Raw genomic sequence first — 57671 nt, 5'->3', positions numbered from 1 at the left:
TCGTCGTTTTCGCCAGCACCATTACCACCCTGGCCCTCGCTCCCTGCGCTCATGCGATCAACGCCTATTGGCTCGGAGGAAGCTCCGACGATTGGGATGGCTTCCACTGGGATGTAGGCGGAAGCGGCCTTGCCACTTCTCTCGTCAACTCGAACGACGAGAGCATCTACGACCTCTATTTTGGCAGTCGTGGCCACAGTGACATCAACGGCATCGTCACGACAACCAACAGCGTCAGTCCGTCGTCGCTGAACTTCTCCCAGCAGAATTGGACGTTGAACGTCGGCGCCATCGCCTCGGGAGCCACCTCCGCGTCGCCCGTGCATCTCAATGTCAACCACACCAGCCCAACGGTGACGATCAATTCCACCTACGGCATTTCCTTCGGAACTCCTCTTTCTTCGTCATACATGGATATGAACGTTGACACCGGATCGGTACTCACCCTCAACGCCAGCGTGTATGGCCGCGGGAGTCTGAACAAGTATGGGGACGGCACGGTCGTCATCAACTCTGGCGGACGCCCCGGGGTCGTCTCTGGCACCAATGTGTTCGGAGGCACGTTGATCACGGACAGCCCGTACAACGATTACAATGTCCGTGCAGGCGCCACGGCGAATTTCAATATTCCGGATTATTATGGTGACTTCACCTACACCGGCAATATCTACGGCGCAGGCAATTTCGTCAAAACGGGCGGCGGAACGCTGACCATGACGACCGACGTCTACTACACCGGCTCCACGACGGTCGAGGGTGGCCGGCTTGTTCTCGCCACCTTCCATAACCCCTACGTCACCAGCGGTTTCACGTTCAATGGCGGCGACCTGGAGCTCAGCACGCGGACGAGCAACATGACCTACGCCAATACGATCCAGGGGAGCCACTCGTTCACTAAGAGCGGGTCGATGAACCTCACCCTCACCGGTAGAGACAACCATGCGGGCGGCGGCGTTTTTGTCACCGGCGGCAACCTGACCGAGAATATCCCGATGGGCGATAGCTACACCCTTAGTAGCGGCGGGTCTCTCACCTTCAACGCGAATGGTGCTGAGGGTGTATACTTTTCAGGCCGGATCACTGGAGCCGGGGCCTTTGTGAAGACCGGCTCCGGAAGTTTCTATCTCACTGGAGACAACACCTACACCGGCGGCACCTCCGTCAATGGTGGCAGCCTCTTCGATTACAATCCTCACGGGGATTATGCTCTTGCTCCCTCAACGACGCTCTACTTCCCCGTCAATGACAACCGGACCTATGCGGGTTCAATTTCGGGTTCAATCATAGGCTCCGGCGACGTTGTGCTGCTCGGCTCGGGCACCCTCACCAGGACAGGGAGTCCGGTTCTTTGGTCTGGCACGACCCACATCTACAACGACGGGCGCCTTATCGATCTCCATCCGCAGGGGAACTACAGGCTCGAAGGGTTCGACGGCGCCAGCGGCAACCTCGAGTTTGCGAACTCAGGCCCCGTCTTTTTCGGCGACCCGAGCTTCCCCTATCCGGGATCGGTCGGGGGCAGCATCTCCGGCCCCGGCAACTTCACGAAGAGCGGAGCCGGAGATCTGATTTTTACTAGAAACATGACCTACGAGGGGCAGACCACGATCAACGGGGGAAACCTCGTCGCCTTAGTGTCCAATGCCCTTCCCACCTCGACCGACCTGACCGTGAATGCGGGCGGCAGCTTTGTGGCGAGTGGTGGCAAATTGCAAACGATCGGCTCGCTTGCCGGCGGCGGCTTGGTGACGTTGAGCGGCAACACGCTGACGATCAACGGCTCGACCAATGCCACCTTCTCCGGCGTGATCTCGGAAACCGCAGGCAGCAGCGTCGTGAAGGGCGGAGCCGGCACGCAGACATTCACCGGAGTGAACACCTACACCGGCGGCACCTTCGTCAATGATGGCCGCCTCATCGATGCCCATCCTCACGGGAGCTACACGCTTTCGAACTTCGGCGAGCTGGAGTTCCCGAACGCAGGCAACATCAGCGGCCTGGCGGTCAGAACGGCCAACAACGTCGTCCTGAACACCTCGGGCGACGTGGTCACAATCGGGAGGGCGCTCACCTATAACGCGGGCCAGATCTACACCAGTGACGGCGGTACGACCGCCTTCACCGGAGGCGTCTACGGCTCAGGTAACTTCACTGGCCACGGCACAGTCAGCTTCACAGGCGCCTACTCGCCCGGGGACGGCAGTTCCCCGGCCGCCAGCGTCACCTTCGAGGGCAATCTGGTGCTCCACTCGACCGACGGGCTGTTGATGGGACTCGGCAGCTTCGCTTCCGATCACATTACCGTCTATGGCGCCGCGAATCTCGGCGGCATCCTCAACATCTCCTGGCTCGCCGGTGACTCAATATCGGTGACACGAGGTGAGAGCTTCGATCTTTTCGACTTCCGCGGCTCCTCGCACGGCATGTTCTCGTCCATCAGCCTGCCCGTCCTGCCTTCCGACCTCCGTTGGGACATATCCACCCTCTACTCCACCGGCGAAATCTCCGTCATGACGGCCGTGCCGGAACCCAACACTCTTGCTACCTTATGCCTCGGCACGGGGATAGTGCTTCTGGTCAACCGGCGGCGGAGACGCACGTCCCGCTAACGGAATTCAGCGGTCCGGACCCGATCCCCAGGCCCCTGGGGACCTTCAAAACCCCGAAACCCCGAAACCCCGCTGAAGCGAACTCGCAGACCCACAGTGCCCGCGAGAGCTGAACACGACGTCGCACGGGCGTGATGATGCATTCGACCGGAACGCTACGCCACCGGGCAATTCGGCTTGCCGACCGTGAAAGACATTCTGCACAAACTGGAAAAACCCGGCCGCGACCCGCGCGCGACGTTCAAAACCGCAACGTTCAAGGAAGGCGTTGAATCGATGAGGGACTTACATCCCGGCATGGTGCTGGAGGGCGTGGTCACCAACGTCGCCGCGTTCGGCGCGTTCGTCGACATCGGCGTGCATCAGGATGGCCTGGTGCATATCGCCGCGCTGGCGGATAAATTCATCAAGGATCCACATACAGTCGTCAAGGTGGGGCAAGTCGTCACCGTCAAGGTCGTTGAAATCGATGAAAAACGCCGGCGAATTGCGTTGACGATGCGGTTGGGCGATAAAATGGGATAAACATCCCAAAAACTTCCTTTTAGAAATAATTAACCTATTTTATATTTAAAGAAGCTCTGAAAAAGGTAGCGAGCGATGGCCAGGCAAGACGAAATCAGGCGAAAAAGCGCAGTTTACGAGTGATAAATGAGCTTTTGAGCCTGATTTCAACGCAGCATGGCTGAGCGTAGTAGTTTTTCAGAGCTTCCTTAACTTATTTGAGCAACGAATTTCCTGATAGATGATTGGCGCGCCCAACACGATTCGAACGTGCGACCCCCGCCTTCGGAGGGCGGTACTCTATCCAGCTGAGCTATGGGCGCTTTGATGAATAAACCTTCAAGTTATAACTGCGGCGCAAGGATAACTGCTTTTATTATTTCCGTCCAACTTGTAGCGCACATAAATATTTCATCCACTCGGCTAGTCGGAATGCTTTACTGCTGTTTCAGCAGCAATGGGGAAGATTTTAACAGTTTTTACAATTCTATTTTTGGTTTGGATCACTTCCATCGGATAGCCGGCAATATTAAGGCTGGTTCCCGCTTCGGGAATATCCTCGAAATATTCGAGGATCAGCCCGTTCAAGGTTTTCGGTCCGTCTAGCGGGAATTGAAAACCAAGCTTGCGGTTTAATTCGCGCAATAAAGTGCTTCCTTCAACAAGGATGCTGCCGTCCTCCTGCTTGCGAAACATACTGGCTTGAGTAGGTGCTTGCGTAGTGAATTCGCCGATGATTTCCTCGATAATGTCGTCCAGTGTGATCAATCCCATCCATTCGCCGTATTCGTCAACGACCAGGCCGATTCTTTTCTGGTTTTCCTGGAATAGCTGCAGTTGCGCAAATAATGATGTTCCGGAAGGAATGAAATAAGGCTCGCGCATGACTTTTTCCAGCGTGGTGGCCGTTATTTTACCTCCTTGCATCTGATTCAATACCTTCCGCACATGCACGATGCCGATGATATTATCCATTCGCTCACGGTAGACCGGTAAGCGGGTATGATGGCAAGTCAACAATTGCGAATGGATGACATCGTCATCCGCATTCAGGTCAATCGCTTCGATCCGGCTGCGTGGTACGATGACGTCGTCAACAGTGATGGTTTCGAGATCAAACAAGTTCAATAGCATGCTTTGATGCTTGTGCTGTATAAAATGCCCGCCTTCCAGCACCAGTGTTTTTAATTCTTCCGTGCTGATTTTTTGTTCGAGCTCACCCTTTTTGGGTTTTAGCCGGAATAGGATCAGCAGTCCGCTGACGAACAAGTTAACGAACCATACAACGGGATAGAAAATAATCAGTAAGGGCGTTAATACATAGCTTGCTGCGAGTGCAATCCGCTCAGGATAAGCGGCGGCAATGACTTTCGGGGTGATTTCACTGAATACCAGAATGGCGAAGGTCACCGCAATTGTTCCCATCAACAGGGCAAAATCGTCATGCTCGAAAAGAGTGGCGACAATAATGGCAACCAAGGTTGCTGATGCTGTGTTCAATAAATTGTTGCCGAGTAGGATGACGCCCAATAACCGGTCGGTATTGTCGAGCAGTTTTATGGTCAGGCGGGCGCCGCGATGACCTTGCTTGGCAAGATGCCGCAACCGATAGCGGTTGATCGCCATCATGCTGGTTTCGGATAGGGAGAAAAAGCCAGATAAAACAAGTAGGAACACCAATGCGATCAGCATGATGTAGAGCGGCATATCTTCCAAGAGTCACCTGTAACGAGTAATGGTAAAAGCATTATATAAACAATCATATATTCTGAGTCCAAGTAAATTTTTGTCAACAGAAAGAGCTGCCGGACTGAGGAGCGTCCATTATTCTATGCGTGAAAATGGATTTCTAGATTAATAAAAACTATATTATGTGATTGGTTTGTAACAATTTATTTGAATTTTTCTGAGAATCATCCGGAAATAACAAAAATGATGTAACTGAAAATTGTTTTGCTTTTTGTAAACCTAATAATGTGAGTAGCGTTAATAGCATCTCTTCTTTCTGATTCGAATTCTATGTCTGACTCCTTAAATTTAGAGTGCAATAGTGTGAAAGATCTTAAATTTATTGAAATAAAGCACTTAAATGGTCCTAACCTATGGACTTATTATCCCGCTCTTGAGGCCACAGTGGATATTGGTGAGCTTGAAGATTTTCCTTCCGATAAGATTTCAGGTTTTTATGAACGGTTATCGGCATGGTTGCCGTCGCTGATCGAGCACCGTTGCAGTTATGAAGAGCGTGGCGGTTTTTTGCGCCGCGTTCAGGAAGGTACTTGGCCGTGCCATATTCTTGAACATGTCACGTTGGAGCTCCAGAATCTGGCGGGTATGCGTGGCGGTTTCGGCCGGGCGCGTGAAACTTCGGTGCGTGGTGTTTACAAAGTGGCATTAAGTGCATGGCATGCGGAAATCACCACAGCGGCTTTGCATTCTGCGCGTGAATTGGTGCTTGCCGCAATGAATTTTCAGCAGTCCGATGACCCATCTTTTGATGTCGATGGCGCTATCCGGCATCTGCGCGATTTAGTCGACTCGCTTTGGCTTGGACCTTCCACAGCTTGTATTGTGGATGCCGCTATTGCGCGCAATATTCCGGCTACCCGTCTGATTGCAAAAGGGAATCTTGTGCAGTTGGGCTACGGTGCGCGTTGCCGTCACATTTGGACTGCTGAGACCGATCGTACTCCGGCCGTTGCCGAAAGCATTTCACGCGATAAGGACTTGACAAAATCATTGCTGCAATCTTGCGGTATTCCTGTTCCGGAAGGGTGTATTGTCGAAAGTGCCGAAGCCGCATGGGAAGCGGCGAATGATCTCGGCATGCCGGTTGTTGTCAAGCCATACGATGGTAATCATGGCCGTGGCGTTTTTATTGAGCTGAGCCAGCGCGAAGAAATCGAGTCGGCTTATCATGTGGCATTAAAAGAAGGCAGCGGTGTATTGGTGGAACGTTATATTCCAGGTACTGAACATCGCCTGCTGGTTGTCGGCGACCGTCTTATAGCCGCCACACGGGGTGATTCGGTATCCGTTAATGGAGACGGCGTTTCAACTATTGCCGAGTTGATCGAATTGCAAATTAATTCCGATCCCCGGCGTGGGCCGACGGAAGATCATCCGCTCAATCTGATCCGTTTGGATAGCGCAGCGCAAATAGAAATTGCGCGCCAAGGCTATCATCGCGATTCCATCGTGCCGGCCGGTATCAAAGTTTTGATTCAGCGTAATGGAAATCATGCATTCGATGTGACGGATCAAGTTCATCCGGGTACCGCATCTATTGCATCACTTGCGGCGCGTGTCATCGGTTTGGATATTGCCGGTATTGATCTGGTTACCAGCGATATTTCACGTCCACTAAATGAACAAGGCGGCGCTATTGTTGAAGTGAACGCGGGCCCGAGTTTGTTAATGCATATCAAGCCGGCAATTGGTACACCACGGCCTGTTGGAAAAGCAATCGTAGATCACTTATTCCCAAATCAAGAGAATGGCCGCATCCCTATTGTCGGAATTTCCGGAAGCTATGGTAAAACGTCGGTTGCTTACCTTGTTGCCCGATTGCTGATTCTCTCCGGTAGACAAACGGGTTTGGCATGCAGCGACGGACTCTATCTGGATTACAGGAAAATTGACAAAAACAATAGCGCTAATTGGGCGGCGGCAAATCGCACGTTGATGAATCCGACCGTTGAGGCTGCTGTTTTTGAAAATGGTTTTGAGACGCTATTAAATGAAGGGTTGGCCTATGATAGCTGTCAGGTCGGCGTCATTACAAATGCTGACCCCGCTTATCATTTCGGACGGCATGGAATTGAAACCCGGAAGCAGGTTTATACTGTGTTGCGCACGCAGGCCGATGTTGTAACGCCTACTGCTGCAGCCGTTGACGATGTGGAAAAAGGCGTGAAGCTGCCGATCGGCGCCGCCGTGCTTAATGCAAAAGATGAAATGCTGGTTGAGATATCCGAATTGTGTCATGGCGAAGTCATCTTCTTCAGTAGCGAGCCGGATTTACCGGTGATCATCCAACATCGTGCGAATGGAACCGGTCCTACGCAAGGAAAACGGGCTGTGATAGTGCGGAATGACAAGATTGTACTTGTTTCCGGTTCAAGTGAGGCATTACTGATCGATGTAGGTGCACTATCTTCGGAAGGCGGAGCGAAAAGCACACAAGCTATAGAAAATATATTGGCAGCAGTGGCAGCTGCTTGGGCATTAGGTATTGAACCTGATCTTATACGTGTTGGCATTGAAACATTCGGTTTTAGTCAAGAAAAATTCAAATCTGAAAATCAGAATCTTCCCACCGGATTACAAACTCAAGGGATTAAGTTATGAAAGTATTACGCATGCGCGCTTTGCGCGGACCTAATTTATGGAGTCAGCATACCTCTATTGAAGCAACTATCTTCTGTAGTGGATCCGAAAACAATATTGATACTATTGCCGGTTTTGAAGCGCGCTTACGTGAGCGTTTTCCTGAGATTTCTTTACTTCAGACCGCCGGTCATCATGAAGCTGTCACGATAGCTCATGTACTTGAATTTGCCACACTAGGGCTGCAAGTACAAGCAGGTTGCCCGGTAACATTCAGCCGAACCGTACATACTCCGGAAGCAGACACCTATCGCGTCATCGTGGGGTATAGTGAAGAGAAAGTGGGTTTGCTGGCTTTCGAACTGGCGCAGGTTTTATGTGCCTCGGCTATCGAGGATACTGCTTTTGATTTAACAGACGCTCTGCATCGCTTGCGAGAACTCAATGAAGATATCCGCCTGGGGCCGAGCACGGGTTCTATTGTCCAGGCAGCAGTTGCGCGCGATATTCCATTCCGCCGCTTAACGGAAGGCAGTCTGGTGCAATTTGGCTGGGGTAGTAAACAACGCCGTATTCAAGCTTCCGAAAGTGATAGGACCAGCGCTGTCGCTGAATCAATTGTACAGGACAAAGAATTAACGAAAACTCTGTTGCATGCGGCTGGCATACCGGTACCGCTAGGCCGGGAGGTAACGGATGCGGACGATGCGTGGGCGGCAGCTTGCGAGATAGGTGCTCCTGTCGTGATAAAACCGCAAGACAGTAATCAGGGTAAAGGTGTGACGGTTAATCTTGTCACCGCCGAACAGGTAAAAGCGGCTTTTATGATCGCAGCTGAAATCAGCGATAATGTTTTGGTAGAGCGCTATATTCCCGGGCATGATTACCGCCTGCTGGTTGTCGGTAATAAGCTGGTTGCCGCTGCACGGCGCGACCCTCCGCAAGTTACCGGCGATGGCGTGCATAGCATTTTTGAGTTAGTGGAGCAAATCAATCGTGATCCGATGCGTGGCGAAGGACATGTTTCTTCGTTAACAAAAATCCATCTGGATGAGATTTCTCTGGCGCACTTAGCGGCGCAGGGATTGACGGCCGAATCCGTACCCGTGAAAGGAATGCGCGTCGTATTACGTAAAAATGCCAATTTATCAACGGGAGGCACGGCGACGGATGTAACCGACGATGTCCATCCTGAGTTGGCGGCGCGTGCGATTGCTGCTGCAAAAGTGGTAGGGCTGGATATCTGCGGTATCGATGTGGTATGCGATAATGTTATGAATTCATTGGAAGATCAGGGTGGTGGTGTTATAGAAGTTAATGCGGCGCCTGGTTTACGCATGCATTTGCAACCTTCGTATGGTAAAGGGCGTGCTGTGGGGGAAGCCATTATTGATTACATGTTCCCTTATGGCGAAGATGCGCGTATTCCAGTGATTGCTGTTACTGGCACCAACGGTAAAACAACGACAACACGCCTGATTGCTAACGTTTTGCAAAAGGACCGTAAGCGTGTTGGCGTCACTTGTACAGATGGTGTTTATATTGACGGGCAGTGCATTGATACCGGCGATTGCAGTGGTCCGAAGAGTGCGAGAAATGTGTTGTTTCATCCGGATGTCGATGCCGCTGTTTTAGAAACGGCGCGCGGGGGGTTGCTACGCGAAGGTTTGGGATTCGATCGTTGCCAAGTAGCCGTCGTGACCAATATCGGTATGGGCGATCATCTAGGTATGGCCTATATCAATACAGCTGAAGAGTTAGCGGTGGTGAAGCGGGTTGTTGTGCAAAATGTGATGCCGGGTACTGGTTTTGCAGTACTCAATGCGGCCGATCCGCTCGTTGCCAGTATGGCCGATCATTGCCCCGGTTCGGTTATATTCTTTGCGCACGACAAACATCATCCTGTGCTGGCCATGCACCGTGCGCAGCATAAGCGTGTCATTTATGTGGAAAGTGGTTGTATCGTCGTTGCAGGTGAGGTTGGCGAATACCGCATGCCACTCAGCGAGATCCCCTTGACCAAAAACGGCAGCATCAATTTTCAAATAGAAAATGTGATGGCCGCCATTGGTGCCGGCTGGGCACTGGGGCTGGAATGGAAGGTTATTCATGCCGGCGTAGCCGGTTTTGTAAGCGATACACAGACGGCACCGGGGCGTTTTAATCTGTTCAATTATCGCAACGCTACTCTGATTGCAGATTACGGTCACAATCCCGATGCGATTCAGGCACTGGTAAGTGCTATTGATAATATTCCATCAAAGAAACGCTCGGTGGTTATTAGTGCAGCGGGCGATCGGCGTGATGAGGATATTCGCCAGCAGACAAGAATCCTGGGTGATGCGTTTGACGAAGTGGTGCTGTATCAAGATCAATGCCAGCGTGGACGTGCCGATGGAGAGGTATTGACTTTATTGCGCGAAGGTTTGGGTAATGCCAAACGTACGCAAAAGATAAGTGAAATAGTCGGAGAATCTATCGCAATTGATGCAGCGCTATCCAATTTGCAGGATGGTGAATTGTGCCTTATTTTGGTTGATCAGGTTGAGAAGTCACTTGGGCAGATCAATAACCGTATCGCATTAGGGTAATTCGCATCCGGCTAATCAAGTTTAATATGAGTGCTACTGAATTTAATGTCAGTGTTTAAATGGTAGCGCTCATAGTGCTGTCCTTCGATTACACAGTTCTTGTGAAAGTCCACAGGTATTTCCTGCATCACAGAATCCGGTTTGTATGATCATTACAATCTCTTGTAATGCTATAGATTACAGAAAGTAAGTTCAAATTTAACGTCACCTTCATAAACCTTATTTTTTTGACCGGCGTGCATCGGGATAAAACGGATATTGAGCGCGTATTTGTTGGCACTGATCTCTGGAATACAGGGTAATTGATCGCTTAAGTTAAGTCTCAACATATGCGCCGTATATTCCGATCCCGTCTGTTGGAAAACGCCCTGATTTGCGACAACCTGCAGGGTTCTGCCGCTTTTCCTCAATAAGTACAGCACAATACCAAAAGCATTGCGGATGGGTTGAAATGGCGTTAGCCATTCGTCGAAGTCTTTGTGGCGATGAGCGGGATCCAGATTCAACCAATAGTGATACGATGGCAAATCGAACACACAACAACCGCCCGGTATCGCGATGCGTTGTTTGATCGCCATTAACCATTCATTCTCACGTAAGTGCTCGCCGACTTTTCCTGGAAAATCCAGCATTTCCCGGAAGGTAATTTTTATGTCGTTGAGCACACTATCAAGCACTGTTTCCGATACATCCGGATTTTTCCGCAGCATCTCAAGGATTTGCTTTTGTCGCTCAAGCTCTTGCAGTAAATCTGATTTAATATCCGCGCGACTGGTAATTTCAAGAACTTCAAATAACGCAACGAGGGAAGCATGATGTTCAGTGGCAGTATCTTTTGTAGAAAAGAAATCAATTTTATTGAATAAATCCTCGAGTCGAAGAAGGGTGCGGATACGCTCATTTAGCGGGTGTTCGTAACAAATCACAATAGCTGTACATCCACAGGAGAAATTAGAGATATTAGAATTCTGCCATCTAGATTATTTCACAAAAGATTTAATTTTCCCAAACAATTTCTTCCTGCTAATTTACGGTCTGGTTTCCGTCCTTGGAAAATACCAGATACCGGTGATGTAACTGGATGACTTGCACTTTCAGAAAATCAATATCCCGATTATTAATAATCACGTCATCAGCTTTTTGTAAGCGATCTTTGCGTGAAATCTGCTGTGCCATTATGGCTTTTACCTCTTGCTCTGATAATTGACTGCGCGCCATGGTACGTGAAATTTGGGTCTGTTCCTCACAATCAATGACCAGAATGCGTTGAACGATAGGATCGTAATCGTTTGTTTCAAGCAATAATGGAACCGCGATTATGGTATAGGGAGAACGGCTTTGTTCGATTTGCGCTATGGCTTCTTGCAGTATTAACGGATGGAGAATTTCTTCCAGTTTATGTCGCGCACAGCTATCCGAGAAAACCAGATTGCGCATTTTTTCTCTGTCCAGAGAGCCGTCCGTTGTTAGAAAAGCATTCCCGAATGAATCTTTGATCGAATTGATAGCTTGACCGTGCGGCTGGGTTAATTGCCGGGCAATGACATCGGTATCCACAACATCAATGCCTAATTCCGAAAACAACCGGCTAGCACACGATTTGCCGCAGCCGATTCCGCCGGTAAGACCAACAATGAAAGTCATGGATTAAAATAAACCAAGATAAGTATCAGCCAGTTGTTTTCCCCAGAAGAGGGCGATAAGCGCACCGCCCACCAGATAAGGGCCGAATGGAATGGGAATATTCCTGTTCAATTTGGCAGTAAGAATCAAACCGATACCGACAAGTGCGCCTACCAGAGATGAGAAAAGGATAACGATAGGGAGCATGCTCCAGCCCAACCATGCCCCAATGGCGGCTAACAGTTTAAAATCGCCATATCCCATGCCTTCCTTGCCGGTTGTGAGTTTAAAGCACCAGTAAATTGACCACAAGGACAGATAACCTGCAACCGCGCCGATTACTGCGGATTGGATATCGGTGAAACCATGATTGGTATTGACCAGCAGACCGATCCAGAGTAACGGCAGCGTTATATCATCCGGCAATAATTGCGTATTCAGATCAATGACAGCTAAAGCAATGAGCGCCCACACAAGGATTAATGCTGCAATCGCCACAAAACCGTAACCATAATGCCAGGCGACAAAACCGCTCATCAGCGCTGTGATGACTTCTACGATAGGATAACGCGGAGAAATGTGCGTATGGCAATGGGAGCATCGTCCTCGAAGCATGAGATAGCTAATGATTGGAATATTCTCCCATGCGGTTATTTTGTGCCCGCACTGGACACACGCTGAACGCGGTGTGAAAAGATTAAATGTTGGCGATACCTCGGTTTCTTTACCTTGAAGCTCCGCGCATTGTTGTAACCAACTCCTTTTCATCATTTCGGGGAGCCGGTAAATCACGACATTGAGGAAACTGCCGATCATTAAACCGAGTATGGTCGTACAGGATGCGAAGAGAGCGGGTGAATCTTGCAGTATGGATAGGAATGACATGATTCTTGAGGAAAGTATGTTTAACTAACAACCATACCCATTTTGAAGATAGGTAAGTACATTGCAATGACCATACCGCCGATGAGCGTGCCCAGTACGACCATGATGATCGGCTCCATCAGACTTGAAAGCGCGGCTACCGCATCATCCACTTCCGCTTCATAAAAGTCGGCAATTTTACTGAGCATGGAATCAAGCGATCCGGCTTCCTCACCGATGGCAACCATTTGGATCACCATATTCGGAAAAACATTGGCACCGGCCATGGAAGACGTCAAGCTATTACCGGTACTGACTTCAAGTTGTATATTCTTGGTAGCTTCGTAATAAATAAAATTTCCGGCAGCCCCGGCGACGGAATCCAACGCCTCCACCAGAGGAACGCCTGCCGCGAACATCGTCGAAAGTGTGCGGGACCAGCGTGCAATGGTGGCTTTGCGGATAACTTCACCGAAAATCGGCAGCTTAAGCGCAAAGCGGTCCATGACACGCTGCATGGGAACCGAGCGTTTCCAGGTATACAAAAAAGCATAGATTCCACCGCCCAGAACACCCAGAATCGCCCACCAGTAAGCCACAAAAAAATCCGATAACTTCATGACCAGAAGCGTCGGAGCAGGCAATTCGGCACCGAATCCTTCAAATAGATCTTTAAAAGCCGGGACAACGAAAATCATAATTACCGCGGTAATGATGAATGCCACCACAATAATCGAAATGGGATAGAACAGCGCGGACTTGATTTTTCCTTTAATAGCTTGGATCTTTTCTTTGTAAGTAGCCAAGCGATCCAAAATGCTGTCCAGGATACCGGCCGCTTCCCCGGCACCAACAAGGTTGCAATAAAGCGAATCAAAATAAAGCGGATACTTGCGAAATGCATCTGTCAGATTGCTGCCTGTTTCCACGTCGGTTTTGATGTCCATCAATAATTTACTCAAAGCGCGATTGTTGTGTCCCCTTCCAACGATATCAAAAGCTTGTAATAACGGCACACCGGATTTCATCATGGTCGCGAGTTGGCGGGTAAACAAGGTCACATCTTTGTCGGTTATTTTGCCACCGGATTCGGTTTTCTTAATTTTTGTGACTTTGATGCCCTGGCGGCGTAATGCGGAAGTTACAACAACTGTCCCGGCAGCACGCATTTCACCCTTCAGTTGTTTGCCGGTTTTATCCTTTCCTTCCCATGAGTAATTGATTTCTTTTATTTTCTTTTCAGCATGCGCTGTAACAGTTGCCATAGCTAACTCCTAAGAACAAGGGTACCCGTGAAAATTTATACGCTAGAAATACTGCAGAGGCTTAAATTCCGCCGCGATTCTTGGCTACAAAACCCAAGTGATTGTTTAAGATTGTGCGCAATAAACGGCACAGTTTTGTATATTCTTAGTGTTAATTGGAGAAATTAAAATAGTGCGGCGCACAATCGCACGACTTTACGGATTGTCGGCTTGAGCTGCTGCAACGCCTTCATGTACTGTCGGGTATAATAATTTGACGCGTAATTCTTTTTTCATTCGCAGGTTTCTGAGTTGCCTGGATTCTTTCATGAAAGACAACATACCCGGAGATATTTGTTCGTAAGCTTGACTGCGGGAAATGCGGGGAGGATGCGGCAAGCCGAAATGATCAGCGACCAAGTCGAAATATTCTCCCATTTTGAGGTGAGAGTCATCACAAGTATGATAAATCCTGTTTGGTTTTGCGTGGTGTATGGCGGCAAAAATGATGCGTGCAAGATCATCGGCATGAATATGATTGGTATAACTGTCTTCGCTGTTCAATAGGGCCGGATGACCTTCACGTAAGCGCTTGAGCGGTAGTCTGTCCGCAGCATAAATTCCGGGTACTCGCAAAATAGCAGTGGGAACATGATTTCGTTTGCCCCAGCTTCGTATCTGTTTTTCAGCATCTATGCGCCGGATTGCCCGGTCATTTTCAGGATTGACAGGATGACTTTCATCAATGGATGCGCCATGACAATTACCATAAACTCCGCTGGTACTGATATAGACAAATCGTTGTGGTAGAATCAGCGCTCGATTTTTAGTCCGTTTGGTGAGCGCGGACAGTAGATGCGCGGTTCGATTATCGTGTAATCCGTGGTTGGGCGGAGGAGCCAGGTGCAGTATCAATTGCGCGATTCCAGCGAGCTTCTCAAGGCTCTTCGGAGAATCTAAATTTCCGTAAATTGGAATGACTCCATGTGATCGCAAATGATCGGAGCTATCTAAATTACGATGCAGGCCGAGAATCCGGTAGTGTGCCTGCAATAGTGGCGCTGTTCTTAGCGCAACATCACCGCAGCCGATAATTAATACTGTTTTCTTCATGTAAGATAAGTTATTTACTTTTAATTATTATATTTTCTATTTGCTTGCTACCCGATGTCGCATCAAATCATCATTCAGCCCAGCGGACATGCTTTCCGGGCAGAACCTGGAGAAACAATTCTTGAGGCAGCTTTACGCGAAGGATACTCATTGCCCTACGGTTGCCGCAATGGTTCCTGCGGTATTTGCAAAGGAAAAATCATCCAGGGGGAAGTCGCTTATGGCAGTTATAGTGAAGAAACCTTGACTGAGGAAGAAAAACGAGCCGGTTATGCATTGTTTTGTTGTGCTTCTCCTCTGACTGATGTCGTGATCGAATGTCATGAAATTGGCGCAACCAAGGATATTGAAATTAAAACCCTACCCTGCCGTGTGCAAAGCCTCGAGCTTGTCGCTCCGGATGTCATGATTATTTCTCTCAAGCTTCCCGCCAATCAGCGATTGCAGTTCTTGGCGGGACAGTATATCGATATTTTGCTCAAAGATGGTAAACGCCGGAGTTTCTCCTTGGCAAACGCGCCTCATGATGATGATTTGCTGCAACTGCATGTGCGGAATTATCCGGGCGGAGCATTCACGGAGCATGTGTTCGCGCAGATGAAGGTCAAGGATATGTTGCGTTTTACCGGGCCACTGGGTTCATTCTTTTTACGCGATGCACCGGATGATACTGCTGTCATCTTCCTGGCAAGCGGAACAGGATTCGCACCCATCAAAAGTATTCTCGAGCATATTTTTTATCAAGCGAACATCCGGAACGAGAAAAGGAAAATAGCGCTTTATTGGGGGGCTCGTACTAAAGCTGATTTATATCTGATGGATTTGGCGGAAAGCTGGCAACAGCTGCATGACAATTTCACTTTTATACCCGTGCTTTCGGAACCGTTAGCATCCGACAACTGGCAAGGGAGGATGGGGTTGGTGCATGAAGCCGTTATGCAAGATCATCAAAGTCTCGAAAAATATCAAGTCTATGCGTGCGGTGTTCCGGCGATGGTAAAAGCCGCTTATCACGACTTTACCAGTTATCGCCATTTGCCCAAGGATGCTTTTTTCTCCGATGTATTTACACCTTCTGCCAGTAATCCTTCACCCCTCACCCAGAAATCTTAGCTATCTCAATTGAGAAGCTGTTTCAGTGTCAATTGCAACCCTTTATTGTAGTGATCCATTGCTAATTCATGTTTGCCTAATTTCTCATGTAATTGCGCTAATGCAAAATGCGCTTTATATCCAGGCTGAACCGATAAGCTCGCCTCTAAGTAATTTTGCGCTTTGCCCCAAAGCTCACAATATGTGCAAAGTTTACCCAAGGTCAATAACAATAACGCGTTATTCGGTTGTGCTCTGAGCCAAACCTCAGCGCATTCGATTTGTCTGCTGACGTGATAATCCAGACATTCCGAATAAAGTTCGATTAATTCGTTATCCCATGTCATGGGTACGGCCGACTCGATAATCTTGTTGGCCATATTACAGTTACCCAAGGAGATATAAGCGCGTGCAGCGGCAGCGGAAATCTTGCTATCCATTTTGTCCAGCGGTGGTATGTGTTGCCAATACTGGTTCAAGGATTGCAAATCAGTGGCTTTGCTTCTGATATTTTTTATTTGCGCATCGTGTCTTAGTTTTTTGATCAGCGCTTTATTGACCGATTGGCGTTTCGACAATATGTTGATCAATTCAAGAACCGCATCCCAATTACCTGCTTGCTGCTGCGCTTCCAACTCTAATTGCAGCACGGCGATTGATTGCAGGCCACCTTCTGAATACAACGAATGCAATATTTTGAGCGCTTCTTCATGATTCTCATTTTTCAATAAGAACTCGGTTTTTGCGGCCAAGCACAGCGATTTTTCATCCGGTGCTTCAGCAAGCGCGGTATTGATATATTGATCGCGCGCCGCAACTTCATCGAGCATTTGCGCCGAACGCGCTGCAATGACGGCGCTGATTGCTTTGGCTGTCGATGAATCAGCTAACTTAAGCGCAACCGCCGTATTCTTTTGTGATTTGACATAGTCGCCTTCAAGGTACGCTTTCAATCCGGATAAGAGCATTTCATCCGTCTTTTTATGACGATGCCGTTCACTGAAACCAAAAATGCCGAAGATAAACCGGACCAGAATATAGAAAATGAAAAAGGCTACGGCTGTGCCAATGATGAATTGATCTAAGGGTAACTCCAATTGGTAGGGCGGCATCTCTATCAGAGCGCGCCCCGTTGTGTTTTTAGCAGCCAGTGTGACAGCTACCGCAGCAGCGAATAGTGCCAATAGCCAAAGTATCAGTTTCATATATTCTCCTTCATTGCAGTAGAGACGGTCATTGTTAATATTGAACCGCAGATTGTAAATTACATGAACATCCGGTTGGTTGTATTATTCTCCGGTTGACTGAAAGTATGTTTGCAAGCCTTTCAGCAAGCCTTCATCACCTGTAAAAGGCGCTTTTATAATTTTCTCCAGTTCTAATTCTTTAGCGGTTTGGACAATTCGTTCGTGAACTGTAAAAACCGGGGTTAATTTCAGCAATTGTTGGCCATGCATGCCTATTATGTCAAATAAATTATGCAGTCCTTCGCTGCTGGTGATGATCACTGCGTGTATATTGCCGTGTGACCAATCGGCCAGTAGCGGTACCGTGTCCAGATCGGGTTTGCGGCGCTGATAGCATTCGGCATATTCGACGTGTGCGCCGCGTCGCCTGAGTGTGTCGCCCAGTAATGGCCTGCCGCCATTGCCGCGGAAGATCACGACCCGTTGATCGGTCATGTGTTGCAACGCTGCTTGCTCGAGTAACGCTTCACTATCGGAATTACCATCCGGAATAAGCACATTATCGATGCCGTATTGCTTTAAGGTATTCGCGCTACCTTTACCGACGGTGGCAATCTTCAGATGTGCAGGCCATGCACGCTGCTGGATGATCAACGGCATGCTTTTGTTGACGGCGTTCGGGCTGACAAAAATCGCCCAGTCGAATTCGTCCAGGCGATTGATGATATTGTTTAATGGCGCTAAGTCGGGAACATCCGCAATTTCCAGCACAGGAAGCAAAATCGGATTGCCGCCCAGAGCGCGGATTTGTTCCGCGAGAAATGCGGATTGATGCGCCGGACGGGTAACCAGTACGTTAAGGCCGGCGAGTTGTGTGCTGGCAGGCAATGTTATTTCCAGCCTTCTGCCGGGACCAAGGTCGCCAGGATTTCGCCGGCTCCTTTATTGATCAGTTTTTGCGCCAGCTGTTGACCCATCGTAATGCCGGTTTCCGGTTTGCCAGTCAAGGCGTCACTTACGATACGGCTGCCATCGGGCTGCGCCACGAATCCGCGCAGTTGCAGCGTGCCGTTGCTGATTTCAGCGAATGCGCCCAGCGGCACCTGGCAGCTGCCGCCCAATACGCGGCTCATGGCACGCTCGGCTTCGACGCAATAGGCGGTTTCCGGGTGGTGCAGTGGTTGCATCAATTCAACCAAGTCGGTGCGATCAGCACGGCATTCGATTCCCAGAGCACCTTGCCCCACTGCCGGCAAGCTTTGTTCGGGATTCAGCAACGCAGTGATGCGGTCGGATAATCCGAGTCGTTTCAAACCGGCGGCAGCCAGAATGATCGCCGCATATTGCCCTTCATCGAGCTTGCGCAGGCGGGTCTGCACATTGCCGCGCAACGGTTGCACCGTGAGATGCGGGAATTGCGCGCGCAGTTGACTTTCGCGCCGCAAACTTGAAGTACCGACGACACTGCCTGCAGGCAATGCATCAAGGTTGCCATAGCGGTTGGAAACGAAAGCATCGCGTGGATCTTCCCGTTCCGTTATGGCGGCCAGCTTGAATCCTTCCGGCACATTCATCGGCATGTCTTTCATTGAATGCACGGCAATGTCAGCCCGTCCGTCTTCCAATGCTTGCTCGAGCTCCTTAATGAATAATCCTTTTCCGCCAATTTTTGCTAAAGACTGATCCAAAATTTGATCACCGCGTGTCGTCATGCCGAGTATGCTGATTTCAGTTTGCGGGTATAATTCGCGCAAGCATTTCTGGATGAACTGCGCTTGCCACATCGCGAGTAAACTTTCCCGGGATGCGATGACGATTTTCTGTGGAGATAAAAGTGAGTTGGGCATTAATAGTATAAAATGAAAAAATTACAAAAAATTTTGAATAGTGATCATTTTAACATGGCCGGCAGTGACTTGGCTTGTTGCCGGCACATGCCGGGTTCATTTTTAATCGTGGGTACGTTAATGCGATGAGCGCGGCTGATTCAGGGAATAATAATATCAATAGTAAATTAGTCAGTGATAAGGACTTGCCGTTACGCGAGGATATTCGTTTTCTTGGCCGTTTGCTGGGCGATACGTTACGCGAACAAGATGGTGATGGCGCTTTCGAGCTGGTGGAGAATATACGTCAAACCGCGATTCGTTTTCATCGCGATCAGGACCTCAAGGCGCGCGAAGAGTTAGATGCGATACTCAACCGCTTGAGCGATAAAGATTCATTGTCTGTTGTCCGCGGGTTCAGTTATTTTTCATTGCTGTCCAATATCGCGGAAGATGTGCATCACAACCGGCGGCGGCGTGCGCATTTGCGCGCCGGGTCCTCACCGCAGGAAGGCAGTGTGACGCTGGCGCTGGAACGTGTGCTGGCGAATGGAAATGAACGTAACGTTCTGGCCGGGTTTTTTAACAAAGCCCTGGTTTCGCCGGTGCTCACGGCGCATCCGACGGAAGTTCAGCGCCGCAGTATATTGGATTGCCAGTTGGCGATCGAGCGTCTGCTGAAAGAACGTGCGCTAACCGAACTGACGCCGAACGAATTACGCCACAATGAAGAAGGGCTGCGAGCCACCATCCAAATTTTATGGCAAACGCGTATGCTGCGGCCAAGCCGCCTGTCAGTCTATGATGAAATTGAAAATGGGTTGGCTTATTACAGCTATACGTTTTTAAACGAAATTCCCTATATTTACGCAAAGATTGAAGATTTGCTCGAACGTCGCCTGGCGCATGATATTCCGCCGGTGACTTCGTTTTTGCGTATCGGCAGCTGGATCGGCGGCGATCGCGACGGCAATCCGTTCGTCACGCACGATGTCATGCTACGTGCGGTGGAGCGTCAATCGTCGGTAGCATTGGATTTTTATATCGACGCCGTGCAAAAAATCGGCCGCTCGATGAGTCTGACCGAACAAATCGTGCATGTCAGCGATGAAGTTAAGCAATTGACCGCTACCGCACCGGATATTCCTAACCGGTCCGATGAACCGTACCGGCGGATTTTTCTCAGTATTGCCGCGCGCCTGGTTGCAACCGCGCATCAATTGGGTCATCAGGTGACGCAATACACACCGGCCGAACCCAGGGCGCCTTATTCCAGTAGCACCGAATTTTTGCACGATCTCAATGCCATCATTGATTCCCTGAAGCAACACAAATCTTCCTGGATAGCACGCGGTGCAGTACGCAATCTGCGCCGTGCCGTGGATGTATTCGGTTTTCATTTGGCTCCGCTGGATATGCGCCAGCACAGCAAAATCCATGAACAGGTCGTCAGCGAATTATTCGAACACAGCATGAAGCGCAAGGACTATTCGCAATTGAGCGAAAAGGAGCGCATCGACTGGCTGCTTGCGGAAATCAGCCAAGAGCGTTCGGTGCTGGCTTCATTTGATGATTTTTCCGAGCTGGCGCAATCCGAGCTGCGGATTTTGCAATGTGCAGCCGAAATTCATCGTCGCTTCGGCCGTGCAGCGATGACGAATTACATCATATCGATGACGACCGGTGTCATTAATGTGCTGGAAGTGGCCTTGCTGTTACAGCAATCCGGCTTGCTGCAAGCGGGAGAAAATCCGCAATTGCAGCTTAATATCATCCCGTTATTTGAAACCATCTCCGATCTGCGCAGTTGCAGCGCCATCATGGATCAGTTATTTTCCTTGCCATACTATCGCAAGCTGCTGAATTCGCGCGGCAATGTGCAGGAAGTGATGCTCGGTTATTCGGATAGCAACAAGGACGGCGGTTTTATCACGTCGAATTGGGAAATTTATAAAGCCGAGATCGAACTCACCAAGGTTTTTGCTAAGCACAAAGTGGAATTACGCTTGTTTCACGGCCGCGGCGGTACCGTGGGGCGCGGCGGCGGACCCAGCTATCAGAGTATTCTGGCACAACCGCCGGGCAGTGTGAATGGTCAAATCCGCGTCACCGAGCAAGGCGAGGTGATCAGCAGTAAATATGCTGAGCCTGAAATTGGCCGCCGCAATCTTGAAACCCTGGTGGCAGCGACTATGGAGGCGACGTTGTTGAGTCACGACTCTCTCGGCGTGAATGCGGAGCGCTATTATCGGGCAATGGAGCAACTGGCCTCCGCTTCTTTTGCGGCTTATCGTGACTTGGTGTATGAAACCCCCGGATTTAAGAAATTCTTTCTGGAATCGACGCCGATCCGGGAAATGGCCGGATTACACATCGGCAGCAGACCCCCTTCGCGCAAGAATTCCGACGCGATTGAAGATTTACGTGCGATTCCTTGGGTGTTCAGCTGGAGTTTGAGCCGCATGATGCTTCCCGGCTGGTATGGTTTCGGTCATGCGGTGGAAGCCTTTGTCAATCATGAAGAGCAAAATGGACACGGGTTGGCGTTATTGCAGGAAATGTACCGGGAATGGCCCTTCATGCAGACATTGTTGTCGAATATGGACATGGTGCTGGCTAAGACCGATATGGGCATTGCCTCGCGTTACGCGGAACTGGTCGAAGATGTTGCGTTGCGGGAGCAGATTTTCGGGCGTATTCAAGAGGAGCGCGCAAGGAGTCAAAAATGGCTGTTCGCCGTGACCGGCCATACCGAATTACTGCAGGACAATCCGACGTTGGCGCGCAGCATCCGCAATAGAACGCCGTATATCGATCCGCTCAATCATTTGCAGGTGGAATTGCTGCGCCGTTACCGTTCCGGTGAAGATAGCGAGGAAGTCAAACGCTCCATTCATTTGACGATCAATGGAGTAACGGCCGGTTTGCGCAATAGCGGTTGATCTTGGCGCAGGCTTGTTTTTCCTTGGATATTTACTCTGAATGTGTTCGTTGTAGGAGGCTCAGGTGCAAATAAAGCAGTTCGTTTTTATCGTATTATTTGGTTTTTTTTCTCAATGGACCTGGGCTACATTGCCGATCCAAACTTGGCAAACCGCCTCCGGCACGCGCGTGTATTTTGTTGAAAATCATGACCTACCGATATTGGATGTCAGTGTTGAATTCGCCGCCGGTAGCGGCATGGATACTGCCGATAAGTCCGGTTGCGCCAGTCTGGTTCAACATATGCTCAATCTTGGCGCGGGCGGGTTGTCGGAAGATCAGATCGCCACGGCGCTGGCCGACGTCGGCGCGCAGCTGAAAAGCCATTTCGATCGCGACCGTGCCGGCATTGCCTTGCGTACGTTGAGCAGCGAGCGCGAGCGCAAGCAGGCGCTGGATATAGTGGTGCGTGTTATTCAGCAGCCGGAATTTCCGCACGATGTCGTGCTGCGGGAAAAAGCAAGAACCGTCGCCAGTATCAAGGAATCCAGCACTAAACCGGATTACATCGGCGAACGTGAATTGATGAAAATGCTGTACGGCCATCATCCCTACGGACTCAATGAAATGGGTGAAATCGAGACGCTGAACCGGCTGCAGCGGGAAGATCTGGTAGCATTTTATCGTGCTTATTATGTCGCCAAGAATGCGGTGATCGCTATCATGGGCGATGTCACCCGGTCTGAAGCGGCGGCGATTGCCGAGCAATTAACGGAAAAATTATCCGCCGGCGGAGCAAGCACGGAAATACCGCCGGTATCGATACCGCCGGCGGGAATAAAAAGAATTCCTCATCCGGCAACGCAAAGCCACATCCAAATGGCCTATCCGGGATTGCGGCGCAGCGATCCGGATTATTTTCCGCTGTTGGTCGGCAATCACATCCTCGGCGGGGGAGGATTTGTTTCACGCTTGATGGAAGCGATTCGCCAGGAACGCGGTTTGGCTTACAGCGTGTATAGTTTCTTTTCCCCTTATAAAGAGCAGGGGCCGTTTCAAATCGGCTTGCAAACCAAAAAGGAGCAATCGGAAGAAGCCTTGACCTTAACGAACAAAGTGCTTAAGGAATTTGTCGCGAATGGTCCGACTGAAGAAGAACTGAAGTCGGCAAAGCAAAATATCATCGGCGGTTTTCCACTGCGCATCGACAGCAATAGCAAAATATTGGGCTTTTTATCCATCATCGGTTTTTATCGTTTACCGCTAACTTATTTGACGGATTATTTGGCGGCGGTTGAAGTGGTTACCACCGAGCAGATCCGGGATGCATTCCAACGGCGGATCCAGCCTGACGGCATGGTGACGGTGATCGTGGGAGCACTTGAATAGCATTCGCGCGGATGACGTCAATGCGGGGAAAAGTTCGCATCATTGGCGGCCAGTGGCGCAGCAGGCTATTGGCTTTCCCGGAGCATCCCGACTTAAGACCGACGTCTGATAGAATACGCGAGACGTTATTTAACTGGCTAGGGCAAGACTTGAGCGGGCTAAGCTGCCTCGATTTGTTTGCCGGCAGCGGTGCATTGGGCTTTGAAGCGGCATCGCGCGGCGCGGCAATGGTGGTGATGGTGGATGCGGATGCAAAAATCTATCGTGCATTGCGGGAAAATAAGGAAAAATTGCAGGCAGCACAAATTGAACTGGCAATGATGAATGCGATGAGTTTTTTGAATTCGGATACGCGGAAATTTGATGTTATTTTTCTCGATCCTCCTTACCGTCTGGCGTTGTTGCCGGCATTGTTGCCCTTATTGCCATGTCATCTTGAAACGGGCGGGGTGGTTTACGCTGAAGACAAAGGCAATTGGACTGCGGATGCGCACTGGCAGGTAAAGCGCGACACAAGAGCTGGCAGTGTGCATTACCGGCTTCTGGAGCTGGCGCAGCATGGATAAAGCGATTTATCCCGGTACTTTCGATCCGATAACCCGCGGGCATGAAGACCTTGTCCGGCGTGCGGCGCGTTTATTCGATCAAGTCGTGGTGGCGGTTGCGGTGAGCAGCAGTAAGAAGCCGTTTTTCACCTTGGAAGAACGCGTGGAAATGGCGCAGGAAGTCTTGTCGGATTGTGCGAATGTCAAAATCATGTCCTTTTCCGGTTTGCTGATGCATTTTCTGCAACAGCAGAATGCGCGCATCATTTTGCGTGGCTTGCGTGCCGCATCCGACTTTGAATATGAATTTCAGATGGCGGGAATGAATCGCGGATTGTATCCCGATGTCGAAACTTTGTTCATGACGCCGTCCGAACAATACATGTTCATTTCAGCCACCATGGTGCGTGAAATTGCGTTGCTCGGCGGTAACGCCGATACCTTCGTACATCCCCTGGTTGCGAAAAAGCTGCGCGAGAAAATAATTAAATAGTGCTACGAGAATTTAAATGGCGTTAATCATTACCGACGAATGTATCAATTGCGACGTTTGTGAACCTGAATGTCCTAACGGCGCGATTTCGCAGGGTGAAGAAATCTACCAGATCAACCCGGCGCTGTGCACCGAGTGCGTCGGGCACTACAATGAACCGCAATGCGTCGAAGTATGTCCGGTTGATTGCATCACGGTCAATCCCGATAAAATCGAAAGTAAAGAACAGCTGCTGGCAAAATATCAAATGCTTGTTTCCGTAAAATCAGAATAAAGAATCCGGTAGTACCAATGCCAATGACTCTTCTCGACGAAATCCAATAGTTTTTCCCGTCTAATCGTCAGCGTAATCCTGCTCGTTTTAGTTTAATCTTAGTGAGTACTTAACTCCCTAAGATCCCTTTTATTTTTCCTGAACAGAGACTTCGATGGATGACCCACGCACGATTGTGACGAATGTCCGCTCAATCTTTTCTTTACCCGATGTGGTCATTCGCGTGAATGATTTGATTGATTCCGGAGAGGCGACCAATTCCGAATTGGAGCAGGTAATTTCCAGTGATCCCGCACTCACGGCAAAGATATTGAAATTTGCCAATAGCGCTTATTTTGGTTTTTCCGGGAAAGTGGAAACCGTTTTAAAAGCAATTTCGATTATCGGACACAAAGAACTTCGTAATCTTGTGCTTGCATCATCGGTAACTTCCACATTCAAAGACATCCCGCCCGATCTGGTCGATATGGATATATTTTGGAATCACAGCATCACCTGCGGCGTTACTGCGCGCCTGCTGGCTTCCAGTGTCGAAAGCCGGGAGCGCTTTTTTATCGCCGGGCTGTTGCATGGCGTAGGCAGGCTAATCCTTTTCAGTCAATATCCCAAAGAATCCGCGAAAGTGCTGAGCTGCATGAATCAAGGCGAAGATGCGGCAACCCAGGCGGAGCTTAAAATATTCGGTTTTACTCATGCGCAATTGGGTGCTGAGCTGCTGCGGCAATGGAAACTGCCGTCCAATATTTGGAAGATGGTTGAATACCAATTGAATCCAATGCAGGAAAAAGAATGCCAATACGATGCGTGCACGCTCTGTGCGGCAGTCAATATCGCGAATTATGTACAGCCTTGTACCAATCAGCGCATCAAACAAAATGAAACGATATCCGAGCGCGCACTGCAGACCTGGAGTTTTCTCGGCTTATCAGCCGAGATTGTCGAATCGGTAATGACGGTGGCGAAGCTGCAAGTCATTGAAGTTTTTAATGCCATCCATTAATATCAAAACTCTGGCTGTGTACAAAAGTGGTTGATTGAAATAAGCGGAGAGTATTTCATCGCTGATCTGCTTTGTAATCGGCATGAGTTAACGTAAAAAACTATATGGCTACATCCTATGTGGAATCATTGATGGCAAATCAGGGAGCAAAATGACCTATTGCGAACCTTCTCAATCCAATCAATGAACAAAGGGTTAAAAACCGCATTACTGGCTTTGATCAGTCTGATCCTCGCTGCCGCGGCGGGCCTTTATATTTTCCGCAATCCCCTGCTGCAAGTGCTGATCGGTCAGCAATTGAGCAAGCAAGGCTTGCCGCTGCAATCCCTTACCGGACTGGACGTCTCGTTCAATGCTTTCCGCTTGAATGGTCTGGCAGCAGGCAACAACAAAGAGTTGCGGCTGGATCACCTGCTCGCCACGTGGCACTTGCCGGATCTGCTGGCGGGAAAACCGCTTTCGATTGAAGTCAGCGGTTTGCAAGTCGCGCTCGATTTGGATGCACGATTTCCTGTAAGTTCCCAACCCATGACGGCCTCATCCGGAAAAGGCATCAGTATTCCTTGGTTGCCCGACTTTTCACTGAAAGATTCGACCATTCACTTGCATTCCGCCGCCGGCAACGCCGACATTGCGCTATCCGGCGAGATCGCGCAGCGCCAGCCGGATGGTCAAGCAATTCGCCTGAGTGTGATTGCTTCCGGTGCGCTTGCGCAAAGCACAAGCTTACTGACTGCCACACTGGATAAACAGGGAAACCTGCAAGGCAAGATTGTGGTTTCCGATGGCGGGCTGGCGTTGCCCGCAGCGAAAATCACCCGCTTCTCGGGTGAAGCAGCCTTTGCATTCGCGGCATCGCAACTGCAACATATCCGGACTGAGCTCGCATTATCCGGCATTCACGTGCCTGGAAAAGCACCGGTGCAACCGGCATCCGGACAGGCCGATAAAAATCCAGCAACACCGTCAACATCGGGTGACGTGGCGATAGATCAAATCACCTTGAAGGGCGATATCCGCGCATCGGCGCAATCCGTGACCGGGTTACTGGATTTGGAACTCGCAGGCGGTCAATTGTCTGCGCAGCCTTTGAAAGTTCAACAACTGTCGGTTTCCCTACCGATACAGATCGCTTCCGAGCAGGATAATTGGCGCATCGGCTTACGCAATCCGGGGCAGATTACTTTGGGCAAGGTCGATTCCGGCGTTCCTGTTCATTTGCTGAATGCGCTTAAGCTTTCTGTTTCCCAAGCGAACCTGGACTTGGTAAAAAGCGCGCAGGGCTGGTCACTGGCACACGATATCGCCGTAACCCCCGGCAACCTGAGCTTGCGTGCTGATCGTGCGGAATCTTCCGCAATCGACGCGCAGATTCATCCAGGAAAAATCGCCTTGACCGGGAAATTCGATGCCGGTAAGAACTACCAAGGCCGATTCAATATTACCGATGCAGGTTTCGCATTGCCGCAATCCCAGTTGCAAATGAAAGATATCTCCGCCACTGTGCATCTGGACGATGCCGAGCTGGGCACTGCCGCGGATTTTGCCATTGGCCGGTTGCAACATTTGGCTTCCGAACCGCTATTTGCCGCGCTGTCGATTTCGGGCAGCGTCCGCAACGAAGCTGCCGATGGGGAACCGGCGGTATATGCCTTGAACATCGCAGGCGGAGTGCCGGATTTGCGCTATTTAAAAGTCAGCGGCCAGCACGCGCCCGATAGCGGCAATGGCATGCTCAAAGCGGAGATTGTTCCCTTCAGTTTCTCACCGCATGGTTTGCAACCTGGCGCTCTATCTCCCGCTCTTGCGCAACTCGAAGAGGTCAGCGGTCATGTCAGCGCCAGCACACAATTCAAATGGTCCAACAAGGGCATACAAAACAGCCAGGCTGCATTCGAGCTGCGCGATCTGTCATTCGTGCGCGAGAACGTCAAACTCACCAATCTGAATGTCGATCTCCACGTAACGGATTTGTTGTCTCTCAGTACGCCGCCGCGGCAGACGATTACTGTTCAGCGCATCGATGCTGGTGCTCCGCTGGAAAATCTGCTGGTTTCCTATCATATCGAAGGCACCGATCCGCCGCGCTTCGCCCTTGAGCAAGCGCAATTTTCCGCGCTGCAGGGCACGGTATCCGTGGTACCGACCATTATCGATCCGGCAATGGCGCGCTCCGACACGCTGATCCGCATCAGCAACATCGACCTGGAATCCTTTTTCAATCTGATCAAGGTTGACGGACTGACGGGCAGCGGTCATCTCGATGGCCAGATCCCGTTGACATTAAAAGAAAATCAAGTAACGATCACACGAGGTCATCTGGCGGCCCGGACGCCGGGCGTGTTGCGCTTCCAATCGGAAAAAGCTTCGCAGCTGCTGGCTTCATCCGGGAAAGAAATGAATTTATTGCTGCAAGCCGCGCAGGATTTTCACTATACCGAATTATCCATGGATCTCGACAAAGCCGTGACGCATGATCTGGTAGCCAAACTGTCGCTGTTAGGGAATAATCCAGCAGTGAAGGACGGGCGGGCATTCCGTTTGAATATCAAGCTTGAAACGGATATCGATAAAATCCTGCAAACGATCAACCGGGGTTATAACTTATCGCATGAAATCCTGCGTGGCACGTTAAAATTTAATTAAGCAGGCTTAGGGTTAAATGGAATATATGAAGAAACACAAAAATGCTTATTACCTGGATTCCAGCCCAAAGTGCAAAGCGGCGCAACAATCCATCTGAAAAGGGAATGCAATCATGCGTAAAATTGCTCAGACGATCGGTACAACGATAGTCAAAATAATTCTAATCATTTGCTGCCTGGTGCTTATTGCATGCGCACCGACAGTCAAAGTGGAATCACCCCAGGAACCGATTACGATCAATCTCAATATTAAGCTGGATGCGGATATCCGGGTGAAACTTGAAGAACAAGCCAAAAAAGATATCGCGGCCAACCCCAGCATTTTCTGATATCCAACGCGACAAGGAGAATACTATGCAGTGTATTGCAAACATGACCGCTAAAAAAACGTTGACAGGGATCAGCCGTGCCCTTTTGCTCGCTTTAACCCTTACTGCGATACCGTCTTGGGCGGATTCTCTCGAGAATCTGCGCGCATCCGGTGCCATCGGAGAAAGTTATAACGGCTATGTCGTCGCGCGAGAACCGGGTGCCCGAGGAGAAGCCGACGAGATCAATGCGAAGCGCAGAGCCATTTATCAGGAAAAGGCAACCGCCCAAGGCATCGATATCGAACAAGTCGGAAAAGTCTATGCCGCAGAGATCGTTCGCACCGTCCCGCCGGGAACTTGGATTCAAACCAACGGGCAGTGGAAAAAGAAATAGCGGAAAGTGTGCATTGAATTCCGCTGGGCCCCATCCCTCGCTGCTTACGACGAGGTGTTTTATTTGCGCAGTTTTTCGTTGATCAGCTGCGCGACAATTAATCCCGCCACTAACGCAATTACAGAATAAATAGTAATTTCTATCCACTCGCTCATCTGGCTATACCTCATATCAATTAATCGAAGCCCGCATTCTATTCTATATAAGATAGTGGGAATTGAATGAGAAATTATTCTTGACTATACCTTGGCGCGGAAAGCTTTTATTTACTTAGCGATTGACACAGCCCGGAATTATTCTCACAATTGCGGCGCACGTGAATGGCTTACCGTTCGATCATGTGGAAAAATTGACTATGTCCGCATGCCATGGCTTTAAGATTGAATGGTAAAGTCATGATGCCACCTTCGCAATTGTAAGGTTGTGTCTGACAAAGCAATGGAAAGCATTGATGTTGATACAACAGTTTTGTAACTTTAATTCCAAATTGATTTTATAGGTTAATACAATGAAAAAATTACTTCTTGCAATACTTATCACGATGATGGTTGTCCCTAACGTTTATGCCAAGAAAAACAAAGGCAGCGTATCAAAAGCGCCTGCGAAATCCCAACCGGCAGCTGCTGCTCCACAAAAACAAACCAGCACACAAAATCAATCTGCGCCAGCACCGGCTCAAGCGCAAGCAGCCAATCCAAGTCCATCTCAACCAGCCGCGGCCGCGGCCCCCAATGCAGCAGCTCAAAGCCCTTCACTTATGCAGTCCGTTATGCCAGCGTTGGTCGGTGGAGCGGTGGGAAGCTATGTCGGCAACAAATTGGCTGGTGATGGCGGAGAACATGCAAAAGTAGCAGAAGAAAATGCGGAAAAAAAAGAAGAGCAATTTTTAAAATAATAAGTTAACTAGGGCCTGTTAACACTACCTAAGTGCTTCGACGATGAGAGCGAAATGGATGAATGAGAGAAAAATGACATCCAGTTTGTCGAATCTGGAGAATATTCGACGGAATCCCTTGAGTCTGCGGAATAATCTTTCGATCTCATTGCGTTTTTTGTACATGGCGCGGTCATATTCCCAGAGCTCCAGCCGATTAGTTTTGGGTGGGACAACCGGGATATAACCGAGCTCCAATGCAAGCTGTCTGGTTTGATCACCCTCATAAGCGCGATCCATCAGCAGATGAGTAGGAGAAGAGACGGGGCCGAGTGCTAACAGGAGTTGTCGTCCTTCCGGTGCGTCATGTGTATGCCCCGGAGATAAGGAAAAAGTTATGGCTGTTCTGGTATCTGCGGCAACCAGATGAATTTTAGTGGTCCAGCCACCTCGGGATTTGCCGATGGATTGCGGGCCGTTTTTTTTAATGCACCAGTACCATCAGGGTGCACTTTGATGCTGGTGCTATCCATCGAAACGGCTTCAATCTTGATGCGAATGATTTGTTGATGCTGCAGCTGCTCAAAAACTTTTTGAAGCACGCCGCTTTTCGCCCATCGATTCATTCGAGTGTAGATGGTATGCCAATTACCGAAACGCTTGGGTAGTCCGCGCCACTTGCAACCATGCTCGGTAACATACAGAATAGCATTGAGAATTTGTAGATTGGAATGACTGACATTGCCACGCTGGCGCGGCATGCAGTGTTCGATCTGTTGATATTGAGTTTCGGTGATTTCCATCACCATATTATATCAAATAGTGTTAACAGGCCCTAATAAAGGAATCATTCATATTTATTGTGCAGGCGAATCGGGTGATTATTCAACCGGAAAAATTGGGTCGATTCGCCTGACAAAAAGCTGAATAGCATTTAAAATCATCAAGCATTGCGGAAACGGGAATGCTTGACCAGCAGGATCGTAATCAGCGGCAACACAAAGCCGATGACTGTGACGGTAATCAATAAATGTCCCAGTTCGCTATAATCGGCTGGCACCGTAATCTGACCGGTCGCCATATCTTTCACTTCGCGTTTTACTTCGTACAATTGGTTGAGGTACTTGGTGCCCAGTTGCGAAGCCGACAGCGCCAGATTGGTGAACGATGCCATCACGGCAAAGAACGTGGCCTTGAGCTTTTCCGGTGCGGAGTTGGCGATCCAAGCCAGCATCGGCACCATGGCAATCTGCCCTAACGGCGACTCCAGCGCGGTATCGATCAATACAATGAAACGGGCGTCGACAACACCGCCGGTGATTGATGCCGTCCACTCGTGCAGGCCAAAATACATGCCGACGATCGGCAGCGACAAAAAGCTGCTGACAATAGTGAGAAAAGCGATGATATAGGCAATCGAACGCTCCGCCATGAAGCGGCGGAAAATAAACATACCGAACAGCGTCAACACCGCGCCGATCAGCGACAACACCGCGAGAAACTGCTGATCGAACCCCAGCACATCGATCATCCACCAGGTGGAACCCGCACCGGGACTGGGAATCGCGCGGAAAATGAAAATCATCACGGCGGTTCCGACCAGCACATTGCGGGCATCGGGTTCGAGTTCCCCAGTCAATCGCCACATCAGAAAAACAATAATCGCCATGGAAATCGCAAACACGATCTCCTCACCGCCGGATACACCACTGACTCCAACACCCAGCGACATAACGGTAAATACCAATCCGCCACCGAGAATCCACCAGTTAATCGCAGGCGGCTCCGAATGCATGCCGAGCAATTTATCCACTTCTTGCCGGTTATGTCCCTGCGCAAGGAAGCGTTTGCGCTCGCGCCGTTGCAACCACGACGCAAAAACGACACCGAAAATGGAAACGGCAGGAATGATCAAAGCCAATTCATAAACCAGTAAATACACCGCATCTTTTTCCGCTTCCGGCATTGATCCTGTGTCGCGCAGCAAGAAGACGTTGGCAACGGATACCAATACACCGCCGCCGATGATCGCGACGCGCCCCAAAGTCTGCATGGTGACATGCATGAGCTTACGTTTTTCCGCATCCAGCTTATTACCGTTTTCGTCGACGCGCGGCACCGCTTCGACGGTCATCGCATCGGCGACCACATCCTGCAGCACATAACCGACCGGAGCCAGCAGCGCCGAAGATACATACCAAGTTTCAACCGGCGCCATCGCAACCATCGCTTCGGTGTGCCCAAGCAAGCCAATCATAATGAGCAAACTGAGCATGATCAGGCTGGCGCCCAGATACACCAGCAAGCTTTTCCAGCGCCACACCAAATCGACCAAATGGCCCAGCGGCATCTTCAGCGCCCACGGCAACATCATCCAGAATCCTAGCGCCGCCAGGAATTCGGCGGACAGACCGAGCCTTTCCTTGACGTAAAAGGTACCCACAATCCCGGTCAAACCGGAAATACCGGCAGCCACATACACCATCAGCGGCGGCAGATACGACAAGCGCATTTCCCGTCCGAGCGCCAGAATATTGGCGCTGAACCACTGCGCGATGACGGCTAACAATCCGTTAGCGGGCAAGAGATTTCTCATAAATTTTAAATTGCATCAGATTGGAATATTTGCATGCGGCTACTTCTGTTTAGGACGCACACCGACCTTGACCGGAATCGATTTCTCCTGCTTGTTGCGAATGACCGTCACCGGCACGGTTTCACCCGGTTGCAGCGCCGCCACCACATTCAGCATCTCGGACGAATTCTTCAGCGATTTGCCTGTTATCGCAATCAGAATGTCGCCTGCTTTGATGCCGGCTTTGTCCGCCGGACCGTCTTTCAGCACACTGGCAATCAGCGCTCCATTCGGCTCTTCAAGACCGAATGATTCCGCCAGCTCCTGCGTCATATCCTGCATGCTGACACCCAGCCAGCCGCGAATCACACTGCCGGTTTGCACGATTTGTTCCATGATCTGCTTGGCGATATGCACCGGGATGGCAAAACCGATACCTAGCGAGCCGCCGCTGCGCGAATAGATTGCCGTATTGATGCCAATCAAATTACCCGACGTATCGGTCAGTGCGCCGCCGGAATTGCCGGGATTGATGGCGGCATCAGTTTGGATGAAATCCTCGAAGGTATTGATACCGACCCGGCTTCTACTTAGAGCACTGACAATACCCATGGTGACGCTTTGCCCGACACCGAAAGGATTGCCGACCGCCAGCACGACATCACCGACTTTGACTTGTTGCGATTGACCGAATGTGATCACCGGCAAATCCGTCAGATTGGTTTTCAACACAGCCAGATCGGTTTCCGGATCGGAGCCGATCAACTTCGCTTTGGCCTTGCGGCCGTCGACCAGGGCGATTTCAACCTCGTCGGCTGCTTCGATCACATGGTGATTGGTCAATATATAACCGTTAGCGCTGACAATCACACCGGAACCCAGGCTTGAGGCGCGCCGCGGTCTGGATTCGAATTGTTCGCCAAAGAAGCGGCGAAAGGCGGGATCGTCCATAAACGGATGAGCAGGTTCTTTGACTTCTTTACTGGTAAAGATATTCACTACCGACGGCATGGCAACCTCCGCCGCTTTGGAATAGCTGTCCGGCCTGTCCGCTTCAACCTCCGGCGCGGTTTCCCGGATAGTCACGATTTCCCCGCGCGGCTTCCACGGCAGCAATTCCGGCCGCAGCGTGGAAATCACAAAAAAAATAGCCAGCAAAACTGTCGCGGTTTGTGCAAAAATCAACCAGAGTCTATACATTAAATTAAGTTACTCCAAAATAAAAAAGCCGCGGAAATGAATTCATTGCGGGGTAGTATATGTGTTAAGGAGAAAAAAATGCATCGAGATGAACTGGAAAATCATCTGAATCAATTACTGGACATATCCCGTTTTCATGATTATTGCCCAAATGGCCTGCAAGTGGAAGGGCGCGACAGCATTCAAACACTAATCAGCGGCGTGACCGCTTCGCTCGATTTGCTGCAAGCCGCTGTCGCAGCCAAGGCGGATGCTATCCTGGTACATCACGGTTACTTCTGGCGCGGCGAGGATATGCGCATCACAGGTATGAAAAGCCGCCGCATTGCACTGCTGATGCAGCATCAGATCAACTTATTCGCTTATCATCTACCGCTGGATATCCATCCGCACCTTGGCAACAATGCGGTATTGGGCAAGAAACTGGGATTAATCGAAACCGGCCGCTTTGGCGAGCAAGATGTAGCAGCGTACGGAGAATTGGCGCAAATCACAACATTGAGTGCATTGGGAGAAAAAATATCACGCACATTGCTGCGCAAACCGACGATCATCGGCGATCCCGACAAACCCATCCGGCAGATTGCTTGGTGTACCGGCGCAGCGCAGAGCTATTTCGAAGCCGCCATTCAACAGGGCGTGGATGCCTACATTACCGGTGAAATTTCCGAGCAGAACGTGCATGCCGCGCGTGAATCCGGCGTTGCGTTCATTGCTGCGGGGCACCATGCGACGGAGCGCTACGGCGTGCAAGCCGTGGGCGATCACATCGCGCAGAAATACGACATCCAACACCAGTTTATCGATATTGAAAATCCGGTGTAGCCCGACCGCAGTCTGGCTATATTTATATCAAATAGGGAAGATAACCTGACGGTTGTCATCTAACTGCCCTTGTTTTCATCATCTTTCTTCTTTCTGCCCGAAAACATGGTCCACCAGATGACAAACAGAAACAAACCCAGCGCTACTGCCGCTTCGACTACCAGCCACCACCAATTCATAATGTAAGATACGCTCAAGTTAAAAACAGATCGCTACTCTAACCAAAATCCGATGAAAAACCAATTGCATTTTATTATTGCTATTTCATACTTGTTTCTCACCGCTTGTGCTACCGGAACGATTAGCCCTACGCTGCCGCCCAGTGAGCCAACCGAAGCCGTCAAACCGCCGCCGTCCGAGAAACCGCTGACAAAATCCGTTTACAAACGCGTTCAGTGGCCGGCGTTAACCGGTTGGAGACAGGACGATCTGCAGCCGGCATGGCAAGCATTCCTGAAAAGCTGCACGGTTCTGAACAAGCAGCCGGCCTGGAAGGAAACTTGCCGATTGGCAGCGGCACAGAAGCAAAACGATAACGCCGCGTTGAGAAATTTTTTCGAAACCTACTTTACGCCTTATCAAATCATTAATACCGACAACAGCGAAGAAGGGTTGATCACCGGTTACTACGAACCGCTACTTAAAGGCAGTCGCAAACCTTCCAGCCGCTATCGCTACCCGGTGTATGCCGCTCCCGATGATTTGCTGACTATCGAATTGGGCACCGCCTATCCCGAACTGAAGGATCTGCGTTTGCGTGGCCGTCTGAATGGACGCAAGGTTGTCCCTTATCATAGCCGGGCGGATATCATGAGCAATCCGAAGTTACTCAATGGTTACGAACTTCTCTGGGTTGAAGACGAAGTCGAGTTGTTTTTTCTGCACGTGCAGGGCTCCGGTCGGATTGTTCTGGATAACGGGGAAATCATGAAAATCGGCTTTTCGGATCAGAACGGTTACCCGTACAACTCGATTGGCAAGCTCTTGGTCGAACGCGGTGAATTGCCGCTGGAAAAAGCATCTATGCAAGGCATCAAACAATGGGGGCAGCAAAATCCCAAAAAGCTACCGGAATTGTTGCAGCAAAACGCCCGCTACGTTTTTTTCCGCGAACTTCCGTCCGATTTATCCGGTCCGATCGGCGCTTTGGGGGTGCCGCTGACCGCTGGGCGGAGCATCGCCATCGATCCGCTGTCGATCCCGCAAGGTGCACCCGTGTTTCTGGCAACGACCTGGCCCAACAGCAACAAACCGCTTAACCGCCTCATGGTAGCGCAGGATGTCGGCAGCGCCATCAAAGGAGGAATTCGTGCGGACTTTTTCTGGGGATTCGGTCATGACGCCGGCAATCAGGCGGGAAAAATGAAGCAGCGCGGAAAAATGTGGATATTGATGCCGCGCGACTATAAATCGCCTACGCTCACACGGCAATAAAAAAGCTTGCTGGATTTCTCCAGCAAGCTTTTTCAACATCAGTATAAAACTTATTTGCTCCTGCTCGCGCTTTCCAGTTTTTCCTCTATGCTTGCAGCGGGAATCATGCCGCCGACAATCGAGCCATCGGCAAATATCAACGTCGGCGTGCCCGATACTTTATTCTCGTGACCTGATTTCACCAACACCTCCAACGGCGTATCACAATCCTTACCCGACGGTGCAACCCCTTTCAGCATAAAATCATCCCAGGCTTTGATTTGATCCTTGGAGCACCAGATTTTTTTCGACAATTCCATCGAACCTTTCAATACCGGGTACAGCAAGGTATAAATCGTAACATTGTTGATGTTCAGCAATTCTTTCTCCAATTGCTTGCAATAAGGACAATTGGGATCGGTAAAAACAGCCAGCTTACGTTTGCCGTCACCTTTCACGACTTTGATGGCATGTTGCAACGGCAGTGAATCCAGCGACACACGGCGCGCCGCTTTGATTTCCTGAATGCGTTCATTCGTCAGGCTAGTCCGGGTTTTAGCATCGACCATATGACCGAAGAATAAATAATTGGCTTTATCATCGGTGTAAAACACCTCATCGCCGACCACCACTTCGTACAATCCCAAGAGTGGTGTTTTTTTCAAGCTATCAATCGTATGTCCGGGAAAATGCGGCAGTATGGCTTTTTTCAAAGCTTCTTCATCGGCCCAGGCGGGCGCGGAAAAAAAACTAACGATCAAGATTGATATGAAAAGCTTTAAGCGCGTAGCCATAAGGACTCCAGTTTTAGAAAATAAAATTTAATTCAAAGCGTGTTGCATCAAGCGGTTTTTGATCAGCGGCAAACGATTGGTGATCTCCAATCCGAGATTACGCAAGCGCGCCAAGGTCGGATTGGAATTATTAAACAGTTTCTGCAAACCGTCGGTAACCAGCTCCAACGCCCGAATATCTTCCTTGCGCGCCAGCTCGTAACGCCGCAGCAGCATAAAATCGCCGCAATCCGTGCGCAGCCCGCGTGCCTTGAGCACTGCCGCAAGCTCGCGCGTATCACGCAATCCCAGATTCACCCCTTGACCGGCCAGCGGATGAATGCCGTGCGCGGCATCGCCAATGAGCACCAAACGCGGCTTAATCAAATTATCCACATGCACGAAATTCAGAGGGAAACCAACCGGCGGCGTAATCAACTGTAATCTGCCCAGTGTATGCGAGGAAGCTTCCTCCACGCGGGCGCACAACTCGTCGGCGGGCAAATTACGCAAGAAATCGGCATGATCCTCGGTCGTCGACCAAACCATCGAAACCCGTTTATCCGGAAGCGGCAATAACGCCAGCACACCGTCCCGTCTGAACCATTGGTGGGCAATCTGGCGATGCGAAAGCTCGGCGCTGAAATTGGCTACCACGCCAATCTGGTCATATGCATGCCGGGAAGCCTCGATTCCAGCTTGCTTGCGCACCCAGGAATTCACCCCATCCGCACCCACTACCAAGGCAGTTTCCAATTGGCTGCCATCCACCAGCTGCACTTCCGCATGCGTATCGTGCCAGGTAATTGCCGCACATTTTGCCGGACACAAGAGGTGCAGATTTTCATTTGGAGATTTGAGCACTTCCCAGACGGCTGACTGCAGTTGACGGTTTTCCGCAATAAACGCCAGTTTCGGTATACCGATTTCATACGCGCTGAAGTTGATATGTGCGGTATTGTCATCGCCGAATACCGCCATTTCATAAACCGGCGCCACGCGCTCGGCTGCCATCAACTGCCACACACCTAGTTCTTGCAGAAAAGCCACGCTGCCCGGGCTGATCGCATACACCCGGCTATCCCAGCTGTCATCCTGCGGCAACGGCGCCGTTTCATGCGGTTCTATCAGCGCGATTTTCAGACCGCTATCCTGCAGCGCCGCCACCAGGCTTGCCCCAACGAGTCCACCGCCGATTACAATAATATCGAATTTCATGGAAATGATTATACAGCCGCTTTGTTATGGGCGGGTAACACAAACTAAAGCTTTCCTGAAAGCGAAGTTTGACTGACTATCGAATTCAACAAGCTTCACAGTACCTCCAATCCAATGCATCTACTCCGTCAGCTGTGTTTAAACAGCCTACATATACCCCCAATCCTATGAAAACATGCATAAACCCTTGTCCAGCCAGATTTTTGATCTTGACAAGCCCCCCCCTCAAAGGCACAATGCTGCCCTTGCGTTTCAGCACATGGCGAATTAGCTCAGTGGTTAGAGCAGCGGAATCATAATCCGTTGGTCCGGGGTTCAAATCCCTGATTCGCCACCATTCCTGCAAAATCTCTGTCTTAGAAGCGACTCCCTCACAGCTCCTGATTAATTATCTGCAATAAAATTTCTCTGATTTATATCGAGGCTTTTGCAAAGCATATGCTTTTTGCCTTGAGCATCATCAGTCCAGAATTCTTCACGAGTAACAAAAAAGCCGGATGTGTCTGTCAGTTTACACTTGAGCCTGATTAGCATTAAGTGTAATAAAAAAAGCACATCAGTTTCCTGATGTGCTTTTTCGGGTTACTCCCTTGATTACTGTTATTACAGCAATGGAATAATCAACAATGCCACGATGTTGATGATCTTAATCAAAGGGTTAATCGCTGGACCAGCGGTATCTTTATAAGGATCGCCCACGGTGTCACCAGTCACTGATGCTTTATGAGCTTCACTTCCTTTGCCACCGAAGTGTCCGTCTTCGATATATTTCTTCGCATTATCCCAAGCACCACCGCCGGTTGTCATAGAAATTGCGACAAACAAACCGGTTACGATAGATCCCATTAATACGCCACCCAGTGCTTGCGGTCCCAAAATGACGCCAACTAACAACGGGATTAGTACCGGCAATAACGAAGGAACCATCATCTCATTGATCGCTGCTTTCGTCAGCATATCAACCGCACGGGAATAATCGGGCTTCGCTGTACCTTCCATGATGCCAGGAATTTCTTTGAACTGGCGGCGCACTTCGATAACGACTGATCCAGCTGCGCGTCCGACGGCTTCCATCGACATCGCACCGAATAAATAAGGAATCATACCGCCGATGAAAAGACCGATAATCACCATGTGATTGGACAGATCAAAAGTCAGCTCATGTCCGGCATGTTCCAGTGCATGCGTATAGTCGGCAAACAGCACTAGCGCAGCCAAGCCGGCGGATCCGATCGCATAACCTTTGGTCACGGCTTTGGTGGTATTACCGACAGCATCCAGCGGATCGGTAATGGCGCGCACGGAATCCGGCATTTCGGACATTTCCGCAATACCGCCGGCATTATCCGTAATCGGGCCGTACGCATCCAGTGCCACGATAATACCCGTCATCGACAACATTGAGGTTGCCGCGATAGCGATACCGTATAAACCGGCTAATGCATAGGCCAAAATAATGCTGATACAAACAGCCAGAACCGGTGCCGCAGTTGCGCGCATTGAAACACCCAGACCGGCAATAATATTGGTTGCGTGGCCAGTTGTAGATGCTTCAGCAATGTGCTTAACAGGATGATAGTCGGTTGAGGTGTAGTATTCGGTGATAACAACCATCAATCCAGTTAACACCAGACCGATCGTTGCGGCCAGGAAAATGCGCATTACCAGCATGCCGCCAGAAACTTCGGTACCGTCAACAACAAGTGACATGTCGCCCATAAACCATACGGTGACCGGTAAGTACGCCACCAACGCGATACCGCCTGCAACCATCAAACCGCGATAGAGCGCGCTCATGATAGTGCCGCCGTCGCGCATCTTGACATAGTAGCAGCCAACGATAGAGGCAATAATCGAAACGGCACCGAGCATTAACGGATAAACAACAGCGCTACCGGCATTGGCGGTAAACAATAATGCGCCCAATAACATGGTCGCAATAATCGTAACCGCATAGGTTTCAAACAAGTCAGCCGCCATCCCTGCGCAGTCGCCGACATTATCACCTACGTTATCGGCAATAACGGCTGGATTGCGTGGATCGTCTTCAGGAATACCAGCTTCAACCTTACCGACCAGGTCTGCGCCTACGTCCGCGCCTTTGGTGAAAATACCGCCACCCAAACGCGCAAAAATAGAAATCAGCGATCCGCCGAAGGCAAAACCAACCAACGGTTTGATCACATCGCTAACCGCCTGATCCGGGTTAGCACCGTCGAATAATATGGCGCAGTAGCCAGCAACACCCAGCAAACCTAAACCCACCACCAGCATCCCGGTTACAGCACCGCCTCTGAAAGCAATCTCCAGCGCTTCATTTAAACCGATGCTCGCAGCTTGTGCAGTACGGACATTGGATTGAACCGATACCGTCATTCCCAGAAAACCCGCAGCACCGGAAAGCACAGCACCTAAAGCAAAGCCAATTGCCGTATCCCAGCCGAGCGCCAGCCATAATGCAAAAAACAAAACCGCACCAACCATACCGATGGTCATATACTGACGCTTCAGATATGCCGATGCGCCTTCCTGAATCGCTTTGGCGATATCCTGCATACGCTGATTGCCTGTAGATTGAGCAAAAATCCCCTTAATCCATATTCCGCTGAATATCAGGGCTACAATCGCACTACCAATTGCGATAACTAAACCACTAGACATAAAAAAACTCCAATTAAAGTCAGACCACCAAAATCACATGTAGAATCTTGGCCTAATTAATTCCACATTATTAAACACTTGTCCAAACCTGAATACAATCAGAACGTATTTTATCCGTTCTTCTCGCTCGCGTGCAGCAAATATTAATAAAATTTAGATTGTTATGTAACCGAACCTTTATTGTTTGACTTCATTACAACACTGGAACAGTTACCATCCAAATTAAAAATCAGATCTTGAATTCACTCAATTTCTTTGCGACCGCAACATTCTTTAACCGCACATAATCCGGCAAACCGTTCTTATACGGTGGATAGTCCTCGCCTTCTATGAGCGGTGCCAGGTATTCGCGGCATGCTTGGCTGATGCCAAATCCATCGTCACTGATAAAATCAGCCGGCATCATTTTTTCGACATTCGCCACGCTGGACAGCTGCGCCATGCCAACCGACCACTTATAAGGTGAGCTGGATTCACGCACGATGGTTGGCATGACCGAATTATGACCCGCCAAGGCATATTCCACGGCCGCTTTACCCATCGCATAGGCTTGCTCAACGTCGGTTTTGGATGCCACATGGCGCGCTGCACGTTGCAGATAATCCGCCACACCCCAGTGATACTTCAATCCCAAACCGTCTTTGATGATATTCGCCACCACCGGTGCAACACCGCCTAATTGCGCATGACCGAAGGCATCGCGCAACCCTTGGTCGGAGAGGAAATTACCATCGGCGCCTTTAACGCCTTCCGATACTACGACCGAGCAGTAACCGTAGTCTTTGACATAGCGGTCCACTTTGGCAAGAAACTTTTCTTTGTTGAAGGTCACTTCCGGGAATAAAATGACAATCGGTATCTCGCAATCCGGACTGGAAGCCAAACCGCCGGCAGCCGCAATCCATCCCGCGTGGCGTCCCATGACTTCGAGCACGAAAACCTTGGTGGAAGTTTTAGCCATACTTGCAACGTCAAAGCTGGCTTCACGCGTGGATACCGCAATGTATTTCGCGACCGAACCAAAACCCGGACAGCAATCCGTAATCGGCAAATCATTATCGACGGTTTTGGGAACATGGATTGCCTGAATCGGATAACCGAGCGTGCCCGACAATTGCGAAACCTTCAGGCAGGTATCAGCCGAATCGCCGCCGCCGTTGTAAAAAAAGTAACCGATGTTGTGCGCTTTGAATACTTCGATCAGACGTTCGTATTCGCGCCGGTTTTGTTCCAAGCTTTTTAATTTGTAGCGGCAGGAACCGAATGCGCCCGATGGGGTGTGGCGCAACCCGGCAATCGCTGCCGCCGAGTCGGCATTGGTATCGATGAGATCTTCGGTCAATGCACCGATAATGCCATTACGGCCCGCCAGCACTGTGCCGATTTTATCGGCATGCTGCCGTGCAGTCTCTAGAACACCCGCAGCGGAAGCGTTAATGACTGCCGTAACACCACCGGATTGGGCATAAAACGCATTTTTTATTGCCATATTTTTCTCCTGATTAATCAAATCGTAAACAAACTATTTCATTCTACTCAATCTGTACGCGCAAAAACTCAGGTGCGATTCATCGCGTCCTGAGTTTCAAACCTGTTTTGTGGATCAAAAAGAGGCTGGCTAAAACTTATTTCAATGCCGCAAAAATCAGATCACGTATTTCTTCAACCGTGCCGATGCCGGCTATTTTGATATAGCGCGGCGCACCGTTACCGCCTTTCGCCGACCATTTTGAATAATAATCAACCAGCGGTTCAGTTTGCTCATGGTAGACCTGCAAACGCTTGCGAACGGTTTCTTCCTTATCGTCATCGCGTTGAATAAGCGGCTCACCGGTTACATCATCCCGGCCATGCGTTTTGGGCGGATTAAAATCCACGTGATAAGTGCGGCCCGATGCGGGATGGACTCTGCGGCCCGACATGCGCTTCACAATTTCGGCATCCGCAACATCGATTTCAACCACGAAATCAATCGGTACACTGGCTGCTTTCATTGCATCGGCTTGCGGAATCGTGCGTGGAAAACCATCGAACAGGAAACCGTTGGCGCAATCAGGCTCGGTGATACGTTCCTTGACTAAATTGATAATGATATCGTCGGAAACCAATCCGCCGCTATCCATTATTTTTTTTGCCATAATGCCCAGTTCAGTCCCCGCTTTTACAGCGCTGCGCAACATATCGCCCGTTGAAATTTGCGGAACACCGAAATGTTCCTTAATATAACTGGCCTGAGTGCCTTTCCCGGCACCAGGACCTCCTAACAAAATGACGCGAATGATTGTTCTCCCTGTATTACCAATTGCTAAAGGCTGGGGCAGCGCACATCTCTATCCGCTGCTGTACGATTTCGCGCAATTATAGCGCACGCGCGTTTGATTCTCGAATTTTTTACTATGTTATTCTTTTTATCGCCTAAACAATGACATAAAACAAGTTAGATTGACCGGATATGGTTATGCGATAATTTCCCGACTTTTCATATAGGATTCTAATCAGCATGGACGAAAACAGAAGTAAAGCGCTTGATGCCGCGCTAGCCCAAATCGAAAAGCAATTCGGCAAAGGCTCCATCATGCGGCTGGGTGCTAACGATGTCGCTTATGACATTCAAGTCGTTTCTACCGGCTCGTTGGGACTCGATATCGCATTGGGTGTCGGAGGGTTGCCGCGTGGACGGATCATAGAAGTTTATGGCCCTGAATCGTCCGGCAAAACGACGCTAACCCTGCAAGTTATCGCCGAAATGCAAAAATTGGGAGGAACCGCGGCTTTCATCGATGCGGAACACGCACTGGATCCGCAGTACGCGCAAAAGATCGGCGTCAATGTTAAAGAACTGCTGATATCGCAGCCGGATAACGGCGAACAAGCGTTGGAAATCGCCGATATGCTGGTGCGCTCCGGCTCGGTCGACATCATCGTGGTGGATTCCGTCGCCGCGCTCACACCGCGAGCGGAAATCGAGGGCGACATGGGCGATCCGCAAATGGGATTGCAAGCACGGCTGATGTCGCAAGCATTGCGCAAACTGACCGCGAACATCAAACGCAGCAACACCATGGTGATTTTCATCAATCAGATCCGCATGAAAATCGGTGTCATGTTCGGTAACCCGGAAACGACCACCGGCGGCAATGCGCTGAAATTTTATGCCTCCGTGCGCCTGGATATCCGCCGCACCGGATCGATCAAAAAAGGCGAAGAAACCATCGGTAACGAAACGCGCGTAAAAGTCGTAAAAAATAAAGTCGCGCCTCCGTTCAAACAAGCAGACTTCGATATCCTCTACGGCGAAGGTATTTCGCGTGAAAGCGAAATCATCGAGCTGGGCGTATTGCACAAACTGATCGACAAATCCGGCGCCTGGTATGCTTATCAAGGTGAGAAGATCGGTCAGGGTAAAGACAATGTGCGCGATTACCTGAAAGAACACAAAGAGATGGCGCAGGAAATCGAACAGAAAATCAGAGCCATCGTCGGCATTGCCGATTACGCCAAACCGGTCAAAGAAAAATCCGAGAAAGAGTCATAATTTTCATGGATACGCGCTCCCCGTTGGAAATCCGCGCACTGCGCTACCTGGCGCAACGCGAGCACTCACGCCGGGAATTGGAGCAAAAACTTACCGCTCACAAAGATTCCGGTGAGACGGAAGAATTGGCCGAAGTGCTGGACAAATTGGAGCGGCAGGGTTTTCTTTCCGAGCAGCGCATGGTGGAGCAAGTGGCTCGGATGCGCCGTTCCCGTTTCGGCAGCCAGCGTATCATTCATGAATTAAAAGCCAAGGGAGTCGACGATCATCTCATTGACGGTATCCGCCCGGCACTCAAGGAAACCGAGCTGGAAGCAGCATTCAATATCTGGCGCAAGAAATTCGATCATCCTCCCGCCACACGGGAAGAGCGGGGTAAACAAATGCGATTTATGATGAATAGGGGATTTTCCATGGAAACGATACAACGGGTTTTATCACAAGCTAACGAGGAAAACGCATGAGCAAACGGCTTGCGCACACGCTGCTGGTGCTGGCAATTCTGGCTTTCAGTCACCCGGCTCTCGCCGGTGAAATCACGCCGATCAATGAAATCAACACAGCACCGGTCAATTTTGACGGCAAGGAAGTAAAACTAAAAGGCATCCCGAAAAACCCCACGCGCTTACCGCTGGTCAACCTGAAATCGTATGTATTGGAAGACAGCAGCGGCGAAATTACGGTTCTGACCGAACTCGATCTCCCCAAAATGAATGAAGAAATCACGATCCGGGCTAAAGTCAAAAGCCTGGCTATCGTTAAAGGCGATGCATTGGGATTGACAGTGACTGAATTGGAACGATACGAGCAACAGCAAAAAATATGAAAAGCAGCGAAATTAGACAGAAGTTTCTTGAATTCTTCGAATCCCACGGTCATACCGTCGTCGCATCCAGCCCGTTAGTGCCGGGCAACGATCCGACGCTATTATTCACCAATGCCGGCATGGTGCAATTCAAAGACGTGTTCCTCGGGCAGGACAAGCGACCGTATGTACGCGCCGCCAGCTCGCAACGTTGCGTGCGCGCCGGGGGTAAGCACAACGATCTGGAAAACGTCGGCTACACCGCGCGGCATCACACATTCTTCGAGATGCTCGGCAACTTCAGCTTCGGCGATTATTTCAAGCGCAACGCCATTTTGTTTGCCTGGGATTTTCTGACCGGCACGCTTAATATTCCGCGCGAAAAATTATGGGTGACGGTTTACGCGGAAGACGACGAAGCCGCCAATATCTGGCTCAATGAAGTCGGTGTCGAGCCATCCCGCGTGGTGCGAATTTCCACCATGGATAATTTCTGGCAAATGGGCGATACCGGACCTTGCGGCCCTTGTTCGGAAATATTCTACGACCACGGCCCGGATGTTGCAGGCGGTCCACCCGGTTCCGCCGATGCCGACGGCGACCGCTACATCGAAATCTGGAATCTGGTGTTCATGCAATACAACCGCGACAGCGCCGGTACGCTGCATCCGCTGCCGAAACCGTCGGTCGATACCGGCATGGGGTTGGAACGCATTTCCGCCGTGATGCAACATGTGCACAGCAATTACGACATCGACCTGTTTCAAAGCCTGATCAAAGCGGCTGCACGGGTGACTAACACTAAGAGTCTCACGGACAACTCGCTCAAAGTCATCGCCGATCACATCCGTGCCTGTTCGTTCCTGATTACCGACGGCGTCATCCCTGGCAGCGAAGGGCGCGGTTACGTGCTACGCCGCATCATCCGCCGCGCGATCCGGCATGGTTACAAACTGGGACAGAAACAACCCTTTTTCCATCAGTTGGTGGAAGACTTGAGTCAAGCGATGGGACGAGCGTATCCGGAACTGACTGCCGCCAAAACGCGTGTAGCCGCCGTGCTGTTGCAAGAAGAAGAACGCTTCGCCGAAACACTGGAAAACGGCATGCAAATTCTGGAAGCCGCGCTCAGCCAAAATAGTAAAACACTGGATGGCGAAACCGCGTTCCGCCTCTATGACACCTTCGGTTTCCCGATCGACTTAACCGCCGATATCGCCCGCGAACGCAATATCACGGTCGATCATGCCGGTTTTGAACAAGCCATGGCGCGTCAGCGCGAACAAGCGCGCGCCGCCAACAAATTCGCGATGCAGGAAGGCCTCGACTACAAAGGCGGTCAAACCACGTTCTACGGTTACGACAGGTTGCAGCACGAAGGTCAGGTATTGGCCATTTACAAGCAAGGCAGCGCGGTGGATTTTGTCGAAGCCGGTGACGAAGCCGTAGTGGTGCTCGATCAAACGCCGTTTTATGCCGAATCCGGCGGTCAAGTCGGCGATTGCGGCGAATTGCTCGCCGCCAATGGCACTTTTGAAGTCACCGACACGCAAAAAATTCAAGCCGGGGTGTTCGGCCACAAAGGCCTGCTGCGCAGCGGCCGTCTGGTAGTCCGGGATACCGTGCAAGCCCGGGTCAATCCGCAAACTCGCGTCAGCACCGCCAACAACCACTCCGCAACCCATTTGCTGCACGCGGCGTTGCGCAAAGTGCTCGGCACGCATGTCACGCAGAAAGGTTCGCTGGTCGATCCCAACCGGCTGCGTTTCGACTTCTCGCACAACGTACCGATGACAGCCGATGAGATCCGCGAAACCGAGCGTCTGGTCAACGAACAAATCCGTAACAACTGGGTGGTCGAAGCGGCCTCGATGAAATACGATGACGCGATCAAACACGGCGCGATGGCGTTGTTCGGCGAAAAATACACGGATGTGGTGCGCGTCATCGGCATGGGCGAATTCTCCACCGAGTTATGCGGCGGCACGCACGTGCCGCAGGTTGGACAAATCGGTCTATTTAAAATCGTCGCCGAATCCGGTGTTGCCGCCGGTATCCGCCGCGTCGAAGCGGTGACGGGAAAAGGCGCGATCGATTACGTGCAGCAACGCGAAGCGCAGTTGCTCGAAATCGCGCACACGCTCAAAGCCAACCCGCAGGAAGTCACGCAAAAAATCGCGCAGATCATCGACAACGTGCGGCAAACCGAAAAAGAACTGGCGCGCCTGAAAACCAAAATGGCCAGCTCGCAAGGCGCCGACCTGGCCTCGCAAGCGCAGGACGTTAACGGCATCAAAGTTTTGGCTGCCAACCTGGAAAATGCCGACGCAAAAACCCTGCGCGAAACGCTCGATCAACTCAAAGACACACTCAAATCCTGCGCGATTGTGCTCAGCACAGTAGCAGATGGCAAAGTCACGCTAATCGCCGGTGTCAGCGCCGACCTCACCGGAAAAATCAAAGCCGGAGAACTGGTCAACTTCGTCGCCCAGCAAGTCGGCGGCAAAGGCGGCGGACGGCCGGACATGGCGCAAGCGGGGGGTACGCAACCGGAGCACTTGCCTGCGGCTTTAAAAAGCCTAACGGGTTGGATAAGCAATAAAACGAATCAGTGAGAATATCACATCAACACTAAACTTTATTTTTCTGCTAATTTTCCATCGCCAGCAGATGCTACTTCTTGAGGATTTTCAAGATCAAAAATACAATCTATGAATGGTTTTACTTCTGTCCATTTTTTGCTTTTTCTGGGCTCACTGAATTCATAGAACTTCAGCAATTCTTGTCCAATCGTAACAACATTCACTTGTTGCTCTTTCTGTAAATGATAGTGTAAAGCTTTCCGCGAATCATGTTCGGCGTGCTCATCATGATCCTGATTCTGGTATGAAAGAAACTTTACAATTGTACCCGGCTTAGGTAGATTGCCAGAGCATTGTGCACCGAGTTGTGAATCGTTTCGAATAACATGAGACTCAGAGAAACTATCTTGAATCATGTGCAGCAAACTTCCAAAAGCAATATCACTTAAATTATCTTTTTTTATATGAGATGCCTTATAGCTAATCATAAACAAATCTTGAATCGTCCAATTTTTCTTCTCAAAAAAATCAAATCCCGCGATATTAATTGAATTTAGCTTTGTTGCTGGTTCAAGATCTTGTGTCATAACATTCCACAAAAATTCTGCCCATAACATTATTTTTATTTTTGTTTCAAAAGCTCTCTCGCCATCAGTAGAAGCCATGGCGTGAAAAAATTGCAGATCCCCAAAATGAGATCGCTGCATAATTAAATCAAAATTAGGAGTATAAATCCTTCCTTTTGCTTGTTTTTTAGCGTCATGAAATAAAATTCCCCAGCATGCTGGATGTGTAGATAAACTGATATTCTTATTGTCAGTAGGGCATGCTGAAGTATTAGTATAATTTAGCTTAAATGGAGGATCGTCATTCCAGCGAACGCCAACCATGACCCAATCTAACCCAGAATTATTAGTTTTCGGGTCAGGGTTGTCACAATCTTCTTTGAGACAACCGAAAATTCGATTCGTAATCTCTTCATGAACTGGATCACGTATTAAGGGGGTAACCACATCTTTTATTGCTCGTGTAATCTCCGGGGGGAAAACCCAAAAATCTTTCGACCGATTGAGATTTTTCTCCCTCTCTGATGCATCCGGAAAAAGATTAAACGAATGCACCGGTCTTATTAATAGAAAGAGTGTGCTAATAAAAAAAAATAAATATTGAAAAAAATTTTTCCGAATTAGAATATTCATAATTATTAATATCTTATAAAAAAACTGCATATTAGCAAAACATTACAAAATGAGAAAGCCCATCAAGGTATTCCGCTGTTTGTAACGCCCAAACTATTTATCGGTTCCAGCAAAATACCTTATCAGGCTTCCGCTCTACTACCACCCTAGCAAAAAAGAAGCTATTTCTTGGAGGGGGTGAGCGTGGCATGCATGTTTAATCCAAAACTGATGCATTGAAATTCCATCATGCAGAAACTTCAATGTATTGAACAATGATAGTTGGCTGTGGTATAGGTAAGCCATCCTCCATCATTCCTTCGCTATGCAACTTGATGGTCGCACGAATTTCCTATTCCGTTTCCTCGATGATTGATCCGGTTGACACGTCCCGGTAAATCGGGAACATACATCGAATAGTTATTTCCTGCTTTTTCTACAACGATTGCATAATGCATGATTCACTCCTTGAGTTTTGCTTGCTTAAGTATGCTGTTATTTCGCAAATTTTGTTAACGATGCGGTAGCATAGCGGCATTCCAATAATGTCAACTCTGATCACACAACATGATGAACCGCCAGCAAGTTCTCGACACCTTACGCACACTCAAGCCTGATTTGATCGAACGTTTCGGCGTAACACGCTTGGTGCTGTTCGGCTCTACTGCGCGCGATGAAGCGAGAGAGAATAGCGATATCGATATTGTGATCGCTTTTGACGGACCGGCGACATCCAAGAAATATTTTGGCGTGCAATTTTTGCTGGAAGATCAATTAGGACGTCCGGTCGATTTGGTCATTGAGAAAGCATTGCGTCCTGAATTAAAGACCTTTATTGAGAGAGAAGCGATTGATGTCTGAACGCGAATGGCGGTTTTATCTCAATAATAGGATCGGTTTTGCGGAAAAGGTACTGGTTTATACGGAAGGATTGGATCAAGCAGCGTTTGTGGCTTCAGGTTTGAATTACGACGCCACCGTGCGAAACCTCGAACTTATCGGAGAAGCTGCAACGCATATACCGGATGAAATACAAAAAACCTTTAGCGCAGTACCTTGGCGGCAGGTAATTGCAACCCGCAACCGGCTTATTCACGGTTATCTCGGAATTGATAACGATACGCTATGGAGCATCATTAAAGACGATGTTCCTGTCTTGATAATGCAGTTACGCCTTATCGGCAACAGTTTAAGATAACCAGAAACAAAAAAGCGTTATGGAAGCTATTCCATGACACAGCAAGTTACAAGAGCTGGTAAAAAAATTCCAAAAAGACTGGATGCAAAATAACAATCAAAAATACCAATGAAAATTGAACGGCTGATCACCATCATTACCAACCTCGCCGTGGTTGCGGGTATGGTGCTTGTGGTGTTTGAGCTGCAACAAAACCGGGAGGCGATTCAGATTGCGCATCAGTTATCCCTCGCGGGATTGATGAGTCAAGCGCATCTGGCCGTTGCATCGGATCAAGAACTTGCGGATCTGGTAAGCCGCGCAAAGCGTAACGACACGCAGGATTTCAGTCCTGCGGATATTGAGCGCGTCAATCAATGGGCGTTGGCATTTCTTGAACCGCGCATCAGTTCGTACCATCTCAGAAGCAACGAGTTCGTTGTGCTGGAAGATTGGTGCGATCTCATGCGCGACTTTACCGATCTCTACCGGCATCCTTACTTTGGCACCATCGTGAAGTCTGACCTCAGCTACGCCGATGCCATAATGGCGGATATCGAGAACCGCTGTACTGTGAATAAATAACCCGTCAGGGCATTCCCCCATTTGTGACTCTATTTCATATATTTATCGGTTTTTTGGCGGAACGCCTTGGCAGGCTTCCCGCCCTACAAATTGGTGATTCCCCGTGCTCTTGCCGCGGGGTTGTTTATTGAAGCCACGTCGGAATGCCCGATTGATCGGGCGATTGAAACAGCATTGCGGATAGTGCAGGTAGTGAGATTGGCTTTTTACGTAATTTCCAAATGTGCAATGCCAGAATCGAGATCCTGCGTTCTGGCTTCGTTACTTTCCAGTTTGATTTTCAGCCGCAGTTCGTTCACCGAGTCGGCGTTGCGTAGCGCGTCTTCGTAGCTGATTTTACCGGCTTCGTACAGTTCAAACAGCGCCATGTCGAACGTTTGCATGCCCAGTTCGCGGGATTTTTTCATGATATCTTTGATTTCATGGGCATGGCCTTTAAAGATCAAGTCGGCGATCAGCGGTGAGTTGAGCATAACTTCGATAGCGGCGGCACGCCCTTTACCGTCTTTCAGTGGAATTAAGCGCTGCGCGACGACAGCGCGGAGATTGAGCGACAGATCCATCAATAGTTGCGGGCGGCGTTCTTCGGGGAAGAAGTTGATGATGCGGTCGAGCGCCTGATTGGCGCTGTTGGCGTGCAATGTGCCCATACACAAATGACCGGTTTCGGCGAAGGCAATCGCGTGTTCCATGGTTTCGCGGTCGCGAATCTCGCCGATCAGAATGACATCGGGTGCTTGCCGCAAGGTGTTTTTCAACGCCGCTTCCCACGATTCGGTATCGACACCGACTTCGCGTTGCGTGATGACACAGTTGATATGTTCGTGCACGTACTCCACCGGGTCTTCGATGGTGATGATGTGACCGTAGCTGTTTTTATTGCGATGGCCGATCAGTGCCGCCATCGAGGTCGATTTGCCCGAGCCGGTGCCGCCGACGAAAATCACCAGCCCGCGTTTGCTCATCACGACTTCTTTCAATACTTGCGGCAACCCCAAATCGTCAAACTCAGGAATTTTGGTGGTAATGGTACGCAGAACCATACCCGCGCGCTGCTGCTGAACAAAGGCATTGACGCGAAAGCGCCCGATACCGGCGGGGTTGATGGCAAAATTACATTCCTTGGAAGCCTCGAATTCCGCCGTTTGCTTCTCGTTCATGACCGCCCGGGCAAGTATTTCGGTATGTTGCGCGCTTAGAGACTGTTGAGATACCGGCGTCATTTTCCCATCCACTTTGATTGCAGGCGGAAAACCGGCGGTGATAAACAAATCGGATGCTTTCTTACTGAGCATTAAGCGCAGCAAATCGGACATAAATTTTGCAGCTTGTTCTTTATCCATCACGTACTCCCGGAATTTTAATCCAATGCATCGGCCAGTTAGCCCCTGAAATTATCTTTATTCGCCGCTTGCGTCCTGGCCTCAGCCATCGAAATCACATTGCGCTTCACCAAATCGGTCAAATTCTGATCCAATGTCTGCATACCGACATTCTGACCTGTCTGGATCGCCGAATACATTTGCGCAACTTTACCTTCGCGAATCAGATTGCGGATCGCTGGTGTGCCGATCATGATTTCGTGCGCCGCCACGCGGCCCTTGCCATCCTTGGTTCGCAACAGTGCCTGGGAAATTACCGCACGCAACGATTCGGACAACATCGCGCGAATCATTTCCTTTTCTTCGGCTGGAAATACGTCGATGACACGATCGATCGTCTTCGCGGCAGAGCTGGTATGCAACGTACCGAAAACCAAATGCCCGGTCTCTGCTGCCGTCATCGCCAGCCGAATGGTTTCCAGATCGCGCAACTCGCCCACCAGAATAATATCCGGATCTTCACGCAACGCCGAACGCAAGGCATTTGAGAAACTCAGCGTGTCCCTGCCGACCTCACGCTGATTGATCAGGCACTTCTTGCTCTCATGCACAAACTCGATCGGATCTTCGAGGGTTAGAATGTGGCCATAATCATTTTCATTGATGTCGTTGATCATGGCCGCCAGCGTGGTCGACTTACCCGAACCGGTGGGTCCCGTCACCAAAACGACACCGCGCGGCTGTTTGGCGATCTCGGCAAAAATCTTGGGGGCTTTGAGATCCTCCAGGCTCAACACTCTGGATGGAATCGTCCGCATCACTGCGGCAGCACCGCGTTGCGTATTAAAGGCATTGACACGAAAACGCGCGAGATTAGGAATGGCGAAGGAAAAATCACATTCCAGATGTTCTTCATAAAATTTCCGCTGACCATCGTTCATAATGTCGTACACCATTGCATGGACTTCTTTATGGTCCATCTCCGGTAAGTTGATACGCCGGATTTCTCCGTGCACCCGTATCATCGGCGGCATCCCGGCCGATAAGTGCAAATCCGAGGCGCTATTCTTAACCACGAATGCAAGCAGCTCTACTATATTCATTGCGACATCCTCATGTGACAGTGCAAACAGTGCGAAAAGTGACGTGAAACGTTCGAATTAGAACTGATCAAACTAAACAATCCGGGCTTGAGTCAGTCCGCTTGTTAACGGATCGGGTAAATAAAAAATTGAGTAAGAACGGCTTGAATGCTTACCAATCGAGAATCTGGAGTAAAGGTGATACTCTGCGCAGAATTTAGCATCCGCGCTTACGCGTGTTGATTGACGGCCTCGCTGATCCGGTTCGCCCAGGCTGTGGCTTCCAGTTCCAATCGAGTGAATTCTCCCATGCTGAGAAACCCCAGCTCCGACAGCATCGACGAAACAATTTCGGATTCACCTTTTTCATACGCTTCGATCAATGCAAGTTGATACCCTAGAGAACCACGCCTTGTCAGCAGGGCTTCACTCATGTCTTTTTGTATGCTGAGCGTGCCGACAAGTTCGGACATTTCTATCCCTAATAACGTATCCAGCAACGACAAAACACCGACCATGAATGCGCGATCCTGATGATTCTTATCATGCGGGCGATCGGCTATCGCGATCGATTCGAGCAATTTTCCCCGGATGGTCGCGGTCATCATCAATGCATCGGATGTACCACCGTCTCTTTGTTTGGCAGCATAGAGCAAAATCTGCACCCAGCGTTGCAACTGTTTCTGCCCGATGATCATGATGGCCCGTTTTATCGAGTTGATCGTGCTTGGTAAACCGTTGGCAGCCGAATTCACCATGCGCAACAGGTTATAACTCAAACCGGGCTGGTATTTGAGCTCATTCTCAATCTCGCTCACTTCACTATCTTTCACAACCAGCAGCAACAGCTTCAGCAATGATAACTTGGACGGATCCATCCGTTTTCCGGAAATAATCTCCGGTTTTGCAAAGTAGAATCCCTGCAGCATATGAAAATTCAACGCAATACATCTTCTGGCGGTTTCCTGGTTCTCAACTTTCTCGGCCAGCAGCAGCAACGGCCAGCGCTTTAATTTCCTGATCAGGCTGATCAAATCCGGCTGGCTTAATGCAGTAATATTGATCTTGACGACATTGATGAGCGGCATAATGCGATCAAAGCGTACGTCCAGGTGAGTAACATCGGAAAGCGCTAATTGGTAGCCCTTTTGTTTCAGGAAAGTGCAGCGTTGAATGATTTCATCGTTGATTTCCACGCTTCTTAAAATTTCCAGGACGACGTGCTTTTTAGGTAGCATGCAAATAGCATCGTTAAGCAGTAGCTTTGCATCGACCTTAATAAAACCGCGCCGTTTGCCAATGACATTTTCTATGCCTAACTGCCCGTAGGTATCGATAATGACATTCGCTGAAGCTGCGGAATTGTCGGTTATCGACACCACGTTTTGCTGGTCGGAGCGAAACAGAAGCTCAAATGCAACCAAATTTTGTTTACTATCAAGGATCGGTAATCGGCCGAGATAAACTTCCATCCTTCCTGCTCCTGTATCTTTACGCTACCTTACTGGCTTCTGTTTATCGTCCCGAATCAAATCAACTTGAGTTTTGGATTTATAACCACAAGATACTGTAATAGAGATATTATTGATTGCCATGCCAGAACAAATTATTGAAATAATTGAATTGGTTGCAAGAAATATCAGAGTTATTCACAGTAAATTTGTATTGATTAAAACTAATTCTTTTAGAATAATTTTCTTGGTGTTATAATTCCCGGCTTTTGTTGCGCCTTGCGGTTCGGTAAAGAATTATAGATACACTAATTAGTTAACTGAGGAATTTGCCTATTTATGACGACTATAAAAGTTAAGGAAAATGAACCATTTGAAGTTGCGATGCGCCGCTTTAAACGTTCCATAGAGAAAACAGGAATACTGACTGAATTACGAGCTCGCGAGTTTTATGAAAAGCCGACCGCAGAACGTAAACGCAAGCTGGCAGCAGCTGTGAAAAGGAATTATAAGCGTTTGCGCAGTCAGTTATTACCGCCTAAACTTTATTAAGTCATTATTCATTGCGCGCTGCCCGATACCGATTCTTTTTCAGTTGGATTCGTTGAAAAACGATGAGTTGATAATCAATTATTCCATCAATTTATTATGAGTTTGAAACAGAGAATCACTGAAGATATGAAAATGGCAATGCGCAGCGGCGACACCAAACAGCGGGATACTATCCGTTTGCTACAAGCTGCCATCAAACAACGTGAGGTAGACGAACGCATAACACTTGACGATTCGGCTATCATCGCGGTTATTGAAAAGATGCTCAAGCAACGCAAGGATTCAATTGCCCAGTACGAAGCAGCGCAACGATTGGATCTTGCCGACAACGAGAAACAAGAAGTTTCTATTTTAAGCGCCTATATGCCACAAGCATTAAGTGACTCCGAAATTGATACTTTGATAGCGGAAGCAATTTCAGAAACCAATGCTGCCGGCATGCAGGATATGGGCAAGGTGATGAGCGTACTGAAGCCGAAGCTTGCCGGACGAGCTGATATGGCCAAAGTATCGGCACTTATCAAAACCAGAATATCAGCCTGATATTTGGCAACGTTCTGGATACTCCCTAAAATAAACCATAAGAATCGCAGTTTATTTATACTTGAAGCTTGTTATTGAACAAGCTTCCGGTAGATGATTCCGCAATCCTTTATTCATGATTTACTCAATCGCATCGATATTGTTGATGCGATTGATCGTCATGTTCCTCTGAAAAAAGCCGGTGCTAATTTTGTCGCCTGCTGCCCGTTTCACAGTGAAAAAACCCCGTCATTTACAGTCAGTCAGACCAAGCAGTTTTACCATTGTTTTGGGTGTGGCGCTCACGGCAATGCGATCAGCTTCTTGATTGAATACAGCGGACTCAGCTTTGTCGAAGCAGTGAAAGATCTGGCGGCTTATGCCGGAATGCAATTGCCGGCTCAACAAACCGATACATTTGCTAGCCAAGCTGGCATACCGCATGATCAGAAAACGGACAGCAATTCAGAAATATCGCCGCAAGAACTATTAGATGCGCTACAAGTCGCCACTCGCTATTACCGTGAACAATTGAAAGTCTCAGACAAGGCTATCGCTTATCTCAAAAAGCGCGGCTTAACCGGCAAAACAGCGACACGATTTGGCATCGGCTACGCGCCTTCAGGCTGGCAAAACCTGGAAGCCGTTTTTACCGATTATAAATCTGAAAAAAACCGGAAAATACTGACGCAAGCCGGATTAATCATCAGTGACGACGAAACCAAGCAATACGATCGCTTCAGAGACCGGATCATGTTCCCGATTCTCGATCAAAAAGGCCGGATTATTGGTTTTGGCGGGCGTGTATTAGGACAAGAAGAGCCCAAATATCTGAATTCTCCCGAAACGGTCTTATTTGAAAAAGGGCGCGAGCTATACAATTTTTTTTCCGCGCGCCGCGCTATCCGAGAAGCAAATTGCGCCATTGTCGTCGAAGGCTATATGGATGTCATAGCACTCTCGCAACACGGAATTGATAATGCGGTAGCCGCTTTGGGCACAGCCACGACGAGTTTTCATATCCAAAAGCTTTTGCGCCAGACGGATAACATCATTTTCTGCTTTGATGGCGACAAAGCGGGCAGAAAAGCAGCTTGGCGTGCTCTTGAAAATAGTCTGTCACTGTTATCCGACGGCAAATATCTGAGCTTTCTTTTTTTACCCGAGGGAGCGGATCCGGACAGCTATATCAACCAATTTGGAAAAGAATCTTTTGCGCAACAACTTAAACAGACTTTGCCTTTGTCAGAATTTCTATTCAAGGAATTATGTACAAAGGTAAGCCTTCAGAGCAGTGAGGGGCGTGCAAAATTGATAAGCGATGCGAAACCGTTGCTGCAACAAGTCACAGCACCGGCGCTCTCGCTAATCCTGATAAGGCGCTTGGCGGAGTTGAGCGGAATTAACCAGGATGAGTTAGGCGAGTTATTGCAAATCAGACGCACATCTGGAATTCATAAACCAGAAAAAGAAAAAAGAAGACAGAGCGTTACACTTTATCGCCGATTGATCCGGATTTTATTGTATAACCCGAACCATCTCACTAAACTTGATCGCAACTTACTTGTCGAATGGAACGAAAAAAATGAAGAAATCGCTGCATTGAAAACTTTGGTTGATTTTTTAGATAAGCATCCTCATTTAATTGAAAATAAATCAACACTCTCAATCGCAGCTTACTTGCAAGATAATCAATATAGAACACTATTGGAGAATATCGAAAGTGAAACATTGGAATGGAGTAATCCGATTGATTTAGAGCTCGAGTTTCTGGATACGTTAAAGAAACTACAGCAAATACAACACAAGAAGCGTATGGCCGAACTGCATAGCAAGCCGCTGAATATGTTAACTGATGAAGAGAAACGGGAACTTCAGCGTTTAGCCTTGCAATGAAATTGGTTATAAGGTGTCAGCACTACCGAATTTTGATATAATTCCAAACTTTCAGCTTTTAATTTATCTATATTATTGGGAATCCAATATGTCAAAGAAAAAAGCAGTCGAATCAAAAGATACCGATAATAAAATGATCAAAAAATCAACAGCTCAGAAAGCAAATAATACCGATAGCGAGATGGCAGAAAAAAAAGAATCTAAAAGATTAGCAGCTAAAACTGAAAAAAATGTTAAAGCGGCCAGCAAAAAAACAGATGAGAAAATTGCCGCTACAACAGCTGCCGATGCAGCTGAAATAAAAGAAACATCCGCTAAATCAGCACAAAGTGAAGCGGATATCTCTCTAGCAATACTGGGCTCAAATGATACTGAATTCAATGAAGTCAAGAAAACCCGCGGCAGAACTCCCAAGAAAAATAAAGCTGCCGGTTTGGATGCCATTGACGATATCGATTCTGTTTCCGTTATAGAAAGCGGCAATCCGCAA

At 49.3% G+C, this 57671-nt stretch carries 48 protein-coding genes, 2 tRNA genes and 1 pseudogene (2 of these 51 only partly in view); 29 read left to right on the top strand and 22 right to left on the bottom strand.

The window, feature by feature from the left end:
- Both HRU78_14795 and HRU78_14790 read left to right on the top strand, forming a co-directional pair.
- On the top strand, positions 1 to 2609 hold the 3' portion of the coding sequence (locus HRU78_14795; protein QOJ24747.1) for an autotransporter-associated beta strand repeat-containing protein. The gene continues 145 nt to the left of window position 1, outside the view; the window shows 2609 of its 2754 coding nt (coding positions 146-2754); its start codon lies off the left edge, out of view; the stop codon is at positions 2607 to 2609.
- Positions 2610 to 2750: 141 nt separating this feature from the next.
- Positions 2751 to 3134 (top strand): annotated as a pseudogene (locus tag HRU78_14790) (S1 RNA-binding domain-containing protein).
- A 225-nt stretch (positions 3135 to 3359) separates the two neighbouring features.
- On the opposite strand, the gene HRU78_14785 reads toward HRU78_14790, so the two are convergent.
- A tRNA-Arg gene (locus HRU78_14785) sits at positions 3360 to 3436 on the bottom strand.
- 100 nt (positions 3437 to 3536) lie between these two features.
- Positions 3537 to 4820 carry an HlyC/CorC family transporter gene (locus HRU78_14780; protein ID QOJ24746.1) on the bottom strand — a complete coding sequence of 428 codons (1284 nt, stop codon included), beginning with the start codon at positions 4818 to 4820 and terminating at the stop codon, positions 3537 to 3539.
- 312 nt (positions 4821 to 5132) lie between these two features.
- Here HRU78_14780 and cphA (HRU78_14775) point away from each other — a divergent pair, with 312 nt between their 5' ends.
- Complete coding sequence (gene cphA / locus HRU78_14775; GenBank protein QOJ24745.1) at positions 5133 to 7463, top strand: cyanophycin synthetase; 2331 nt, start codon at positions 5133 to 5135, stop codon at positions 7461 to 7463.
- Positions 7460 to 10033: a cyanophycin synthetase gene (gene cphA / locus HRU78_14770; GenBank protein ID QOJ24744.1), complete on the top strand. Its 2574-nt coding sequence runs from the start codon at positions 7460 to 7462 to the stop codon at positions 10031 to 10033. Before cphA (HRU78_14775) ends, cphA (HRU78_14770) begins: the two co-directional genes overlap by 4 nt.
- Before the next feature lie 170 nt (positions 10034 to 10203).
- Here cphA (HRU78_14770) and zapD read toward each other — a convergent pair whose 3' ends face one another.
- The 5 genes from zapD to HRU78_14745 all read right to left on the bottom strand — a co-directional run bounded on the left by zapD (position 10204) and on the right by HRU78_14745 (position 14877).
- Positions 10204 to 10959, bottom strand: coding sequence for a cell division protein ZapD (gene zapD, locus HRU78_14765; GenBank protein QOJ24743.1), 756 nt, complete (start codon positions 10957 to 10959; stop codon positions 10204 to 10206).
- Positions 10960 to 11056: 97 nt separating this feature from the next.
- Positions 11057 to 11677 carry a dephospho-CoA kinase gene (locus HRU78_14760; GenBank protein ID QOJ24742.1) on the bottom strand — a complete coding sequence of 207 codons (621 nt, stop codon included), beginning with the start codon at positions 11675 to 11677 and terminating at the stop codon, positions 11057 to 11059.
- 3 nt (positions 11678 to 11680) lie between these two features.
- Positions 11681 to 12541, bottom strand: a complete 861-nt coding sequence (locus HRU78_14755) for a prepilin peptidase (GenBank protein QOJ24741.1) — start codon at positions 12539 to 12541, stop codon at positions 11681 to 11683.
- 20 nt (positions 12542 to 12561) lie between these two features.
- Entirely contained in the window at positions 12562 to 13785 is a 1224-nt protein-coding gene (locus tag HRU78_14750) for a type II secretion system F family protein (GenBank protein QOJ24740.1), read from the bottom strand.
- 195 nt (positions 13786 to 13980) lie between these two features.
- Positions 13981 to 14877, bottom strand: coding sequence for an SDR family oxidoreductase (locus HRU78_14745; protein QOJ24739.1), 897 nt, complete (start codon positions 14875 to 14877; stop codon positions 13981 to 13983).
- A gap of 54 nt (positions 14878 to 14931) precedes the next feature.
- On the opposite strand from HRU78_14745, the gene HRU78_14740 reads away from it, so the two are divergent.
- A complete protein-coding gene (locus HRU78_14740; GenBank protein QOJ24738.1) occupies positions 14932 to 15990 on the top strand; it encodes a CDP-6-deoxy-delta-3,4-glucoseen reductase in 1059 nt (352 codons plus the stop codon).
- A 5-nt stretch (positions 15991 to 15995) separates the two neighbouring features.
- Here HRU78_14740 and HRU78_14735 read toward each other — a convergent pair whose 3' ends face one another.
- The 3 genes from HRU78_14735 to hemC all read right to left on the bottom strand — a co-directional run bounded on the left by HRU78_14735 (position 15996) and on the right by hemC (position 19003).
- Complete coding sequence (locus HRU78_14735; protein ID QOJ24737.1) at positions 15996 to 17174, bottom strand: heme biosynthesis protein HemY; 1179 nt, start codon at positions 17172 to 17174, stop codon at positions 15996 to 15998.
- A gap of 84 nt (positions 17175 to 17258) precedes the next feature.
- Complete coding sequence (locus tag HRU78_14730; GenBank protein QOJ24736.1) at positions 17259 to 18044, bottom strand: uroporphyrinogen-III synthase; 786 nt, start codon at positions 18042 to 18044, stop codon at positions 17259 to 17261.
- Between the two features lie 2 nt (positions 18045 to 18046).
- The gene (hemC, locus tag HRU78_14725; protein ID QOJ24735.1) at positions 18047 to 19003 is read right to left on the bottom strand and encodes a hydroxymethylbilane synthase; all 957 of its coding nucleotides are present in this window, start codon (positions 19001 to 19003) and stop codon (positions 18047 to 18049) included.
- A 125-nt stretch (positions 19004 to 19128) separates the two neighbouring features.
- Here hemC and ppc point away from each other — a divergent pair, with 125 nt between their 5' ends.
- From ppc to HRU78_14675, 10 genes are all read left to right on the top strand, one after another.
- The gene (ppc, locus tag HRU78_14720) at positions 19129 to 21924 is read left to right on the top strand and encodes a phosphoenolpyruvate carboxylase (protein QOJ24734.1); all 2796 of its coding nucleotides are present in this window, start codon (positions 19129 to 19131) and stop codon (positions 21922 to 21924) included.
- Positions 21925 to 21988: 64 nt separating this feature from the next.
- Entirely contained in the window at positions 21989 to 23293 is a 1305-nt protein-coding gene (locus HRU78_14715; GenBank protein ID QOJ24733.1) for an insulinase family protein, read from the top strand.
- Positions 23294 to 23304: 11 nt separating this feature from the next.
- Positions 23305 to 23859 carry a 16S rRNA (guanine(966)-N(2))-methyltransferase RsmD gene (gene rsmD, locus HRU78_14710; GenBank protein QOJ24732.1) on the top strand — a complete coding sequence of 185 codons (555 nt, stop codon included), beginning with the start codon at positions 23305 to 23307 and terminating at the stop codon, positions 23857 to 23859.
- The gene (gene coaD / locus HRU78_14705) at positions 23852 to 24331 is read left to right on the top strand and encodes a pantetheine-phosphate adenylyltransferase (GenBank protein QOJ24731.1); all 480 of its coding nucleotides are present in this window, start codon (positions 23852 to 23854) and stop codon (positions 24329 to 24331) included. Before rsmD ends, coaD begins: the two co-directional genes overlap by 8 nt.
- 16 nt (positions 24332 to 24347) lie before the next feature.
- Entirely contained in the window at positions 24348 to 24605 is a 258-nt protein-coding gene (locus tag HRU78_14700; GenBank protein QOJ24730.1) for a YfhL family 4Fe-4S dicluster ferredoxin, read from the top strand.
- A gap of 154 nt (positions 24606 to 24759) precedes the next feature.
- Complete coding sequence (locus HRU78_14695) at positions 24760 to 25605, top strand: HDOD domain-containing protein (protein ID QOJ24729.1); 846 nt, start codon at positions 24760 to 24762, stop codon at positions 25603 to 25605.
- A gap of 183 nt (positions 25606 to 25788) precedes the next feature.
- Positions 25789 to 28251 carry a YdbH domain-containing protein gene (locus tag HRU78_14690; GenBank protein QOJ24728.1) on the top strand — a complete coding sequence of 821 codons (2463 nt, stop codon included), beginning with the start codon at positions 25789 to 25791 and terminating at the stop codon, positions 28249 to 28251.
- A gap of 112 nt (positions 28252 to 28363) precedes the next feature.
- On the top strand, positions 28364 to 28579 hold the full coding sequence (locus HRU78_14685) for a YnbE family lipoprotein (GenBank protein ID QOJ24727.1): 216 nt from the start codon (positions 28364 to 28366) through the stop codon (positions 28577 to 28579).
- Positions 28580 to 28604: 25 nt separating this feature from the next.
- Positions 28605 to 28955 (top strand): YdbL family protein, encoded by a 351-nt coding sequence (locus HRU78_14680; GenBank protein ID QOJ24726.1) that lies wholly within the window; start codon positions 28605 to 28607, stop codon positions 28953 to 28955.
- Between the two features lie 508 nt (positions 28956 to 29463).
- Positions 29464 to 29850 carry a hypothetical protein gene (locus HRU78_14675; protein QOJ24725.1) on the top strand — a complete coding sequence of 129 codons (387 nt, stop codon included), beginning with the start codon at positions 29464 to 29466 and terminating at the stop codon, positions 29848 to 29850.
- 24 nt (positions 29851 to 29874) lie between these two features.
- On the opposite strand, the gene HRU78_14670 is transcribed toward HRU78_14675, so the two are convergent.
- From HRU78_14670 to HRU78_14660, 3 genes are all read right to left on the bottom strand, one after another.
- Positions 29875 to 30632 (bottom strand): IS5 family transposase gene (locus HRU78_14670; protein QOJ25092.1). Its coding sequence is split into 2 segments (ribosomal slippage): positions 29875 to 30317 and positions 30317 to 30632, totalling 759 coding nucleotides; the frame shifts between segments, so codons are not numbered across the junction.
- 140 nt (positions 30633 to 30772) lie between these two features.
- Positions 30773 to 32425, bottom strand: a complete 1653-nt coding sequence (locus tag HRU78_14665; protein ID QOJ24724.1) for a hypothetical protein — start codon at positions 32423 to 32425, stop codon at positions 30773 to 30775.
- 39 nt (positions 32426 to 32464) lie between these two features.
- The gene (locus HRU78_14660; protein ID QOJ24723.1) at positions 32465 to 33604 is read right to left on the bottom strand and encodes a Do family serine endopeptidase; all 1140 of its coding nucleotides are present in this window, start codon (positions 33602 to 33604) and stop codon (positions 32465 to 32467) included.
- Between the two features lie 78 nt (positions 33605 to 33682).
- Between HRU78_14660 and HRU78_14655 the strand changes: the two genes are divergently transcribed.
- Positions 33683 to 34429 carry a Nif3-like dinuclear metal center hexameric protein gene (locus HRU78_14655; GenBank protein ID QOJ24722.1) on the top strand — a complete coding sequence of 249 codons (747 nt, stop codon included), beginning with the start codon at positions 33683 to 33685 and terminating at the stop codon, positions 34427 to 34429.
- A gap of 231 nt (positions 34430 to 34660) precedes the next feature.
- Positions 34661 to 35863: a murein transglycosylase A gene (locus HRU78_14650; GenBank protein ID QOJ24721.1), complete on the top strand. Its 1203-nt coding sequence runs from the start codon at positions 34661 to 34663 to the stop codon at positions 35861 to 35863.
- Positions 35864 to 35913: 50 nt separating this feature from the next.
- Here the strand turns inward: HRU78_14650 and HRU78_14645 are convergent, their stop codons facing one another.
- Both HRU78_14645 and HRU78_14640 read right to left on the bottom strand, forming a co-directional pair.
- Entirely contained in the window at positions 35914 to 36636 is a 723-nt protein-coding gene (locus HRU78_14645; protein ID QOJ24720.1) for a DsbC family protein, read from the bottom strand.
- Between the two features lie 27 nt (positions 36637 to 36663).
- Positions 36664 to 37833: a UbiH/UbiF family hydroxylase gene (locus HRU78_14640; protein ID QOJ24719.1), complete on the bottom strand. Its 1170-nt coding sequence runs from the start codon at positions 37831 to 37833 to the stop codon at positions 36664 to 36666.
- A 261-nt stretch (positions 37834 to 38094) separates the two neighbouring features.
- On the opposite strand from HRU78_14640, the gene HRU78_14635 reads away from it, so the two are divergent.
- A tRNA-Met gene (locus HRU78_14635) sits at positions 38095 to 38170 on the top strand.
- A gap of 266 nt (positions 38171 to 38436) precedes the next feature.
- On the opposite strand, the gene HRU78_14630 is transcribed toward HRU78_14635, so the two are convergent.
- The 3 genes from HRU78_14630 to adk form a co-directional block, all read right to left on the bottom strand.
- Entirely contained in the window at positions 38437 to 40494 is a 2058-nt protein-coding gene (locus tag HRU78_14630; GenBank protein ID QOJ24718.1) for a sodium-translocating pyrophosphatase, read from the bottom strand.
- A 229-nt stretch (positions 40495 to 40723) separates the two neighbouring features.
- Positions 40724 to 41983, bottom strand: coding sequence for a 6-phosphofructokinase (locus HRU78_14625; GenBank protein ID QOJ24717.1), 1260 nt, complete (start codon positions 41981 to 41983; stop codon positions 40724 to 40726).
- 136 nt (positions 41984 to 42119) lie between these two features.
- Positions 42120 to 42773, bottom strand: a complete 654-nt coding sequence (gene adk, locus HRU78_14620; protein ID QOJ25091.1) for an adenylate kinase — start codon at positions 42771 to 42773, stop codon at positions 42120 to 42122.
- Between the two features lie 221 nt (positions 42774 to 42994).
- Between adk and recA the strand changes: the two genes are divergently transcribed.
- The 4 genes from recA to alaS are packed head-to-tail and all read left to right on the top strand — an operon-like array spanning position 42995 to position 47449.
- A complete protein-coding gene (recA, locus tag HRU78_14615) occupies positions 42995 to 44029 on the top strand; it encodes a recombinase RecA (GenBank protein QOJ24716.1) in 1035 nt (344 codons plus the stop codon).
- 5 nt (positions 44030 to 44034) lie between these two features.
- Positions 44035 to 44493, top strand: a complete 459-nt coding sequence (gene recX / locus HRU78_14610; GenBank protein QOJ24715.1) for a recombination regulator RecX — start codon at positions 44035 to 44037, stop codon at positions 44491 to 44493.
- Entirely contained in the window at positions 44490 to 44855 is a 366-nt protein-coding gene (locus HRU78_14605) for a hypothetical protein (protein QOJ24714.1), read from the top strand. The genes recX and HRU78_14605 overlap by 4 nt, the downstream gene beginning before the upstream one ends.
- A complete protein-coding gene (gene alaS / locus HRU78_14600) occupies positions 44852 to 47449 on the top strand; it encodes an alanine--tRNA ligase (GenBank protein QOJ24713.1) in 2598 nt (865 codons plus the stop codon). Before HRU78_14605 ends, alaS begins: the two co-directional genes overlap by 4 nt.
- 23 nt (positions 47450 to 47472) lie before the next feature.
- Here alaS and HRU78_14595 read toward each other — a convergent pair whose 3' ends face one another.
- Positions 47473 to 48615, bottom strand: a complete 1143-nt coding sequence (locus HRU78_14595; protein QOJ24712.1) for a hypothetical protein — start codon at positions 48613 to 48615, stop codon at positions 47473 to 47475.
- A 549-nt stretch (positions 48616 to 49164) separates the two neighbouring features.
- Here HRU78_14595 and HRU78_14590 point away from each other — a divergent pair.
- The 3 genes from HRU78_14590 (at position 49165) to HRU78_14580 (ending at position 50356) form a co-directional block, all read left to right on the top strand.
- Positions 49165 to 49455 carry a nucleotidyltransferase family protein gene (locus HRU78_14590; protein ID QOJ25090.1) on the top strand — a complete coding sequence of 97 codons (291 nt, stop codon included), beginning with the start codon at positions 49165 to 49167 and terminating at the stop codon, positions 49453 to 49455.
- The gene (locus tag HRU78_14585) at positions 49448 to 49792 is read left to right on the top strand and encodes a DUF86 domain-containing protein (protein ID QOJ24711.1); all 345 of its coding nucleotides are present in this window, start codon (positions 49448 to 49450) and stop codon (positions 49790 to 49792) included. Before HRU78_14590 ends, HRU78_14585 begins: the two co-directional genes overlap by 8 nt.
- Positions 49793 to 49900: 108 nt before the next feature.
- Positions 49901 to 50356 carry a hypothetical protein gene (locus HRU78_14580; GenBank protein QOJ24710.1) on the top strand — a complete coding sequence of 152 codons (456 nt, stop codon included), beginning with the start codon at positions 49901 to 49903 and terminating at the stop codon, positions 50354 to 50356.
- 206 nt (positions 50357 to 50562) lie between these two features.
- Here the strand turns inward: HRU78_14580 and HRU78_14575 are convergent, their stop codons facing one another.
- The 3 genes from HRU78_14575 to HRU78_14565 form a co-directional block, all read right to left on the bottom strand.
- Entirely contained in the window at positions 50563 to 51699 is a 1137-nt protein-coding gene (locus HRU78_14575; GenBank protein ID QOJ24709.1) for a PilT/PilU family type 4a pilus ATPase, read from the bottom strand.
- A gap of 38 nt (positions 51700 to 51737) precedes the next feature.
- The gene (locus tag HRU78_14570) at positions 51738 to 52781 is read right to left on the bottom strand and encodes a type IV pilus twitching motility protein PilT (protein ID QOJ24708.1); all 1044 of its coding nucleotides are present in this window, start codon (positions 52779 to 52781) and stop codon (positions 51738 to 51740) included.
- A gap of 209 nt (positions 52782 to 52990) precedes the next feature.
- The gene (locus HRU78_14565) at positions 52991 to 54232 is read right to left on the bottom strand and encodes an HDOD domain-containing protein (protein QOJ24707.1); all 1242 of its coding nucleotides are present in this window, start codon (positions 54230 to 54232) and stop codon (positions 52991 to 52993) included.
- 318 nt (positions 54233 to 54550) lie between these two features.
- Between HRU78_14565 and HRU78_14560 the strand changes: the two genes are divergently transcribed.
- The 4 genes from HRU78_14560 to rpoD form a co-directional block, all read left to right on the top strand.
- Entirely contained in the window at positions 54551 to 54763 is a 213-nt protein-coding gene (locus HRU78_14560; GenBank protein QOJ24706.1) for a 30S ribosomal protein S21, read from the top strand.
- 96 nt (positions 54764 to 54859) lie between these two features.
- Positions 54860 to 55306, top strand: a complete 447-nt coding sequence (locus HRU78_14555) for a GatB/YqeY domain-containing protein (GenBank protein QOJ24705.1) — start codon at positions 54860 to 54862, stop codon at positions 55304 to 55306.
- Between the two features lie 93 nt (positions 55307 to 55399).
- Positions 55400 to 57181: a DNA primase gene (locus HRU78_14550; protein ID QOJ24704.1), complete on the top strand. Its 1782-nt coding sequence runs from the start codon at positions 55400 to 55402 to the stop codon at positions 57179 to 57181.
- 88 nt (positions 57182 to 57269) lie between these two features.
- Positions 57270 to 57671 carry the beginning of an RNA polymerase sigma factor RpoD gene (gene rpoD, locus HRU78_14545; protein QOJ24703.1) on the top strand. Its footprint extends 1869 nt past the window's final position, so only the first 402 of its 2271 coding nucleotides appear in the window; it begins with the start codon at positions 57270 to 57272; its stop codon lies off the right edge, out of view.

The sequence above is a fragment of the Gammaproteobacteria bacterium genome, assembly GCA_015709635.1.
Taxonomy (GTDB): Bacteria; Pseudomonadota; Gammaproteobacteria; order Burkholderiales; family Nitrosomonadaceae; genus Nitrosomonas.
Note: the sequence above shows the minus strand (reverse complement) of the source record. Positions and strands in the feature narration are given on the sequence as shown.

What these genes read in the sequence shown, in the direction of transcription:
- HRU78_14780 (QOJ24746.1), bottom strand. Translation starts at nt 4,820, where the DNA reads ATGCCGCTCTACATCATGCTGATCGCATTGGTGTTCCTACTTGTTTTA.
- cphA (QOJ24745.1), top strand. Translation starts at nt 5,133, where the DNA reads ATGTCTGACTCCTTAAATTTAGAGTGCAATAGTGTGAAAGATCTTAAA.
- cphA (QOJ24744.1), top strand. Translation starts at nt 7,460, where the DNA reads ATGAAAGTATTACGCATGCGCGCTTTGCGCGGACCTAATTTATGGAGT.
- HRU78_14760 (QOJ24742.1), bottom strand. Translation starts at nt 11,677, where the DNA reads ATGACTTTCATTGTTGGTCTTACCGGCGGAATCGGCTGCGGCAAATCG.
- HRU78_14755 (QOJ24741.1), bottom strand. Translation starts at nt 12,541, where the DNA reads ATGTCATTCCTATCCATACTGCAAGATTCACCCGCTCTCTTCGCATCC.
- HRU78_14750 (QOJ24740.1), bottom strand. Translation starts at nt 13,785, where the DNA reads ATGGCAACTGTTACAGCGCATGCTGAAAAGAAAATAAAAGAAATCAAT.
- HRU78_14745 (QOJ24739.1), bottom strand. Translation starts at nt 14,877, where the DNA reads ATGAAGAAAACAGTATTAATTATCGGCTGCGGTGATGTTGCGCTAAGA.
- HRU78_14740 (QOJ24738.1), top strand. Translation starts at nt 14,932, where the DNA reads ATGTCGCATCAAATCATCATTCAGCCCAGCGGACATGCTTTCCGGGCA.
- HRU78_14735 (QOJ24737.1), bottom strand. Translation starts at nt 17,174, where the DNA reads ATGAAACTGATACTTTGGCTATTGGCACTATTCGCTGCTGCGGTAGCT.
- hemC (QOJ24735.1), bottom strand. Translation starts at nt 19,003, where the DNA reads ATGCCCAACTCACTTTTATCTCCACAGAAAATCGTCATCGCATCCCGG.
- ppc (QOJ24734.1), top strand. Translation starts at nt 19,129, where the DNA reads ATGAGCGCGGCTGATTCAGGGAATAATAATATCAATAGTAAATTAGTC.
- rsmD (QOJ24732.1), top strand. Translation starts at nt 23,305, where the DNA reads ATGACGTCAATGCGGGGAAAAGTTCGCATCATTGGCGGCCAGTGGCGC.
- coaD (QOJ24731.1), top strand. Translation starts at nt 23,852, where the DNA reads ATGGATAAAGCGATTTATCCCGGTACTTTCGATCCGATAACCCGCGGG.
- HRU78_14700 (QOJ24730.1), top strand. Translation starts at nt 24,348, where the DNA reads ATGGCGTTAATCATTACCGACGAATGTATCAATTGCGACGTTTGTGAA.
- HRU78_14695 (QOJ24729.1), top strand. Translation starts at nt 24,760, where the DNA reads ATGGATGACCCACGCACGATTGTGACGAATGTCCGCTCAATCTTTTCT.
- HRU78_14690 (QOJ24728.1), top strand. Translation starts at nt 25,789, where the DNA reads ATGAACAAAGGGTTAAAAACCGCATTACTGGCTTTGATCAGTCTGATC.
- HRU78_14685 (QOJ24727.1), top strand. Translation starts at nt 28,364, where the DNA reads ATGCGTAAAATTGCTCAGACGATCGGTACAACGATAGTCAAAATAATT.
- HRU78_14680 (QOJ24726.1), top strand. Translation starts at nt 28,605, where the DNA reads ATGCAGTGTATTGCAAACATGACCGCTAAAAAAACGTTGACAGGGATC.
- HRU78_14675 (QOJ24725.1), top strand. Translation starts at nt 29,464, where the DNA reads ATGAAAAAATTACTTCTTGCAATACTTATCACGATGATGGTTGTCCCT.
- HRU78_14665 (QOJ24724.1), bottom strand. Translation starts at nt 32,425, where the DNA reads ATGAGAAATCTCTTGCCCGCTAACGGATTGTTAGCCGTCATCGCGCAG.
- HRU78_14660 (QOJ24723.1), bottom strand. Translation starts at nt 33,604, where the DNA reads ATGTATAGACTCTGGTTGATTTTTGCACAAACCGCGACAGTTTTGCTG.
- HRU78_14655 (QOJ24722.1), top strand. Translation starts at nt 33,683, where the DNA reads ATGCATCGAGATGAACTGGAAAATCATCTGAATCAATTACTGGACATA.
- HRU78_14650 (QOJ24721.1), top strand. Translation starts at nt 34,661, where the DNA reads ATGAAAAACCAATTGCATTTTATTATTGCTATTTCATACTTGTTTCTC.
- HRU78_14645 (QOJ24720.1), bottom strand. Translation starts at nt 36,636, where the DNA reads ATGGCTACGCGCTTAAAGCTTTTCATATCAATCTTGATCGTTAGTTTT.
- HRU78_14640 (QOJ24719.1), bottom strand. Translation starts at nt 37,833, where the DNA reads ATGAAATTCGATATTATTGTAATCGGCGGTGGACTCGTTGGGGCAAGC.
- HRU78_14630 (QOJ24718.1), bottom strand. Translation starts at nt 40,494, where the DNA reads ATGTCTAGTGGTTTAGTTATCGCAATTGGTAGTGCGATTGTAGCCCTG.
- HRU78_14625 (QOJ24717.1), bottom strand. Translation starts at nt 41,983, where the DNA reads ATGGCAATAAAAAATGCGTTTTATGCCCAATCCGGTGGTGTTACGGCA.
- recA (QOJ24716.1), top strand. Translation starts at nt 42,995, where the DNA reads ATGGACGAAAACAGAAGTAAAGCGCTTGATGCCGCGCTAGCCCAAATC.
- recX (QOJ24715.1), top strand. Translation starts at nt 44,035, where the DNA reads ATGGATACGCGCTCCCCGTTGGAAATCCGCGCACTGCGCTACCTGGCG.
- HRU78_14605 (QOJ24714.1), top strand. Translation starts at nt 44,490, where the DNA reads ATGAGCAAACGGCTTGCGCACACGCTGCTGGTGCTGGCAATTCTGGCT.
- alaS (QOJ24713.1), top strand. Translation starts at nt 44,852, where the DNA reads ATGAAAAGCAGCGAAATTAGACAGAAGTTTCTTGAATTCTTCGAATCC.
- HRU78_14595 (QOJ24712.1), bottom strand. Translation starts at nt 48,615, where the DNA reads ATGAATATTCTAATTCGGAAAAATTTTTTTCAATATTTATTTTTTTTT.
- HRU78_14590 (QOJ25090.1), top strand. Translation starts at nt 49,165, where the DNA reads ATGAACCGCCAGCAAGTTCTCGACACCTTACGCACACTCAAGCCTGAT.
- HRU78_14585 (QOJ24711.1), top strand. Translation starts at nt 49,448, where the DNA reads ATGTCTGAACGCGAATGGCGGTTTTATCTCAATAATAGGATCGGTTTT.
- HRU78_14580 (QOJ24710.1), top strand. Translation starts at nt 49,901, where the DNA reads ATGAAAATTGAACGGCTGATCACCATCATTACCAACCTCGCCGTGGTT.
- HRU78_14575 (QOJ24709.1), bottom strand. Translation starts at nt 51,699, where the DNA reads ATGGATAAAGAACAAGCTGCAAAATTTATGTCCGATTTGCTGCGCTTA.
- HRU78_14570 (QOJ24708.1), bottom strand. Translation starts at nt 52,781, where the DNA reads ATGAATATAGTAGAGCTGCTTGCATTCGTGGTTAAGAATAGCGCCTCG.
- HRU78_14565 (QOJ24707.1), bottom strand. Translation starts at nt 54,232, where the DNA reads ATGGAAGTTTATCTCGGCCGATTACCGATCCTTGATAGTAAACAAAAT.
- HRU78_14560 (QOJ24706.1), top strand. Translation starts at nt 54,551, where the DNA reads ATGACGACTATAAAAGTTAAGGAAAATGAACCATTTGAAGTTGCGATG.
- HRU78_14555 (QOJ24705.1), top strand. Translation starts at nt 54,860, where the DNA reads ATGAGTTTGAAACAGAGAATCACTGAAGATATGAAAATGGCAATGCGC.
- HRU78_14550 (QOJ24704.1), top strand. Translation starts at nt 55,400, where the DNA reads ATGATTCCGCAATCCTTTATTCATGATTTACTCAATCGCATCGATATT.